The sequence below is a fragment of the Paenibacillus nicotianae genome (assembly GCF_042681745.1).
Taxonomy (GTDB): Bacteria; Bacillota; Bacilli; order Paenibacillales; family Paenibacillaceae; genus Saccharibacillus; species Saccharibacillus nicotianae.
On the sequence record NZ_JBHUGF010000001.1, the window covers coordinates 230,686 to 288,356 of the forward strand.

Genomic DNA, 57,671 nt, shown 5'->3' on the forward strand with positions numbered 1-57,671 from the left:
GACATTCCAGCGAATGAAGTGCATATCGGTTTTCCGGCTGCATTTCACAAGTATCGTTTCCCGGAAGAAGTCACTAAGGAAAATCCAGTAGCTTCGATTGCTCAAGTGCACCGTATCAAGTAAATCAAATGAGTCCTATAGACAAAAGAGGGATGAGTGTGAAACCAAAAATAGTTTTTGTCATTAACTACTTTTATCCCGACTATGCATCAACGGGACAATTATTAACCGAGTTATGTCTGTACTTACAACATGACTTTGATATTACAGTGATTGCTGAATGTCCTCCAGGGTATGGAGGCGAAGCTGCACCGAAAGGACGTTATATCACCGATCACCTTGAAAATATTAAAGTGATTCGGATTCGTCTTCCTGAGGTCGATAAGCAAAGTAAATTCAGCCGGATCAAGTATATTTCGACCTACTTCTTCTATGCGACTTACTTGCTATTGAAGCAAAAAAATACCGACTTTATCTACACGATCTCTACACCACCGGTATTAGGCGGGTTGATCGGTACGATTGGTAAATTATTCAAACGTTCCAAACATATCTACAATATTCAAGATTTCAACCCTGAGCAAGCAGAAGCTGTAGGATACACCAAGCGTCAATGGATCTTCAATGTAGCTCGATCAATCGATAATATCAACTGCTCAATGGCAGATCATATTATTACCGTTGGTAAAGATATGCAGGAGACATTGGTTAACCGCTTTGGTGGACGTAAACATATCGAAAATACAGTCATCAACAACTGGACGAATGAAGAAGAAATCGTTCCGTTGGACAAAAATCACCCGCGAGTTGCGAAGTTTATCGCCGATCATGGCTGGCAAGACAAATTCGTTGTGATGTATTCCGGTAATCTGGGTCTGTATTACGATCTGGAAAATCTAATGACGATTATACCGGGTCTGAAAGATTGCAAAAATCTGGTCTTTGCTTTTATCGGAGAAGGTGCGGTAAAGAAAAAGATGCAGGAGTATGCAGCACAACATGGACTCGAACAATCCGGTCAAGTGTGTTTTCTCCCTTTCCAACCGAAAGAGGATTTAAAATATTCGCTTAATGCTGCTGATGTTCATCTGGTCGTGAATCAGAAAGGCATCAAAGGGGTCTCCGTTCCAAGTAAAATCTACGGCGTTATGGCGGCTGGTAAAGCAGTACTTGGTGTTCTTGAATCAGGTAGCGAAGCACATCGCCTTATTGTCGAAGGAGCTTGTGGACTTGTAGCAGAACCTCAAAATTATGAGGATATTGCGATTCAACTTCGTCGTCTGTACGAGATGGATGCTGAAGAAATTCAAGCGATCGGTCAAAATGGACGGGACTATTTAGAAAAATATTTACGCCGCGATGTATCGCTGGAAAAATATCGTCAGCTATTGTTATCCATGGCGACACAGTCTCCGTCAACAACTATGGTTTCTGAATCAAGATAAATATAGTCGGAACGACCAACCATCCGTAACATACTAAAAAAGAAATGGGAGGGATTGGAGTGAAACTTATCCTTTTATCTGGAGGTTCAGGTAAGCGTTTGTGGCCTCTGTCTAACGATGCAAGATCAAAACAATTTTTGAGAGTACTGGAAAATGAACAAGGTGAACTGGTATCTATGGTTCAGCGTGTATGGAATCAATTGGATGCTTGTGGATTAAGCGAATCTAGCCTTATCGCAACTGGTCAATCTCAAGTCGAGATTATGCGGAGTCAAGTAGGTGCTGATGTACCCCTTATTATTGAGCCAGAACGAAGAGATACGTTTCCTGCTATCGCACTTGCAGCAACTTATCTATATTCTATGGAAGGTGTCAGCTTGGACGAAGTGATTACGATTTTGCCAGTTGATCCTTATGTAGACAATATGTTTTTTGACACTGTAAAAAGTATGGAAATGGCATTACAAGAATCCGATGCAGATATTGCACTAATCGGTGTAGAGCCAACTTATCCTTCTTCCAAATATGGTTATATTATTCCGTCAGGCGAAACCACAGAAACCGGTCTACGCAAAGTAAGCCGTTTCCAGGAAAAACCGACAGAAGAATATGCAGAACAACTAATCGCGGAGAACGCATTGTGGAACTGTGGTGTATTTGCTTTCAAACTAGGCTATCTGATCAGCTTACTTGAAGAAAAAGGATTGCCTATCCAATACGAGCAATTCCTTAAACAATATGATCGTTTACCAAAAATTAGTTTTGACTATGAAGTTGTTGAGCAAGCGAATAACATTATTGCTCTTCCATATACCGGCTACTGGAAAGACTTGGGTACATGGAATACATTGACCGAGGAAATGAGCAGCGTACAAATTGGACGCGGTATTATCAGCGAAGATTGTGAGAATACGCATCTAGTCAACGAAACGAACGTACCTGTTACGATTTTGGGTATGAAAGATGTTGTTGTTGCTGTCAGCCCGGACGGTATTCTGGTATCGGATAAAGCATCCAGTCCACGTTTGAAAGAATTAGTGAATTTTGATCAAGGTCCTATGTATGAAGAGCGTCAATGGGGCTGGGTCGTTGTACTGGATGATCAGAAGTATGAAGACGGACGTTGCGTGTTAACGAAGCGTATCGGTCTACAAGAAGGTAAGAACCTCAGCTACCAGTCACATACTGATCGTGAAGAAGTATGGACAGTCGTTAAAGGTGAAGGTGAATTTGTTCTAAACGGTAACATGATGCGGGTAAGAGCAGGGAACGTACTGCATATTCCAGTCAAAGCACTTCATAGTATCCGGGCAGTGAAGGATCTAGAAGTGATCGTTGTCCAAACGGGCTTTAATGCGCAGAACGATCAAATTGTGGAGCTATTCCATTCATGGGAAGAGATCGAACAAAACTGCATGAAGATTTAATCACTATTTGTTATTACATTTCAGATTATGGATATGGACATGCGACTCGAAGTATCGCTATTATCCGCAAGCTACTCGAGCGATATCAAGATACACCTATCCGCTTAATCGTGAATTGTGGCAAAGCTTTACCGTTTTTGATGGATTCGTTACAGCTAGAAAAAATGTCATCAATGTATCAAGATCACCATATCGAATATAGAAGCATATTCTCGGATACGGGTTATGTGTTACACAACGATTCGATTGCAGCAGATATACAAAGCCTGAGACAGCAATATAACCTCGATATGTCGTTGTTTGCAGAAAGAGTTATGCAAGAACAGCAATTTTTAGAAAAGGTGCAAGCACAACTGGTCATTAGTGATATTTCACCGATTCCATTTGTTGCCGCGCAACGTGCAGGTGTAGAGTCGTTAGGTATTTCCAACTTTACCTGGTACACCGCTTATCAAGACATGTTGGAAAAGTCAGATCTGAATCAATTACGCGAAGCATACGCGCAGATGGATCATTTTATCAGTCTAGCCGGTTGTGCCGAACCACAGTGGGGACGCAAATGCCGGATAGATACAGGATTCTTTTGCAGACAGCCTGATCTTCAGGAAGTCGAGCGTATTCGTACAGAATTAGATCCGACCGGACAACGCAAAATTATCTTTTTTGGCTTAGGTCGTAGTATACAGCTAGATCACTGGTCAACGATGGAACTGTGGGATAGTGAAGAGTGCGTATTTATCGTATCGTCCAATATGGATATTGACCATCCTAATGTCGTACAGATTCCTGATCAATATACCGAATCACAGAATTATGTAGCTGCCGCCAATCTGGTAATCACTAAGCCAGGATGGGGCACCGTCTGTGAAGCGATCGAGTTAGCAAAGCCACTCATTTTGCTTAATCGCAGTCACTTTTATGAAGATCGTCATACGATTGCAGCTGTTCCTGTCGATCATCCGTTGTACTTGATGTCATGGGAAGAAATTCAGCAACTTACATTTTCGGCTGAGGATGGGATCGATAAGCTTGAGCATGTGCCACCAAGCAAAGTGTCAAGCACTGATCATCATATATTCAGCTCAACTCTGATAGAGATTACCGATTATATTCAGAACCTTTTACATCATGTAAAAGTAGTCTGAACTTAGTGCATTACGATCCAGACGATAGCACCCCATAATAATAGTGAAATTGCAGTGCCCCATAGGCATCCTTTTGCAAATGATGGATTAGTTTGATATCTCATAATGGTCAGCCTCCAAATATAGAATGAGATTGAAAAATATTTGTCCAATCATAGATTGAATCCGTACTAGATTGAATCTGTCAATCTGACAAATGAATCAATTTCTTATAATTACTATATCGGTTGAACTACGGGATAGATGAATAGAGGTTTTGGAATAACATACTCAATCTGTTTTGAAATATAAAATTACAAATAAGGAACAGGAGTGGTAATGATGAATATTACTGTAATAGGTACAGGTTATGTAGGTTTGGTATCAGGTGTCTGCTTTTCAGAAATAGGAAACAACGTACGTTGTGTAGATAAAATTGCTTCTAAGATCGAAACATTGCAAAGCGGTGGCATCCCGATCTACGAACCAGGTCTTCAAGAAATGATGATGAAGAATGTAGAAGCAGGACGATTAACATTTACAACGGACTTGAGTGGGCCAGTATCCGAATCGGATCTCGTGATTATTGCAGTAGGTACTCCACCACTTCCTTCCGGTGAAGCCGATCTACAATATATCGAAGCAGCAGCTCGTGAGATTGCTCTTTCTATGAAAGGGTACACTGTTGTAGCTGTCAAAAGTACAGTCCCTGTTGGAACCAATGAGCGCGTAAATAGCATTATTGCTTCTTTAACAGATCAACCTTTTGATACAGCTTCGATTCCAGAATTTTTACGTGAAGGTTCTGCGGTCAAAGACGCATTCAATCCAGATCGTCTAGTACTTGGTGTACAGACACAACAAGCAGCAGACTTGTTACTTGAATTGCACCGTCCTTTGACTGAAAATCTAGTAGTGACAGATATCCGTAGTGCTGAAATGATTAAATACGCATCCAATGCTTTCCTTGCAACAAAGATTTCATTTATCAACGAAATTGCTAATATCTGTGACAAAGTAGGAGCAGATGTAGACGAAGTCGCTAAAGGTATGGGATTGGATCGTCGGATCGGGCCTTCATTCTTAAATGCAGGTATCGGTTACGGTGGTTCTTGCTTCCCGAAAGATACGCATGCTTTGATTCAAATTGCAGGTAATGTAGAGTATGACTTTAAATTACTGAAATCTGTAGTCGAAGTCAACCAAGCGCAACGCTGGGGAATTGTTGATAAGTTGTTAGAAGCATTAGGTACTTTGCAAGGTAAAAAAATCGCTGTCTGGGGTCTAGCATTCAAACCGGATACCGATGATATTCGTGAAGCACCATCTTTGGAGATTGTACCGAAATTAGTAGAATTCGGTGCCAAACCGCAAGTGTTTGATCCAGTAGCAGCAGAAAACTTCCGTCGTGAATACGATCATGAGTCAATTACTTTTGCAGAGAGTGCGCTAGAAGCGGCTCGTGGTTGCGATGCAGTCTGCTTGTTAACCGAGTGGGGCGAGTTCGTTAATATCGATCTTAAAGAAGTAGAAGCAGTCATGAACCAATCTGTACTTGTAGATGGACGTAATGTGTATAGTGCACAACGTGTCAAAGAAACAGGTTTCGATTACCATTCTATGGGTCGTCCAGCATTGCTTCGTGATAGCTTTATCGCAACTCAATCATAATCATAGATTGTAACCTATAGCAAAAACCGACGCTGAAGTACATCTTCAGCGTCGGTTTTTTTGCTGTTGTATTCAGATATGAGGATCAGAACATCTATTGATCATCATTAGCAAATCAAAGAGCTTCAGGTGTATATCGTAGTTGATGATCAGTATGCTCAATCAGCACTAATCAAGAAAAATAGAATGAAAATTTCACTGGGTATGGGAACGATCTCTTACTACACGCTCTAACAATTGACGAATCAATTGAAGATCTTCTTCTTCTAAAGGCACACCGTCCCAATGAAGCTGGGTATAATTTAAAAATTCGCGTGCATTCGTATTTTGTTGAGCAGGATCAAATTCTTCGGTCAAACCGAGTAAATAATCAGAAGTAGTGCTCAATTTTTTAGCGATAGATTGGATCGTTTCCAAAGTGGGTTGTCTGTATCCGGACTCGTAGCCTGCATACGTGCTTTTGGCTACTCCTACATGATCTGCAACTTCCTTCATCGACATATTTCGCCTTTTGCGAAGTAGTTTGAGGCGTTTGGCGAACAATACAAAAACCCCCTAAATAACCTAAAATGTGTGCGACTTGGATGCTGTTACAGTTAGGAAAAAAGCCGCAGACAATAATACATATTATATCATGTGAAGTTATTATTGCCTATATAAATACAATTCCTAACTAGCTTGTAGTAACAATCATACTCCTTAATTCGACGATATACGTTCTTATACGGCTATATACTAATTTAGTAGATAAATTATAAAGAGTGAAGTCTATTGAATATATATTTTAGTATATATACTGATTAGGTAAAATTGCATATGCTGTTTTATGTAAAATATAAGTATACAACATATAACTTAGCTACTTAGTTAATTATTTACTCAATAACCAAAAATTGTATATACATCATTATATACGTAAAATTAAGGTAGTACGGATCACTTTATATATCGGAATTTAGAAAAATATTATAAATATACTTTAGATATAAATGAATAATAGTTATATAGTCCTAATATACCATTACTTTGATATTCTTTACTATGGTATTTGGACAAATAATCAAAATTGTTACAAATAAATTCATTCCATTTGAAGATTATCTTGCAGGTAGAAGCGAAGTGGACATGATATACTTTAGCTTACTTATATACACTACATTTACCCGGAGAGGAAGATCATCATGGAATTGCTTCGTCAAAAAGTAATCAATGAAGGTATCGTGTTGGAAGGACAGGTTCTTAAAGTAGATTCTTTTCTAAATCATCAAATGGATCCGCTATTGATGAAAGAAATCGGTAGAGCATTTACACAATTATTTGCAGATACTGGCGTAACTACGATTTTGACGATTGAGTCTTCAGGGATCGCGCCTGGCATTATGACAGCCTTAGAATTTGGTGTGCCATTGATTTTTGCACGTAAACAAAAGTCTCTTACTCTTACCGAAGATATCTTTGTAGAAACGGTATATTCCTACACGAAAAAACAAAGCAATGATATCACTGTCTCCAAAAAATTTATAAAACCAGGTGATCGTGTACTGATTATCGATGACTTTTTAGCAAACGGAGAAGCCGCTTCTGGACTTGCTCGCATCGTAAAACAAGCAGGAGCAGAAGTTGTAGGAATCGGCATCGTTATTGAAAAGTCTTTCCAACCTGGTGCACAATTACTGATTGATGAAGGATATCGACTAGAATCATTAGTGCGAATCCGTTCACTAGATAACGGACAAGTTCAATTTGTAGAACTACCTTTATAGATTCACAGTCATGATCGGTTGAATGTCATCGATGTTTGTTAAGCTATTTGGTAGCTTTATCGTATGCTGGATCGCTCGATATCGGTCTAATTTATAGTTGTTTGTAAATTAGGCTTGAGCGATACAGATCGTAACTGAGCAGCATGTGCTTGAGACAGATAGCGTTCAATCAGATCATCTGCAATATAGCTTGATGCCTGAGGAGTCTGAAGAGCACGTAGCTGTGTCTGCATATGTGATAGAACCTCTGGTTGATCCAGTGCCAGTATAAGTCGCTCAGCAAGCGCAGAAGAAGAATCACAGACTTCAGCAGCTTGATGCGATTGCAAGTACAGAGCATTGGCTAATTCTTGTCCGGGTACAGGCTTGAGTAGAAACATAGGTAAGGCGCAATGGATACATTCTGCGACGGTAATTCCTCCAGGCTTGGTGATTACACAATCACTCATCATCATCCACTCATTCATTCGGTCAGTAAAACCTACAATCGTAAAAGCAGGATGTTCACTATAGCGAGTATGTAACTCTTTTAACAAAGATTCATTTTTACCACAGATCACTATCACTTGCGTATCGCTACGCTCTGCAAGTTGGTCACACACTTCACGAACATTTTTGAGCACGCCATAAGCGCCAGCAAGCAATAAAACAGTTTTGTGTTCAGGTCGTAGTTCAGCTTGAATACGAAGTTGCTTGCGCTTAGATACATCGGCTACTGGATGATGTTTATTAAATAGACTCTGATCAAAGTCAGCACGTAAAGGTATACCTGACACACTGATCCGTTCTGAGGGTACACCTTGAGCTAACATATCTTGCTTCATATCGATAGAAGGTACATAGTAATGATCGATATGAGGATGAAGCCAGCGCCCATGTAGATCATAATCAGTCAGTATATTGACAAGCGGCATTGTCAGTTGCCAGCGATTTTTCATCGTAGGCAATACCAATTGTGGAAAAGTATGAATAACCAGATCCGGTTGTTCCTGCTCTAATACAGCTTGCAAGCTTCGTATACCCAACGAATGAAGAGCTTTGCCAAATAACGAAGTAGCTTTCATTTTGCGGGTATTATAATACACCCATCCATATAGATGTGGAATAGTTGTAAAGCTTTGCATATAAATAAACTGAGTTATTTTATTGATCCAGGGATGAGATTCAGCCATTACATCAAGTAATGTTACATGTGGAACACCACGTTCTAATAGACTGGCTTGCAACGATTTGGCAGCTTGATAATGTCCATGACCATAACTTGCATATACGATTAGAATTGATGACGAATTGTGCGACATGCGAACATTCCTTTCTAAGCCAAATGTATTCTATTTCTATAAAAGTAGCTTTTATCGGTTGCTTGAACTTGAGCATAGCACGAGCTGTTATGCATAATCCAATATAGGCTGGATAACAGTAATAAATGGAGAAGCCAAAGTGCTACTCTCTTATTGTTTACCCTATAGCCTCCTTTTAGAGACAACCTTATAGATTGCAGTGATTCACCAACTAAATTACATATAATATACGCGATAGATGCAACAAAGATTCGCCAAAAAATTAACTTATTTCGTACCTTTTTTTAACAAACAAAAGTGCTATAATCCTAAAAAGTATGATATTATAAAATAATAAGGTGCTTAGATAAGGGTTGGCGTTGAACACGTTGCTAACAGCGACCAACACACTAGAGAGGCGCTCACATGCGCAGGGATATACCATATGCGGGTACATCAGCCTTGTACTAAGAAGATAAGAGCATTCAGCCGGATTGATTCAGCATTTATCTTAAAGGGTATGTAATATGTCAGATGCCCGAAGAAAGTGCTAAAAGATCACAGATGAGATACAACTTCATATCTAACTACAAACACACCAAAGGATCTTTTCGGCGTTCTCAAAAACAAGGCACGTTTTGGGAGGGAATTCCATGGCAACTAAAGGACACAACGAAGTCAAGGAAAGTCTACGGGAAATGACACGCATTTTTCGGCCTAAGGATCCAAAGAAATTTGTTAAGGAATATGTTCGCAAGTATCACATAACCGGGGGATACGAAGAAGAACTCACGCTTCTTGTCGAGGATGAACTTGTTAAGTTAGATTCGTCCGTCTCTTGATTACGTATGTAAGCACATGCGACGATTATTGAAAATGTAATGATTATAATTTTATGTAACAACTGAACAATGAATGTGATGATTATTTTCGTAATTTAATGAAAGCAAGACATACCGTCCTTTGGCGACTGACCGCCAGAGGACTTTTTTTGTGCTTTTTTAGCTAGAACAATCATAATCTTAAAAAATAAAAAGGAATATCTTCAAATCTATTGACAGTGTATATATACAATGTATACTGTGTATATAGATATATACAGTATATACACTGAATGGAGGGTATATTGATGAGCGAGAATTTCAAGTATGGTTGGATATTGGCTCGTAAAGATTTTGCGAACAATCGGATGATGTTTGTCTGGTCTACGATCTTTGTACTTTATATGAGCGGCATATTAGGTTTACTTTTTTATACAGGTACACTGGCTGGAAAGAATCACTTTTTACAATCCAGTACAACTGATTTTATTATGCTGATCTGTGCACCGTTGTTAGGAACTGATTTTTCTAGACGAGCATTTCATTTGCAAAAAGAAGATACATACACCAAAAATTTAGTCTATCTTCGTATTTTGCCTGTTTCTTCAACAGCGATTATATGGGGAAGAGTTCAGCAGATGGCACTTATCTTTTTATATAACTGGACATTATTTTTTTCTATTCTCTATATATCAAGAATTCGTTTTGAAGTAGATATTTCATTTATTTCTTATATTGCTTTTGCGCTAACGTGGGCTGGCTTTTGTATAACATTAATAAGTGTTTATTTGTATTTTGAGTTTAGCCTTTCAGGTAAGAATTATATTAAATTCACTTTTATCGTTATTTTTGTATTGATACTATTGTCGATTGGCAGTGTCTGGTTAGACTGGAATATCACCAATACCTTTTTATTGGTAGCTATGAAATATAAATTAGCTTCACCGCTGATGTGGGGTTCTATTGGGATCGGTATAGTGTGTATGATGTTATCTATTTATGGTATTCGGCGTACATTACGGCATAGAGATTTGGTATAAGATAATGTATTTGAGAGTGCAAGGGTTAGGAGGGGTAGAGGTATGAAGATACCTGTGCAGATCAATGAAGACAGTGCTGAACCATTATATCGGCAAGTGGAGAATCAATTACGTTCTCTTATTATTGGAGGAACATTACAAGAAGGTACATTATTACCCTCTATTCGCGAATTTGCAGCCGATCTGAAATGCAGTGTGATTACGATTCGACGAGTCTATCAAGACTTGGAGAATGAAGGATGGTTACGTACACGTCAAGGAACAGGAACCTTTGTGATGAAAGTGGAACAAGGACAACTTACCCAGATGAGCGAAGAGAATGTACGCAAAATTTTAAAGGAAGCGATTCAGAAAAGTACCGCTTTAGGATGGGATCAACAGCAATTACAACAATTGTTTGCAGAACTAATAGAACAACATTTTACAACATAATATCACTATTGAATGATAAGCCTATCATATAGCTAAGGAGGAAACAGCTATGCAGGAACAATCAGTCATTTCATTACATGAAGTCTACAAAACACGAGGTCAGCATACGATTGGACCGATTAATTTTGAATTACCTCAAGGATATATTACGGTTCTTGTTGGTGAAAATGGAGCAGGAAAAAGTACATTGCTGAATCTGATGATGCAGACTATTTATCCAGATCAAGGATGGATGACATGGTTTGGTCAATCCGAGAAAGATGAACTACCTCTTCATATCCGGCAACGAATTGCTTATGTCTCAGAACATTCATCTATAGAAGAAAATCGAATGACTGCTCTGGATGCCGCTAAGTTCCGCTCTCATTGGTATCCCAAATGGAATCAAAAGAAGTTTGAGCAATTGCTAATCGAATTTCAAGTCCCCTCTAATACCAAGTTAAATAAAGTCTCTAAAGGGCAACGGCAAAAATTTGAATTTGCCGCAGCGATCGCTACTACACCGGACTTGTTGCTGATGGATGAACCTTCTTCCGGGTTAGACCCCTTTGCCTGGAAAGATATGATCCGTACTTTACATCAACTTATGGATACTAGCGAGCTTAGTATTCTGATTACAACCCACCGGATGGAAGAGGTTGAGCGACTTGCCGATTATGTCATGCTCATGAATGACGGTATGATTTATGGTATCGAAGAAAAAGATACGTTATACCAAAAATGGAAAGAGATTTGGATCAATGCCGGCGCAGGCGATCCAGACGTTATTCATAGCTTGCACGAGTGTGACGGCATTATCGCATGGGAAGTACAATCCGATCTATCTGTACGTGTCATCACCACTGATGCTATACAATTAGAAACCGCCGCTGCTGAAAATGGAATCTCGATCCAGACCAGAGGACTCGAATGGGAAGACTTATTATATTATTGGAGAAGCGCTTGGCAATATAAGCGCGATCAAGATGCAATGAAAAAATGATTTTTGCTTTAGCAAAATATCTTACGATAAGCGCTTGGCAATATAAGCGCGATCAAGATGCAATGAGAAAATGATTTTTGCTTTAGCAAATCATCTTAAAGGAGCGATCAAGCGATGAAACCATTGGTATTGAATCAAATTATCAAACATTATGCAGGGACAACAGCCGTAGATCAACTTTCCTTAGAAGTAGAAGCAGGTGAAATTTACGGCTTACTAGGAGCAAATGGAGCAGGTAAAACGACAACCATGCGAATGGTACTGGGACTGATTTATCCAGACGAAGGTGAGATTTTGTATGATGGCAGACCATATCGGACAGACTTACAACACAAGATGGGCTATCTACCAGAAGAACGTGGATTGTATCCCAAAATTAAAATCAGTGATCAGCTCGTTTATCTAGGGCAACTACGTGGTATGACTCATAAAGATGCTGTACAAAGTCTTAAAAAGTGGTTGGAACGATTTGATGCGATGGAGTATCTTGATAAGCGGATCGAAGAACTATCCAAAGGAAATCAACAGAAAATGGGATTTATCGCTGCGGTGATTCATCATCCCAGTATTCTTATTCTGGATGAAGCATTTAGCGGGCTTGATCCGGTGAACGTGGAAATGCTCAAAGAAGTAATTCAAGAATTGCGAGATGAAGGAACAGCGATCTTATTTTCAACTCACCGGATGGAGCATGTAGAAGAATTATGCCGGAATATGACTATACTTCGTCGCTCTAAGCCTGTACTACAAGGGAATTTGAGAGAGATCAAGCATACGTATCCGCGTGAAAAAGTCGTATTGCGTACAGCTCATCCACTTGTAGGCTTACAAGAGATATCAGGAGTTACCCACGTAGAACCGCAAGATGAAAATGGTCGCTATCTGATTCATATTGATCAAGAGGAAGCCACACAACAGATTTTACAATTAGCGATGCAACAGGGGAGTGTAGAACAGTTCGAGATCAAAGAGCCAACATTAAATGAAATCTTTATTAAGGTGGTGGGAAATAATGAATAAGCTAGGGCATGTTATTAGCTTTACCTATCGTAATAAAGTCAAAAATAAATCCTTTCGTTGGACAACGTTATCACTTGCAGTGTTATTGGTGATTGGATTAAATATCCCGTATTTTATTCAATTGTTTTCAGGTAACAACGGGGAAGATAATATGAAGATTGCGATCGCAAGCAGCAATTATGATGAGATTGCTACTCAGATTCAGCAAGCAGCGCAAAAGCAACAACAAGCAACTTCTTCGTCGATAGCCAATCTAGCCACAAATTCAACGAATGACTCACAGGATACACAGCTACAATGGCAAGATCAATTTGCATCTGAAGATACGTTGCGCCAGCAAGTAGAAGATGGAAAGATTGGCGGCTATCTATTATTACAAAAACCAACACAAGGCGATCCTGCATTTCCTGATGTTACGTATGTTAGTGAAAAAAATGATGTAGTGATACAAAGTCTGTTACAGACCGCTACACAAACAGCCAAAGTACAATATATTGCCGCAGGCAAGCTAACAAATACACAGTTGGAACAGATCGGCACGCCGGTTACAGTCAATCATACTTCTCCAGATGATCTTAACGGCAAAGCAGAAGCCCAAAAAGAAAATCCATTAAAGGCTAATACCGAAAATTATATTCTAGTCTATTTATTGATGGTGCTCTTTTTCTTCTCGCTTACGATTACAGGCAATATGATTGCATCCGAGATTACAGCCGAAAAAAGCTCACGCGTTATGGAGATATTAATTTCTAGTCTGTCTCCGTTAACGCAAATGTTCGGGAAGATTATCGGTGTTTTCCTAGTCGGACTGACACAAATTGCTTCTTATGGTATTGTGATCGCTATTAATTTATCGCTACCTTATTATCAAGAAGTACTATCTAACTTCGATCTACATGTAAGCAATTTATCTTTGAACGTAGTCGGATTCGGATTGTTATATTATGTGCTAGGTTACTTCTTGTATGCGACCTTATTCGCAGCTATCGGATCAATCGTAAGTCGTACAGAAGATTTGGGACAAGCGATATCACCGATCACGATGTTAACATTAGCTGCTTTTTATATCGGAATATTTAGTATCTCCAATTCAGATTCGTTGTTAATGCGTATCTCTTCTTATATTCCATTTTTTGCTCCAACAACAGTAATTGTACGTATCGGTCTTGGATCAATGCCAATCTGGGAAATAGCGATCTCAATTGCGATTTTACTGGTATCTATTTTGTTCTTTGGCTGGTTATCTGCCAAAATTTATCGCACCGGTGTATTGATGTACGGCAAACGTCCAAGCTTGAAAGAACTACGTAAAGCGATGAAATCTTATAAAATCTAGTAAGTAAGAGGTGTACTATTATGAAAAAAAGCAATAACACAAAATGGATGAATTATAGTAAATTGGCGTTAGCTCTAGGGGCACTAACAGTGGTGATTACAGCTTGTAGTGGTAATAGTAATAATACAGCAGAGCCTGCGACAACAGTAGAGACGACTACGCCGACTACAACTACAGAACAACCAACTGCTTCTACAGCCAAACTGACCGCAGAAGACATTCCGACAGCATTATTAAAAGGTCAATATAAAGAAGTGTATGCTCAATTTAGTGATAATTTTAAAAAGCAAATCACAGAAAAAGACTTTATAAGTTCAGCCGAAGCATCGCTTCAATCTGTAAAAAAATTCAATAAAGCCGCAGATATGGAGATCAACGATGCCGATGTTCGTTCATGGGTCAGTGATTCAGGTGATCTAGGGCTGAATGTAACGATAGATAAGCAAGGAAGTATTCTAGGGCTACAAGCCAAAGCACTAGCACCAGCAACGACTACAGATAAAGTAACAACCAAAAATGAATATGCGTTTCCGTTTAAAGGCGATTGGTTTGTGTTCTGGGGTGGAAATAATGCGTTGATTAATTACCATTATGAATACGAAAGTCAGCGTTATGCGTATGATTTTATTCAGCGCAAAGATGGATTTTCTTACAAAGGTGATCCACTCAAAAATGAAAGCTATTATGCTTTTGGACAACCGCTATATGCACCTGCGGATGGTAAAGTCGTATCAGTATTAAGTAATATTCCAGATAACGAACCCGTAGGTAAAATGAATCCCAAAGTTCCAGCAGGTAATGAAGTGGTGATCGCTCACGCGAATGGGGAATACAGCGTAATCGGTCATATGAAAAAAGGATCGGCGTTGGTAAAAGTCGGAGATATGGTGAAAACAGGCGATCAGTTAGGATTGGTTGGGAACTCCGGTAATTCCAGCGAAGCCCATTTGCATTATCAGGTGTCGGATGGAGCGGATCTGTTCAAGTCCAAAGCAATTCAGATCAAGTGGCAAGATGGAAGTAAGCCTGTGCAGGGTGAGACAATTACAGCCAAATAAATCAACGATCATAAAAAGGATAGTCATGATGACTATCCTTTTTGTGTTCTGCAAAATAAAACGATAATGCAACTTGGAAAAGATGTAGATGTTGTTCTTTGAGTAAAATTCTGATGTTGATTAGTGCGGTTGTATGAGTTGAGTAATATGTTCTGCTACACGTTGTTGTGTTAGTGAAGTTTGTTCAGCAGTATGCATGGTAACCGCGTCATTAATCATATTGGCATAAATTTGTACATACAAAATACGTTCATCAGCATGCATGTCCTGCATAGCGATATTCAAATAATGCTTGAGTTCAACAATTAATTTAGAAGAAAGGAGAGGGATGATTTTATGATAGTTGCGACGACATTTCTTTTTGACTTGTTGGTGATATTCAAATGCTGCGAATACTAATTGCATCATATGTTCTTTGGTAAATGCATAGACTCCATGAGTATGTTGTTCAATCAGTTCTCCCGCTGATTTTTTGATAATCTCATCCAATAATTCATATTTGTCCTGAAAATGAGCATAGAATGTTGCCCTATTGATTTGAGCTCGTTCAGTTAAGTTTTGTATCGTTATTTTATCAAAATCTTTTTCTTCCATTAATTCAAAAAGTGCTTCAAAAATCGCTTCTCTTGTTCGAGTGTTACGTATATTTTTTACTTTCAGCCCCATAGATATAACTCCTTTTTTTTAAACCAACACATTGCTTGTATTGTTGGTTGTTCCGCTACGCTGTTCTAGATAAGATTGAACTACTAAAGCAACTACTGTTGTAATAGTATACTGCTACGAAGGTGGTTAGTCTATTCAGAACTATTAAAGAGCAACACCTTATTCAACTAACCATGTAATCGATGGCAAAGTCATTAACAATAAAAATGTGGAGGAATTAGATATGAAACTTACAGGGAATACGATTTTTATTACAGGTGGCGGTTCAGGAATTGGACGTGCATTAGCAGAAGCATTACATCATCTGGGTAACAAAGTCATTATTTCAGGTCGAAGAAAAGAGCGTCTGGCGGAAGTTCTGAGTGCTAACCCCGGCATGTCGGCAGTTGAATTGGATATACAGGATCTATCCAGTATTGAAGCAACAGCCAAGCAACTTATTCAGGACTTCCCCGATGTGAATGTGTTATTTAATAACGCGGGTATCATGCTTTTCGATGAGGCTATAGGTGTAATGAACGAAGAGATTCTGATTTCAACGGTATCTACAAACTTACTTGGACCGATCCGAATAACATCTTCATTGATCGAGCATTTGAAGTCTAAAGAAGACGCTGTGATCATCAATACGACTTCTGCGGTTGGATTTATTCCATATGCAGCGACTGCGGTATATTCGGCGACCAAAGCAGCACTTCATTCCTACACATTATCTCAACGGTATTTGTTGAAAGATACGACAGTAAAAGTATTAGAAATTATAACACCTGGCGTTCAAACAGAACTTATGACAGATCTTAGTAAAGATCCACACGCTATGCCACTTGAAGCCTTTATTAAAGAAACGATACGATTACTGGGTACAGATGCAGAAGAAGTAATAGTCGAGCAAGCAAAAATGATTCGGGATCAACAAGGTCCTAAAGAAGGTGCTTTCGTGACTCAACTTAACGATATGGCATCACAAACAGGAATAGATCAATAAGTATTTAATGTTATAGTACCTAATAATGAAGTAAAACGGTATGATCTAAATTAAGTAGAAATAGGCAAGTTCTATTATAGGATAAGACATGTGCAATACGAGCTTTTACTTTATAAATAGCAAATACTCTAATACAAAAAAAGAATAAATAAAGCGGAAAAAAGAACACCAGATGTATATGCTGGTGTTCTTTACATACCGATTTGGCAATAACGACATCAAGTTAAACAAGCCAGCGTAATATCATTTGAGCGACAGATTTATGACATTGTGTAGCTATAGAAAGGAGCAACTCTTTTCCAAACTAATTCTTAGTATTATATAAATTGATCTCTACAAATAGCTTTTATAAAAAGCGCTATCATAAATATCATAGTAGTTACAGGCAATCTTAATATTCTCTTGCATAATTCGACATATTCGTTTACGATTTCCCCATAAAGTAGTGCTTCAGACATATGATTTTTGGGTATGCGTCTTCAAAAAGTTTGCTTTGATTAGAGGGGAAGAAAGCGAATGGTCGGTTTTTTTAGAAAAAAGTTGGTGCTACGTATTATTGCTTTTGTCACATTAGTAATTACTATTATTGTTGTTGGAAGTATATTACTACAGATAGCTAATATGAGATCCGCAGCACAAGGAGCGATTTCCAGTTACAATATTCAGATCGCTCAAAGTTATGTAAACCAGTTAGACAAAGCATCGTATGCGACATTTGCTCAAGATCCCAAAGAAAATGATATGTTTTTGAAGATTCGTGATGAATTGAATGATTTTCGTGAACGTATTGGAGCGATGTATGTTTATTTTGTCAAAATAGATGATAAAGGTACACCGCTAATTATGATAGATGGAATGAAAGATCCTGATAAAGCATCAGCGATCAATGAAGTGACCGATATTCCTGTAGAAGCGATTCAAAAGTTACAGCAAGGACAAACAGCAAGTTCCCCTGTTATTAACAATCCCGAATATGGCAACTATATTTCATCGTATGCACCGATTCTTGATTGCAATGGTGTACTTATAGGTGTTCTTGGTATTGATACAGCCGTCTCGATCATCGGAAGTGTAGAATCCGATATTATCAAACAAAGTCTTCCATTCTATGCTTTGCTGGTCTTGATTACGATTGTAGGAATAGCGCTGGTGATGTGGTTTATTATTAGAGGATTACGTCCGCTGAAGCCGCTCAAAGTAAGTGTAGAAAAAATGGCACAAGGCGAGCTTGCCGCAGCCCATCAGATTTTAACGTCGTATCGTTTGCGGAGTGAAGATGAGATAGGAGCCACTTATCAGGCGATGATGCACATGTCAGGTCATCTGAATAAAATGGTAAGTGATATGGTAGAAGGTGTAGCTGTAACGACAGATATTTTATCAGAATCGACCAAGCAATTTAACCATAATACTCAAGCAATGTTAGCTATGAGTACAACAGTCGATCAATCGGTCGAACAGATTAGACATGGAGCACGTACCCAAAAACAAGGTGCAAGCGACAGTGCACATGCGATGGAAGAGATTGCTAAAGGCATCACAGATATATCGGAATCATCTATGGCGGTATCGGACGCGGCTACAAGTGCGCTCACGACCGCAGAATCAGGTAAACAAAGTATGTCCCTTATGAAAAAGCAGATGGAGCATATTTCAGATGTGTCGGGTAAAGTGGTGTTGAGAGTAGAAGTGTTAACCAATTATTCACAGGAGATTGGTACTGCATTACAAGCGGTACATGACTTTGCCAGTCAGACCAAGTTGTTAGCGTTAAATGCTTCTATAGAAGCGGCACATGCAGGTGAACATGGTAAAGGATTTGCTGTAGTTGCGGATGAAGTCAGAAAGCTTGCAGAAGCTTCAAGTACTTCTATGGAAAATATCTCGAACTTATTATTGCATATTCAACAAGAATCTCAGCAGATTGGTTCACAGGTTGGAGTCACTGCACAAGAAATTGGACAAGGGGTTAGATTGACCGCAGAAGCAGAGTTGGCATTTGCTCAGGTGTTAGATACGTTCCAGACAGTAACTGAACGTATCCAAGAAGTTTCTACAGCAGCCGAAGAAATATCGGCAGGTTCGGAAGAAGCAGCGGCTTCTGTTCACACGATTGCTCAGATTTCGGTAGAAGTATCTGAGCATTCGGATGAAATCTATCGCTTAATCCGTGAACAATCAGCCATGTTCGAAAGTGTAGGGCAGACATCGACTGTATTAGAACAACAGACTCATGAAATGAGCAAAGCGATCAAAACAGTGAAAGTCTAATGATGGATTGATAAAATGATGGTATGATTTAGAAGTACAAATATATAGTAACGATTACGTAAAAATTTGCTTTCATATCTAAGCAGCAAAAAAAGTAGTTGATGCAATGGTTCAAAAGATCGGGTCAGGTTCTCAACATATAAAATAAACACCCCAAAAAGTAGAGTGCATCGTCATATGCCTTCTACTTTTTTTAGATAGTTGGGATAGTAAAAGTTGTATCATTTGGATGAATACATAGAATACAATAATTGTAGAGTTACATACCAAGGAGAGATAAAGAAATGAAGTCTATACCGTCGATCAGAGAACGTTATGATCTGCTATTTACAGATGATGTGATTGCACCACAAGCAGTAGCGAGAATAGAACAGCAACTACAGTTGCAATTACCAGACGATTTTAAAGAGATCGCTTCATTTTATAATGGAGGCTTGCTTGGGGGCATTTCTATATTTAGTTATAACGATCATCATCCTAATTTGATCGAAGAAACGCTTCGCTTGCGAAAAGATATTCAGCTTCCCCATTCTTTTCTCTTTTTAGCAGAGCCTGCGGAAAGCATGATCGTACTGGATACAGCACAGACTCCAGCAGTGATCTGGTGCGATAGTATAGATGCACATCACCTGCATAACCGCTCATTTCAGATAGCCCCGGATACATGGAATACGTTTAGTGACTTTTTTGAATATCTACTGACACAAGAAGAGGAAGAACAAGAACAATAAACGGAAACGCTGAACAAAATCTAGAGGAGTTGTATAACAGAACAATTGAAGACGGAGCAGATTTGAAGTTACATCTATCTACAGATATACACTGCTTCTTCCATATCGACCTGCAAGTAGATGTATATCTTTCCATATTGATCTACAATAAATAACATCGGAAAAAGGATATGTAGCGTAGTGGAGGGAACCTATGGATATTGAGCAGGAGAAAAAGTATAGATATTTGATTCGTATATTTGGAACGATAGCACTGATAATTACCAGCTATAATGAATATGTAAGTTATGGAGCGATGAATCAGTACGGAACCTTATTGATATTGCTTCTGTATACATTGATTATTTGGGTTCCGACCATATGGCGTAGCCGAACGATCTATATCATACTTTCGATTATCATTATTAGTACCGCTTTATATCTGCATTATCGATATGGGTCTGTTAATTCAAGTCTGTTATGGCCGTTATTGTTTTTGAGTATATTTATTAATCGCGATTATCGGTATGTTACGATTGTCGTCAGTCTGGTAACGATTATTGTGATTGCGTTAGTATATGCTTTTTCTTTTGGTAGCTTGCTCGCGATTATTGGTATTTTCCTGGTTGTACGCAGTTCTCAGATACGTCAAAATGCACACGCTTTAACGAAATCACATTTGGATCAATTGGATCAAGCACATCAAGAGTTACAAGAAGCTCATCTAGAATTGCAAGAAGCAAGCGCACATTCAGTACGTTATGCGGCGTTGGAAGAACGAACTCGTCTGGCACGAGAAATACATGATGGATTAGGGCATCAATTGACATCGCTTATTATTCAGCTACAAGCTTTGGAGATTATGCAATCGACCGAACCAGAGCATATGCCAGAGCGTATCAAACAACTGATCTTGATTGCTCGTCAAGCACTGACAGAAGTACGTATAGCAGTGAAAGAATGGTCAAATGATGAGATGGGGTTAGGATTGGTCGCTTTGAAAGGATTGATCGCGCAGACAGGGCAACGCTCAGTGCTCAAGCTTACTTTTATCGAAGATTCTCCGATTACCGAATGGTCGCTTCAGACCAGTATTGTATTGTATCGAGTACTGCAAGAATCGTTAACCAATGTGCTCCGTCATGCACAAGCAGATACTGCTTCTGTGCATATTGAAGAGAAAGATCATAAGGTGTATTTGCGAATTTCAGATAATGGCATATATACCGGTACAGATACAGTCAACATAGGTTATGGATTAAAAAATATGATAGAACGCTGTGAGCAACAGGGCGGAACCTGTCAATTTGAACCTGTTGTACCTCATGGTTTCTCTATTCAAGCTGTGATACCTATCGGAAATCCAATTCAATCCTAAGGAGAAATAATCATGAGTGTTCCGTCTACGATTCGAATCGTGCTTGCAGATGATCAGCCAATTGTACGTCAAGGATTACAATATATTATTAATGCTCAGCCTGATATGGAGTGTGTCGGTGAAGCCAGTAATGGACATCAAGCATTAGAAGTCACACTAGAACAACAACCTGATATGGTATTGATGGATATTCAGATGCCTGAATGTTCTGGCTTAGAAGCAACTGAACACATTTTGCGTGTATTGCCTGATATGAAAATCGTATTGCTGACTACTTTTGATGTACAGGATTATATTAAGGAAGGAATTCGCGCAGGGGCTACCGGATTTCTACTCAAAGATGCAGATACTCAAGAATTACTGGCAGGGATTCGTGCGGTGTCTAAAGGAGAAGCCTTATACAAAACGCCACTTGCTAGTAAAGCACTGGCAGAAGCATTGCAAAAAGCAGAATCCTCACAGCGACCATCTTCAGCCAAGTATGAACTGATCGAACCGTTGACCGATCAAGAATTGATTGTGTTACAACAGATGGCGTATGGCAAACGTAATTCAGAAATTGCGCTAGCGTTACATATTTCACATGGAACTGTCAAAACGCATGCTCATCGTATTTTTCAAAAATTAGATGTCGAAGATCGGACACAAGCGGTAGTGCTCGCAATACGACAAGGTTTAGTACAATAAGTGAAGAAATTAGGTATATCGCTAGATAGATACCGGACTGCTGAAAGATCAACCTGCAAGTAGACGTATACCGCCGATAAGACCCTTAGAATAAAGATATCATCAGATTCTAGGAGGTCATTATATGTATTCAAATGTAGGTACAGCATTAATTGTGATTGCTATTATTGTGTGGGTTGTTTTTCGTCAATTGCGTCCCAAACCGGTCAAAAAAATATTTTTTGTTATTTTACCGTTGCTTGCTTTGTATGAGATGTATCAGACATTTCCGCAATCATCTGTCCCTGTATCGCAGTGGATTGAATGTATTCTAGTTGTCATAGCCGCTTTGATCGCGGGAACGATTCAGGCATGGCATAGCAAAGTGTATATGCAGAATCAGATTGTATATGTTCAAGGAACTAAGATTACACTGATCACATGGGCAAGCTTTATCATTGTTCGACTGGGATTAGGTTTTGCTTTTGGCGAGTTCGCTACAGGGTATCATCGTATTCAGTGGATATTGTGGGCGGGGATTGCTGTTATTTTTGCTACTCGCAGTCTGATCTTATATGCCAAATTTCCAGAGATTAAGCATGTATTCGCATCTTCCAAAGTAAACGGATGACCACTCATATCTATATCAAGAAGCACTCGTATAAGATCAGGAATCTTTCTTGTAGGAGTGCTTTTGCTAGTTAAGATCCCTTTATTTGTAACAAAGTATAAATATAAAGAAATAATGTATTGTACTTGAAAGCGGATTATGTAATATTTAAAAGGACACGTTTGGCTTTGGATGAACATTATACATTCAAAGGGAGTTATATCATGAAAAATTGGCACAAAAAAATGCTTTCGCTTGTTTTGGCGGCAGGGTTACTTGCGACAGCTTCACCTGCGATGGCGGCTACATCTTCACAGCCATTAATCGTGAAGGTGAACGATCAGAAGGTTCAATACAGTAAAGGGATTGCACCAACAGTCCAACAGAAAGTTACATTGGTTCCACTTCGTTCGACATTACAAGCGATGAAGATTCAATTATCCAATGTATCCAAAGACAGCATTACTGTTGTAGCTAATGGTAAAAGTGTAACCGTTAAAAGTAAACTAGCTAAAATCAATGGTACTGCTTATGTGCCTATTCGTACATTTGCTGAATTAACTGGTTATACGGTGATTTGGAATGCCAAAACACGTACGATTCAGTTGACTTCACCTCCTGTTGCACCTACTCTTCCTGTAGAAGAAACTAATACCCCTCCAGTAGATACAACGATTGCTCCTACAGAGAATACAGCACCACCGGTAGTGACTCCAGACCCTAGCAGTACGATAACACCAACACCTGCACCATCTACAGAAACTGCCGATACAGGTGGTCGTGGATTTATGTGGGAAGTACAAAATAACGGAAATACCGTGTACTTGGTCGGTTCTATACATATTGCCAATGAAAGTTTTTATCCGCTACGAAAAGAATATGAGCAAGCTTTCGCAGAAGCTAATTATCTTGGCGTAGAAGTAGACATTACACAAATTTCGGATGAAGCGATGCAAAAACGTGTTTTGGAAATCGGTGAGTACAAAGATGGAAGCAGATTGCAAGATCATCTGTCGACGTATACGTATGCCAAATTAGGCAAAGCGCTTCTAGCTAACGATTGGAAACGAGATGCGTTAGATCATTTCAAGCCGTGGGTAGCAGATATGATTGTTAGTTCTTTTACTCCAAGCGATCCAAAATACAAATCTGCAGATGGTATCGATCTACACTTTATTCAAAAAGCTGCAGAACGCAAAATTACAGTAATGGAATTAGAATCGCAAGATTCTCAGCTGAATATGCTTAATAACTTCTCTGATGAATTACAAGAACAAATGCTGTACTCTACACTGTATGATCTGGACAATCCCAATCAAGCTGATCTGAATGAAAGTACAGATGAAGCCGCAGAAATGTGGAAAACAGGCGATGAGAAAAAATTGCTAGAATTAACAAACAGTACGGCTGGTAATGAAGAATATAATAAAGCGATGCTGGTTGATCGCAACGTTGGAATGGCGCAAAAAATTGATGGCTATCTGAAAAGCGGTGGCAATCAGAAATACTTTATCGTTGTCGGTGCTGCGCATTATCTAGGAAACGATGGTATTATTCATTTGCTTGAGAAAAAAGGATATACCGTTACAAGAAAATAACAACTGTAAGCAGTATAAATAGCTATACGATCTTAGATTCAAATATATCCAAAACATAAACGTGCTCCAAAAGACCACCTCATTTCGTAGTGAATGGAGTGGTTTTTTGTTGCAAATGCAATAAAAATAAGATATATTAAACATAATAATTGTTGCATTTACAACAAAATGATCAAAAGGAGAATATAATGAAAGAGATTCTTCGAGAAATTGGAATGATTGCTAGAGCTTTAGATAGCATCAGCAATATTGAATTTAAAGAGTATGCGCTCACCAAAGGTCAATATTTGTATCTGGTACGTATCTGTGAGAACCCGGGTATCATTCAGGAAAAATTAGCAGAAATGATCAAAGTCGATCGTACCACTGCCGCTCGTGCTATCAAAAATCTAGAAGCTAATGGATTTGTACAAAAAAAAGAAGATCCATATAACAAAAAAATCAAAAAACTGTTTCCTACGTCTAAAGGAGAACAGATTTATCCTTTGATCAAAAACGAAAATGATTATTCTAATCTAATAGCATTGGAAGGATTATCAGAACAAGAAAGCGATCTACTGTTCGATCTTCTACAAAAAGTAAGAAAAAACGTAGAAAAAGATTGGACTTTTGTCAAAAAAGGCAATAAACGAAATTATAAATAATTGTGAAAGGAATAGATAAACGATATGAATATTACAATAAGAGCGTGTAAATTAGAAGATGTAGAAGTATTACAACAGATCAGCTATGAGACTTTTAATGAAACATTTCGAGACCAGAACTCTCCCGAAAATATAGATCATTATTTGGAGAAAGCATTCAATATTCCGCAGTTGGAAAAAGAATTAACCAATCCATCGTCACAGTTTTTTTTCGCTTATATCGATCATGATCTTGCAGGTTATCTCAAAATCAATACCGATCAAGCACAATCGGAAGCGATAAGCGAAGATAGTCTGGAGATTGAACGAATCTATATCAAGCAATCTTTTCAAAAGCATGGAGTAGGCAAACGATTATTTCACCATGCACTTCAGATCACGCAACAACAAGATAAGCAACAAATATGGCTTGGGGTATGGGAAAAGAACGAAAAAGCTATCGCCTTCTATCAAAAAATAGGGTTTGTACCCACAGGGCAACATTCTTTCTATATGGGTGATGAACAGCAGACTGATCTAATTATGACCAAAAGACCACTTACCGTATAAACGGAAGTGGTCTTTTGATATTAAACTTTTGATATTGAACTACAGTATTAATATGAAAATTTGGCAGTGTACGTATCCATTTCTTTGTGAAACTGTGTAAGTACTTTGTTGGCAATCGCTAATTGAGTATTTGCTTTTTTTAGTACGCTAGGATCTAATTTCTTTGTGGATAAATATTTTTGGAAAAGTAGCATGCCTTGTAGTTGATAGTTAGCACCTTTTACATATATTTTGTGCATACGAGCCAAGTCTTTGTTTGGCGTATAGACTTTTTGTACTCCTTTCACAAACTTTTTATAGTTTGGAAGAGCAATACCTGTAATTTCTACATAAGAAGGACGATGATCGGATGCTTTGAATTTTTTGTTCTCTTTAAAAATAGTCATACCGATCTGCTCATATTCTTGTAGAGGCTCTAGCTGTTCATCATAATCTACATAGTCATGATAGGCTTGCTTGTATTTAGCAGGCACATGGCTATCATCATAACCATAATTAGAAGAAGTTGCTGCATGAGTGGACTGAAGAGGTGCAACCAATAACGTACTTTGTACGATCAAAAAGGTGAGCGTTACTATCCACAATAATCTAGCTTTCACGTTACTATATAATCCCCTTTCACAAATGTATTTTAGAATTCTTATTATAGCATAGGTTGATTTTGTCATTTCCTGTTACTATTTGTATCGTCATTTTTTATTATTTTTTTAGACAGTTAGCAAGCACTATTTAGAATAAAAATGATCAAAGTATCAGAATTGCTCAGCATAATCCGAAATTTCTTGGTGGAATTCTAAGCGTAACGCATTAGCAACATTCATTTTTTCTAGTGTATATCTTCTAATTAAAGCACCCAATAATGTGAATGTATAATAATAGCAGTGCTTGGTATGTAGTAGAAAAGGTTAACATATAAAGAGCGAATCTTTAAAATAGACTAAAGCTTGGTAATTGTGCAATGTTGACGAGTAATCTACCGTATGATATATCGTGCTTTGCTATCTTGTTAGGGAAAAGGAAGTGTACACATGGTCAAAAGAGTAATTGTCACAGGTGGTAGTGGATTAGCTGGTAAGTGGGTAGTGCAAGAATTATTTGAGCAAGGATATGAAGTACTCAATCTAGATCGAGTTCCTTTAGAGCATCCTCATGTACGGACACTGATTACAGACCTTACCGATGCAGGGCAAGTATTTAATGCACTAGCCAGCCCTACGATTGATAAAAGTTACCATGAATCGATAGCACCGCAACCGATTGATGCGATAGTGCATCTGGCAGCGATTCCTCAAATTCACACCTATCCAGACAATGAAGTCTATCGTATTAATGTCATGAGTACGTACAATATATTAGATGCGGCAACCAAATACAATATTCCTAAAGTCATTCTGGCTTCCAGCGAAACGACATATGGCACTTGTTTTGCAGATGAACATCGTGATCCAGATTATTTCCCGTTAGATGAAGATTACAATATTAATCCGATGGATAGCTATGCGACATCCAAAGTCGTTAACGAAGTGACAGCCAAAGCTTTTCAGACCCGTACAGGCATAGACATATACTGCTTTCGGATCGCAAATGTGATTGATCCTTCCAAATATGCCGATTTCCCTGCGTACTTCGCCGATCCTATTCAGCGTAAACGGATTACTTGGAGCTATATTGATACGCGCGATTTAGCACTAGCATGTCGATTAGCAGTGGAAACGGATGGACTGGGCTTCCAAGTGATGAATATTGCAGCGAATGATGTTTCGTCTGACAAACCAACCAAAGAGTTATTAGCTGCCTATTATCCAAATGTACCTTTGAAAAAAGAACTGGATGAATATGAGACATTAGTAAGCAATGCTAAAGTGAAAAGACTACTTGGATTTGAGCAACAACATTATTGGAGATCTTATGTAGATACTGAATAAGTATCCTATAAATATACAAACAAAAGGGTATAGCTGATCGTGGCTACACCCTTTTTGTTCGTGATTTATAATCTAATACGGTGAATAGTACTGTGATAGCTGAAGCGATTTATTGGGAAAATTGAGCATTGTACAAGGCGATTTTGTCATTAAACTCACTGATTAATTGTTGACCTTGAGTGAATTTTATATTCGCTTTTTTGATAATCGTCGGGTCGGGGTTTTGTTTGGAGACGTATTTTTGAAAAAGGATCATACCTTCTAATTGAAATGTAGTTCCTTTGATCAATTGAGCATGTATGGTGGAGAGATCGGTATTATTAGGCTTGATTTGTTTGATTCCGCTTAGAAATTTTTTGTAATTGGGAATCGCAATAGTGGTCATCTCGCTGTATGCTTGCTTACGTGTAGATGCCAGTACTTTTTTATATTTATTGAGGATAGTTGCAGCTTTGGTCTCGTAAGGAACCCATTCTTTATATTGATTGTAATACTGTACATAATCGTTAAAAGCCTGCTCTAATTCAGGAGCAATTTCGTTATACGTATCCTCTTCTACATAACCAGGTTCAGGTGTAGAAGGGCTCTTATTAGATAGAGTTGTATTTGTTGCTGCATGTATCGTAGCGGGTAGGTTAAGCACAGGAATAAACGTAAATAACACCACCATAATGATCACCAACAACGATTGCTTTTTCATAAATACTAAAGTCTCCTTTGTACCTTTTTTTCTATAAAAATCCATTTATAAAGGTATCATACCAGAAATAAAGCACAAAGAGGTAACACTAAAATAACACAATCCCTATAACGGCTGAACCGGCTATCACCATTAAAGGGTGAAGCTTGTAGCGGATAATCGCCCAGAAGGCTGCTATTCCGATCAATAACGTAGCTATCGTTGTCCAGCTCATAATCACATCAGCATGATTAGACAGACCAAAATGGATCGCTGCGTAAGCAATCAATCCGGTAATAATCGGGCGTAATCCGTAGAAGGAAGATTGTACCCATCGATTGGAATGGATTCGGTAAAAAAAGGCTGCTAATACAATAACAACAATCAGCGAAGGCAGAACAATACCGCTTGTAGCGACAATAGCGCCTGTTAAGCCAGCAGTCTTATAACCGATTAAAGTTGCGCTGTTGGTAGCGATTGGCCCGGGGGACATTCCTGCAAGTGAGACTGTACTTTGAAATTGTTCATCGGTCAGCCATCTATACCGACTTGATTCATATTGGATCATCGGGATCACTGCATAACCGCCGCCAAATGAACTAAAGCCAATTTTCAAAAAGCTTATAAAAAGTTGCCACAATACCATAATCTCTCCTCCTTAGATATAATATTCAATCGTCGGTGGAATATGATCATGTGTGGCTTTTTCGGTACGTGCGGTTAATCCTAATTTCTTTTTGGCTTGAATAATTAAGATACCGATTCCGAGTCCAAATAAAATCATAAAGATCGGATTCAACCCTGTAATAAGCAGAGTAATCAAAGCGCCGGTAGCTACCACAATTGTAGACCGATCAAATAATGCATTTTTCCCCATCCGATAAGCGGCGACAGCAATCAGTCCGATGACAGCACCATGTATTCCTTGAAAAGCAGCTTGTACTTTAGGCTGATCTTGAAAAACAGAATAAAACGCACTGAGTGCAAATACAATAAAAAAGGTAGGTAATGTAATCCCCAGTACAGCAGCGATAGCACCGGGAATCTTACCCATACGATACCCGAGAAACGTAGAAGCATTCACTCCAACACCACCAGGAGCAGAACCTGCAATCGATAATAGATCGCTCATTTCCTGTGCATCTATCCAATTTCGCTTGTGTACCACTTCTCGTTCTAATATCGGAATCATCGCATAGCCACCGCCAAATGTAGCAGGGCCAATTTTGAAAAAGATCCAAAATAAATTCCATAGTAAATGTATTTTTAACTGAAACGTTTCAGTCCAATAAGTTTTCATGACGTTCACTCCACTCTTAGTTACCAGTATATCATCTTTTAATCATTTTGAAATAAACTTTGAAGGTTGATCTTGTAAATGTTTCTGATCGTACTTAAAACGTTTGCTTATAAATGAAAAAAAGGTTATAAAATAAGTGTATTTCTATTCTTTCTTTCTCAATGATAAAAAGTGGTCAAGGTGATGGTTACACGTTACAATGAAGGCAGATTTTAACCTTGAAGCGGATTGAGAGCGGTATACGGCTATATGCTAGAGAAAGGAAGAAGATATGAATACATTTCAATTTCCAATGAAAATGGTCAAACGGCAAGTCTATGATCGGATTGCGACACAGGATCATATTTCTAAAACAGAGTTATTGCAAGAAATGGATATTACCAGTAGCAGTCTAAATCGTATTTTAGATGAACTCGAACGAGAAGGATGGATTACTGAATCAGGTCAGGGGCAATCTACAGGTGGACGACGACCTACATTGTATCGTATCAATCCTACCCATCGTTATATTATAGGATTGGAGATTTCGCGGGTCTATTCGGTATTAGGATTATATGATCTTCATATGAATACGATTGTGTCGTATCGCTGGTTTATGGATGAACAGATGACTCCTGAGCGTCTGATCGATTATGTAGAAGAACGAATCGATTGGATGCTTAATGATTATCAGTTAACGTTAAGTCAGATTATCGGTATAGGGATAGGTGCAGTAGGGCCTCTTGATCGGGAAAAAGGCATAATCTTGAATCCTGTTTATTTTCCAGCGACCGGTTGGAAAGATGTAGCGATCTGTCAGATGATTAATGAACGTACTGGATTAACCGCAGTGCTTGAAAATGGAGCAAATACCGCATTGATAGGTGAACACTGGGCAGTTCGAGATGAGAATATGCAACATATGTTATTTGTAAATGTAGGCGCCGGGATACGTTCGGCGATGATGTCTGGTGGACAACTGGTACGTGGAGCTGTAGATCGTGAAGGCTCGATTGGACAGATGATTATTCAGACCGATGGCGACAAGTTACATGATCAAGGAAATTATGGCGCGCTGGAAGCTTTTGCTTCAGTACAAGCGTTAGAACAGCAAGTCAGACAGCGAATCAAGCTAGGGATGGATATCTGGGAAGCGGCGCAAGATTTAACACCGGAGCAGATTCATTTTGATACTTTAATTACAGGTCTAAATCAAGGCAATTTGTTTTTGCAAGAATTGTTTACGCGGTCTGCTAGTTATATGGGGATTGGACTTGCTAATTTGATTAATATTTTATTGCCAGAGAAAGTAATTCTGGGTGGTGCACTCATTAATGCTGATCCTTCTTACTATGAGCAAGCGATAGCTGTTGCTCGCAAAAAAGTAGGTTATGATAACAGTTACCAGCCCATCTTTTCCAAAGGCGTATTGCAAGAAAGAGCTGTAGCCGTAGGAGCTGCTGTGATGATTTTGCAACAGATGGAATTGTAATTTAATCTGTTCGATTGACGCTGAGTCTTGTTGATGCTAACATGGCGGTGTGACATTACAATATCTGTATAGTTGAGGAGAGAATAATGATGAGCAACCACAACAACTTTCCGATCGAACTAGGGCAATTCCGCGATGATCTAGGATTGCTAGAAGACGAAGCATTTCAAAAAGGGTTTCTCATTTTGGATGAACAAGGTAATGAACATGATATGATGATCGTCAAAACATTTACGTATGACCAGATTCCATATGCTCTTTTGTTACATAAAGAACCTTCGCCGTTAGATGGCACTATCTTACGAGTAGAATATGATGAAGAGGAAGATGAATTTTTTTTGAATCATATTACTGACGATGAAGAATGGCAACGCATGGGGCAAGTGTATGAAGTGATTATTCAGTTGAATAAAGATAACCCAACTGCATAATCAAGAATAGCGTAGAAGTATATAATGGTGGTATTTATAATGTGATATGTATACAGAAAGACCTTCCTTAAATAATAAGGAAGGTCTTTTTGACAATGTGATTATTGGAATTTAGTAATATACGTATTGAAATAATCATATACTTCATCAATCATCGCACTACCTTTTGTTAATTTATCAATCCCTGTGTTAAGCGTTTTTAGATTGATTTTGGTAGTAGATACTGATTTTTGAATCAGTGTCATTCCTTGCAGTTGCAAAGAGATCGCTTGAAGCGTTTGTTTGTGAATCGCTATCAATTCTTCATTTTCAGGCTTGATTTTTTTCATGCCTTTTACAAACTTGGTGTAGTTCGGAATAATTGTTTTGTTGAGCTTGGTATAGACATGTTTACGTGTACTAGCATTTAATACACCCAATTGATGAAGCTGATTGATAGCAGTATCTTCGTAGTTTTGAAGTGGAGTCAACTGATCAATATAAGCCATCGCTTGCTCGTATTCTTCTACCAGAGCAGGATCAACATCTTCTTCTGTATACGTATCTTCATCTACATTGGTATTATCATCTTCGGTCATCCATTCACTATCTGTCGAAGTGGCAGTCTCTTCTGCTGCAAAAACAGAAGCGGTAGGGATCAAAGAAGTGCCAATTAGTAGAAAAGCAAGTAATGCGGTAGAAAGAATCTTTTTGTTCATGAGTAATAATAGCCCCTTAGTGTGTATAGCGTACGATTTTTGGAATAGTCACATGCTAAGGTTTATTGTGCAGGAAGAAATTTGGAAATATATGCTTCCATTTCTTTATCAAATTGAAGTAACAAATCGCCGCCTACGTCTAATTTAGCATTGGACTTGTCCAGTATATCATCATTTAATTTGGTTTTGGATACATATTTTTGAAACAAAACAAAGCCTTCCATTTCAAGAGTAGCACCTTTGATATAGTTAGCATGCATTTTAGCTAGCTCAGGATGAATCGGTTTGATTTGTTTGATACCTGTTAAGAATTTTTTGTAGTTCGGAATAATCGTATTGGTAACAAGTAGGTATTCTTGCTTGCGATTGCTGTTGTTAACGTAATCATTTTTATAATACGCTGTCCACGCTTTTTTCTCATACTCCAGTAGTGGCGCCATCTGATCACTATACTCTAAAAATTGAGTCGCTTCCTCAACCAGAGCAGGGTCCAGATCGTCTACACTTTCGCTATCATCATACGTATCTTGATCTACTGCTTCAGCAGGATCATCTAATGAAGAAGCAGAAAAGGAAGAAGCCAGCGTTTCGAGATCCATCGTATACGTGCCATCCGGTAAAACATCCTCAGTAGCCGCAAAGGTAACGTTTGCAAACATCACATTGGAACCTGTCAAAACCGCGGTTAACATCAGTGTAAGCATAAGTTTTCTCTTCATCTGTAATAATCCCCTTTTTCTAGCGTTTGGCAGTATAAACGCGACCAGTCTAATAAAAAATGATTTTTGCAAAGCAAAATATCTCTTCTATAGCGTTTGGCAGTATAAACGCGACCAGAGCGTTTGGCTTTAGATAGCGTTATATAAAATGATTATGTTGAAAATTTACCACGTAAATTAAAAAAAACCAATACCAAAATAGTCAAATTTTAAAAATAATAATAAACGTTAACAAGGCATGATAGATTGCTGTCTTCTATTAAGGTTTAAGTAGTAAAGAGAACGTTATCCATGAACTGACAACATGAATGTCGATATACAAATATGAGTAAGGGGGAAACACATAATGAAGAAACAATATGATCTAATTGTAATCGGAACAGGTAGCGCAGGAGCGGGTGTAGCGACCGCTTGTAGTAAAGAGGACTGGAAGGTAGCGATTATCGATTCTAGAGCTTACGGCGGCACTTGCGCGCTTCGTGGATGTGATCCGAAGAAAGTATTGGTAGGCGCGGCTGAGATTATCGATTGCAATGAACGGATGCAAGGCAAAGGTATACAAGAACAGCCCACAATTAACTGGGCAGACCTGATAGCCTTTAAAGAAACGTTTGTAGAAGATATTCCACCTGCACATGAGAAAAAGTTGCAAGAAGCAGGAGTAGACACTTTTCATGGATTTGCTTCATTTGTAAGTGAAGATACGGTACAAGTTGGAGACGACCAGCTTACAGGCAAACATATTTTAATCGCAACAGGAGCGAAGCCTGCTCCATTATCTATTGAAGGCGAGCAGTATTTAGCCAATAGCGATGATTTTCTGAATCTAGAACAATTGCCGTCTACGATTGTATTTGTAGGTGGAGGGTATATCTCGATGGAATTTGCGCATATCGCTGTGAGAGCCGGGGCAGAAGTACATATTGTCCATCATGGAGATCAGCCGCTAAGTAAATTCGATCCTGATCTAGTCGATGAATTAGTTGAACGTTCACGTGAATTGGGGATTCAATTCCATCTGAATACCGAGATAGAATCGATTACACAATTAGCAGATCATCAGTATAAAGTAAAAGCGACCCAGAATTCGGATCAACAACAATCTATAGAAATCGAATGTGGATTGGTTGTTCATGGTGCAGGTCGTGTAGCAAATATTGATCAGCTTCAACTGGATCAAGCCAATATCGTTTCAGAGAAACAAGGCATTACAGTCAATGAATATTTGCAAAGTACCAGCAATCCGCGTGTCTATGCCGCAGGAGATGTGGCTGCAACCAAAGGATTACCGCTAACTCCAATTGCAAGTATGGAATCTCAAGCAGTACGCCAAAATTTGCTTCAACATAATGTGCAAATTCCAGATTATAAAGTGATGCCAAGTATTGTATTTACTATTCCCAAATTAGCATCGGTCGGTATGACTGCTGAAGAAGCACAAAAGTTAGGGGATCATATCAAAATTAATGATATGGATACTTCATCATGGTACACCTACAAACGAACAAACGAAAAGCATACCCGTATCAAAGTAATTATCGATACAAAAGCTAAAAAAGTGCTAGGCGCTCATATTTTAAGTGGAGAAGCAGATGATTTGATTAATCATTTTGCGACAGCGATTCAATTCGATCTTAATATCGATGAGTGGAAAAAAACAATCTATGGTTATCCAACCGCGATGTCGGATCTTTCCTATTTTTTAGAAGAGTAAATAAAAGCGATCTACCGGTAAAAGAGTGCAATCCTAATCAAAGGGATTGCGCTTTTTTTATATCCGAATGCGTAATTTTCCCTCTTGTCAGACAGCAGTAATTCAGATATCATCGAAATAAAGCGCTTACATTTTAAATGGAAAACAGGTACGTATTCCTTCATCATTCAAAGGAAAGGGGTATCACTATGTATGCAGAATTAACGGCTGATCGTTATGTGTTAGCTGGACCATCGCCTTGCTACCGTCCACAGGTACAACAGAAATGGGTTATTCTTTATACATTGTCCGGTCAGGGAATGATTCATGATCAAGATCACCGTCTCGAATGTTGTACAGGCAGTATCGATATTATTCCACCTGGTATGCAAAAAAGTGTGTGTCAACCTTCCCATCACCGACTAGAAGGCATTTGTTGCTCTTTTACCGCTCATCCGCAATGGTCTATTTTACTCAAAAGTATTCAAGATTTCTGTCCTAGCCTACATATCCACATCGATCATTCTATTTTAGCTTCACGTGTCCAACATGCGTTTGAGCGTCTATTGGAATATTGCACAGAGCCTGTAAGCAGATATGATAACGAGCTTTCTTTTCACACTCTTAGCGAAATTCTACTTTCCATTATAGTCTATTATGAGCCTCAAGAAGATCGTACAGACTCTAGAATTACAGAGATTATTCAGTATTTGCAGGAACACTACAAAGAAGACTTACGTATAGAGCATCTAGCACAGCGTGTCTGCCTTTCACCTTCCCGATTGCTACATTTGTACAAAGCAGAGACAGGAGAGACTATCGTCGATACAGTGACCCGTATGAGGCTAGAACAAGCTGAATATCTGTTGCGTTTTACCCCGCAGTATATTAATGAAATTGCTTATGAAGTAGGCTTCAATTCGCAGACGTACTTTTCACGCAAATTTGTCGAGCATTTTGGTGTCAATCCATCGACATTTCGTCAAGGGCATACTCTTCAGCCCATTATACTGACTTCTTAATCTCAAAAAAAGCCCCTGTGACTTCGAGCAGCAACGATAGTCGTTATCGTATCTGTTCTAGCACAGGGGCTTTGTGTATCCATATAACTTACACGTTATTATTTAGAACGAGTTTGTTTATTGTGGTGCATACGTCTCATCAACAATCCAAACAATAACAATGCTGATCCAGCTAACCAGAAAGGCATATTGCTAGATTCGCCTGTTTGTGGCAAACGATCCACATCAGGTGTATGGGTTGGAGTAGACGGATTCGATGGTACTGTTCCTTTAGGAATCGGATCATCATTTACCGGAATATCTGTATCCGGCGTTACAGGTACATTCCCTTGAGGGATTGGATCATCATTGATCGGCACCTCTGGGTCTGATGGTGAACCCGGCGTTGGATTATTGCTTACCGGAGTAGACGGTTCATTACCTGGTTGTGACGGTTGTGTCGGTGTATCTGGTGTAGGATCTCCAGAACCTTGCGGAATCGGATCATCATTTACTGGAACTGTTGCAAATGGGTCATCCGGTGTAGGCACTACACGTCCACCAGGCACATCATCATCGTCATTATTAGATGGTTGCTCAGGAGTTGGCGGCGTTGTACCACCATCTGGCGTTGTTGGTGTTGTAGGCGTTGTCGGAGGCGTCTCCGGTGTTCCGCCACCTCCACCGTTCGGTGGTGTTACCACTGGTGGCTCAGTTACTGGCGGAATCACTACTGGTTGTTTCTCATTAGTGATCGTCAATGACAACATATTGCCTTTTTTCAGAGTGCTTGAATCAATCGTTACATCATGTACGGTTGGATCAAGTACATATCCAGCAGGTGCTTTGATTTCTTGCAATGTATATTTGCCATAGAGTAGGTTCGTATACATTACTTGTCCTTGCGCATCTGTTGTTAATTCAATTGCTGGCTTACTTTGAGCAGCATCTTGTAATTTGAACGTAGCATCTTCTAGCGGTAAGCTCTTATCGTTTTTATCGACTTTTTGTACCGATAATTTGCCGACTACGCCTGAACCTGTACCTGAACCAGAAGAAGTACGTACTATAATTTCTTGCTCTGTAGCAACAGTACCTTTTGTAATACCATTACCTGAAAAGTCTACGCTGTTACTAACCGTTTCTTTATCCGCTGCTGTAATCATACTTGAATATTCAAGGATAAAAGCAGACCGGATTGGTTTGAGGAACGTTAATTCAAAACGAGGTGCTTCGCCTGCAAAAAACGCTAATTTATAGTCTGTACCTTTTACCAGTTCGTTTCCTTTAGACAATCCACCATTGCTAGCTACATTCGCTGCAAACAAGTGGAAAGAGCTGCTGGATAACACTTGGTTAGGTGTAGGAGTATCTACAATTTTAGCATTTTCTACATAAGATTGACCGCGATTAATATAAACAGTCCAGTTGATTTTGTCTCCATCTTGTGTACCTGTTTTGGAGACATATTCGCCACCTTTAGGAATCTCAACAACAGCCGCCCACGGATAATAATCATTACCGCTACGTAATACAGCTTCATTATGAATATTAGAATCAATCACCTGATTCTCAAGCGTTGTTTTGAATGTGATCCAGTAAGGTGTATTGATTGTGTTATTAAAAGCAATTTTGAGCTGATTGGTGTTCTGTGCTGTAGGAGCAGTGAATGTGTATGCTGAAGCATCGACTGTCGATCCTTTAGAAGTACCATTCCACCAGCCTAACAAATTCAGATTATTCACTTCGAGTGATCCTGGTACATAAGTCTGACCGGATTCAAGTGTATCTGTAATGACAGCATTAGGTAGTTCTTTTTTGTTATAGTTCGCTTTGATTGTCCAAGTGATCTCTTTCGTTGTTGCGTTATACACGCCGTCTTTAGAGCCATTGTTGACAGTCATATTATCTGGCCAGAAACGTGCTTCTGTTGTTTGAGAGCGAGGTGTTCCGTTTTCTGTCCAAGTTAATTTAGCGCCATTGTAGAACTCAGGTTTTGTTTTATCAATTTTCCAATCGTTATTGAACGTTGTACCATATTGGATCGTTAACTGTTCCGTTACGTCTTGAGCAAATTTGATATCAAAACCAGATTTGGCATTGCTTGTGGTTACTGTATAAGCAGATTTTGGAAGTTTAGTACCATCTGCTGTACGAATAACCAGTGTAGATGGTAAAAATTCTAAGCCACCGTTTGTAAAATAATCGTTGATCGCTACATCAGACATTGTATATCCATCACGATTAACGACTAATTTCCATGTTGCAATTTTACTAATATAATTTGCATCTGATAATGTTTTGACAAAAATCGTACTTTGCAAGTTTTGACCTGCTTGTACGCCTGTTCCATCTGAAGTTACTTTGTTAATTACTTTCTCATCCGTATAGACACGTCCAGTAGCTTGTGTCTGATAAGTGATCGTGTAACCAGAAGTAATATCAGAATTGAATTGAAGATCAAAACCATTTGTTCCTTTGTCGTTCGTTACAGGAGTTAACGTATAGTCTGTACCTTCGACCATCGTAGTACCTGTAGTCACATTAACAACTTTAAATGTATTCTGAAGGAACTGTTGTGTGCCATTAAAGCGATCTTTAAGCAATGCTTTGGCTTGAGCAATTGACTGTTCATTCATGTTGTAATTGATAGACCATGAGATCGTACGAGTCTTATCGTCATACCCAACTACATTTTTAGATAAAAATTCACCACGTTTTACACTAACTGTTGCACTAGCTTGAACTGATTCAACATTGCTCGTCAAAGTAGCTGTATTGGTAAAGCTCGTCTGTGTGCCTTTATCTACTGTTGTAGAGTAGGTCACACGATAAGCAGAACGAATATCTTGAGCAAATGTAATTTTGAAATCAGCTGGATTGGTTGTTAATTGATAACCAGACGTGATCTCTTGACCGACTTTTGTACTACCATCTACATTGACATCCAGATCGTATACATGAATAGAATTAGGATCAAGTGTAAGACCAGTAGGAATTGGATCGGTTAATACACCATTTTGTACATGTTTTAAGTTCGTATTCACATCAACAGTCCAGTTGACTTGTTGATTTTTTTGAACTTCACCTTTTTTACTGATAGCTGTACCTTTTTCAGGTTTGATAAATACAACGATCACTTTATCAGAACCATTGATCGGGAACGGAATCTGTACTTCTGTGCTCCCTGTTAGAATTTCTTTGCTAAATTCTGTATTGATCTGAAGCATACCGCCAATTTGAGAATGTTCTTCAACGAATTTGTTAAATGTCATTGTGACATGACCTTTACTTGTTACATTGAAGCTACCTACAGAATCACCATCAAAACTTAATGGCACATTGTTGATATCGTTATACAATTTAAAAGCAGCAGGGATATCAAATTCATACGTAGAACCTGCTTTGTATGATCCATCATCAGGCAAAGCCCATTGATAAATCAGACTTACAGGTGCGCCTGCTTCGATCTGATAATCAGGGTTCTTGACCATATCGATCACGTTATTGTTAGCATCTACAATAGTGACATTCGTTAAGATACTCTGTGAGTTAGCTACTGGAGCAGGCTCTGGGGTAGCGGGAGTTGTAGGGTCAGTGGGTGGAGTTGTGCTTGGATCTCCTGTCGATCCACTACTACCAGATCCACTTCCATCTGTCGGGGCGTATGTATCCGACTGTACAGTAGATTGATCATTGGTACTTGTAGTATCTGTTGAACCCGAATGAGTGACTTGCGAGGAATCAGTTGATTCCGTACTGGATGACGTATCGGCAGCATAAATTGTACTGGTCGCACCGACAAGAAGGTGTACCATAAGGATCAGTGACAGTACAAATGCACTTATTTGTTTTGCTTTTTTCATCTAATATCCCCTTGCAATCTGAATGATGAATAACCTGCGAGTCTGACGACACAATAGTTGACTTACTGTAAGTTTTAAAATTAAACTATTTGTGTGAGTTGCTCCTTTCATTTTCGTAAATACTTGCTTTGATAGTATACACGCTGTTTCTGAACAATTTCTCAACAACTTTTAGCAATTGGGCAGGAACGTTGGGACAAGTAATCAATACAAAGCAATGAATTGAAGCAAAGCCAAATACTAGAAATTAAAACTGACTCATTATTTATATCATACAAGCCGACAATAGCGCATGAATAAATCATATCTATTCTTAAAATAAGTCGCTAGTACTATAATGAGCCGATGATAGTTTATAAACCAGGAACAAAGTTTTGTAACACCTTGTCGAAAATGAAAAAAAAGTAGGGAATCCTAAAATAATATTTTTTAGGATTCTCTACTTTTTATTTTAATTTCAATTTTTATTTATTAGCTGCACTATCCATTTGTGCTTTATAAGCATCTAATTGACGTTGTAATTCAGCCATAACTTTATCGTATCCCGCTAATTTAAGTTTGTCACGATACTCTTGTACAGCTTGTGTAGGGTCGCCAGCTTTACCGTACGAAATCGCAGGGCCCATTTCACCTGTTACTTGAGAAATCGCTGTTAATTCAGATTCTATTGCTGTTTTGTCGAATACGAATTGTCCGTATGGATAAGGTTTTTTGATTTTGTCATATTCTTTGTACATCGTATCAATTTTATCCCATGTGGTATCACTAGGAATCTCGAATTTGTCCATACGTCCTGCCCAGAAGTCAGAGTAGAACGAATCATTAGTCTCATTGTAGTTCGCAGGAAGTACACGTTTGCCATCTTTAATATCGTATTGAACGCCTTCCAACCCGTAGTTAATCAACTGGTAAATTTCTTTGTTATTACGAATCAAATCATATGCCATCAATGCGCGTTCAGGGTTTTTGCTGTGTGCACCAAGAGACACACCACCATGCGTGATCGGCATTTCTAGTAAGTTGTTACTTGTGCGAGAGAAAGGATACATCATCAATTCAGAACCTGGTTGATCTTTGTCCATTTGGACACGAAGCCCTGAGAAAGTCTGTGTATGATGACTATCCATACCAGTCTGACCTGCTCGTAGTGCATTACGTGTATCATTTTTGTTGTTGAGTACATCTTCACGCCAGTAGCCTTTATCTGCCCAGTCTTTCATCAATTTAGCAAAGTCGAGGAATGTATCTTCAAATACAGGGCTAACTACTTTATAGCGATCATCATACGATTCTGTATTGAAAATAGGCATATATCCTGTAGAAATCGGTAACTCTAAATGAGGGGTATACGATTGTACCCAACCACCAAAGTTACTTGTACTTGCTTGTACATCATAAGGAATAACGTCTGGTTTGTTGTCTTTGATCCATTGCAGATATTTACCAATTGTATTCCAGTCTTTGATCGGTTCTGTAATACCTGCTTGCTTCGCCCAATCTCCACGATAGAAGAATCCATGATTGATCCATTGTGTGTAATCGTTTTCAGGAATCAGAACGATTTTGCCATTATATTTGCTTTGTGCCCAGTCTTCTTGCGGAATCTCTTTCCATGTCTGTGGAGCGTACTTAGGAAGAAGATCATCTAATGGTAAAAAGGCACCTCGTTGTGCATTAGACCATGTATCTAACCAGTCAGTTCCGATTGTAACTAGATCGACAGGCTCACCGGAAGCCAGTAACAAATTATATTTGGTCTGCCAATCTGCCCATTCGACCCATTTCCATTGCAGTTCTGCATTGATTTTTTCTTTCATGATCGCATTTACTTTTTCCATTACTTTTTCAAATTGACCATTTTTGGGCTTATCCCCTAATACCACAAAGCTAATCGTTACAAATTGAGAAGTATCACCGCCTGCACTACTGCTTTCTTTTTTACCGCCACACGCTGCGAGACTAATGACCATAACAGCAATCAATAATGAAATCGTTAATTTACGAAATCTGGACATCTGCTAACCTCCTTAGAATAAAAGCGCATCTTGCTTTTGCGATATCAAAGGTAGAATACGTTTAGCCTTTAACAGCACCGACAGTAATCCCTTTGATAAAATAACGTTGCACAAATGGGTAAAACAAAATCACAGGCCCTGTAGCTACAACAGCAGTAGCCATTTTCATCGTTTCTAGCGGAACATCGCTCATCGCTACATTAGAAGAAGCCGCAGAGTTACGAATAAAGTCGGCACTGGTGACTACGTTATACAAAAATAATTGCAGTGGACGATAATCCATATCTGGAGACAGAAATAACATCGCGTTATACCATTCATTCCAGTATCCAAGTGCGATAAATAGCCCAATCGTTGCTAACGCTGGTGTAGTCATCGGCAAGATTAGACGTAAAAAGATCGTAAAATCGCCAGCGCCATCAATCTTGGCTGATTCGGTAATCGCATGAGGGATCGAGCGAACAAAACTTTTCATCATAATGATTAGAAATGGTGTTAACAATCCAGGCAATAGTACAGCAAGATAGCTGTCTTTGAGGTCTAAGTATTGGGTGATTAGCAGATAGAAGGGAACCAATCCACCGGAGAATAGCGTTGTAAAATAGATAAAAAATGAAATCTTATTACGATATGTGAAATCCGGTCGCTGTAGCGCATAACCGGTCATGGCGACGATAAACAAACCGACCACCGTACCAACAATTGTGATTCCCATTGTGACCAGATAGGAACCAATAATTAGTTTGGGATTTTCAAAAACGATCTGGTAAGCAAAGGTGCTAAATTCATGCGGCCATATATTAAAACCGAACTTCTTCACAGCTTCTTCACTGGTAAATGATGTTCCCAAAATGAGCAAAAATGGAAGTAAACAAGAGATAGCAAATAAACCGATAAAAATATAGCCAAACCAGCTCATAATAATCTCTGTGTAGTCTGTACGAATACGTGCAGGTCTTGGTGTATTACCACCAATCAGATTACGTTCATTACGAATATCCATTTATGTTCACCTCCTAGAATAGTGAATTTTCAGGCGATACTTTTTTGACGATCCAGTTAGCTGTTAATACCACTACAAATCCAAATACCGATTGATATAGACTGACCGCGCTACCCATAGAGAAGTTAAAGTTAGTCATAAGTGAGCGGAACACGTACGTTTCGATAATATCTGTGCTTGCATACAGTGCTGTATTATTCGCACCGACGAGATTGAAGAATAGTCCGAAATTTCCTTTCAAAATACCACCTAATGAGAACAATAATAAGATGATAAATGTAGGTTTGAGCCATGGAATAACGATATAGATAATCCGTTGAAATGCGTTAGCTCCATCGATCTCTGAAGCTTCTACAATCTCACTATCAAGCCCCATAATAGCGGCAAAATAAATAATAGATCCGTATCCAGTGGTCTGCCATAAGTAGGTAATCACAATAATAAATGGCCATAAATGAGGTTCTGAATAAGCTTTGACAGGATCAAGATGAAGAGAACGCAAAATGCCATTTAATAGTCCATAGTCATAGCTCAAAATATTGTAAGCGAGCAGTCCAATCAGAACAGCCGAGATAAAATAAGGCAAAAACATAAGCGTTTGCGAGACTTTTTTGAACCATTTTTTACGAATTTCGTTCAACAAAATAGCTACGGTGATCTGGGCAATATTACCAAGTACAATAAACGCTATATTGTATGCCACTGTGTTAAAAGTAAGTCTCCATAAGTCGCCGGTAATAATCAGAAACTTAAAGTTTTCCCAGCCAACAAATGGACTGCTGAATATTCCATCAGTGTAATTATATTTGACAAAAGCCAGATATAATCCAGGCATCGGTAAGTAAGCAAAAATACAAAAGAATACAATAGCTGGCAAGCACATCAGCAGGAGCACACGGCTATTGCGGAAATGCTTACGTTTGGAATTTTTGACACGTACAGCAGGGATCGATTTGGCTGTATCCAAGTGATATTCCTCCTTTGTGCTTCAAACGGTTTCTTTTTTTGTAGCGCTTACATTTTGCTAAGTGTATTGTTGTTCTTTTATTGTAAGGGGTTCTTTCTATTTTCTATTGCACAATAATGCTATTAACCCTCACTATTCTGCTACGATTTGGATTTTAGAAAAGGGTAAATCATAAAATTGAAAAGGGTTACAAAAAGAGGTTGTATGATCAATTTCGACATGATATGATAGCAGGCTTAATATTGTAAATGATAGATAGTTTGGAACCCTGTGTATTTGGGGTAAAGAATAACGAAAGCATCTTATTCAAGATGCATACAGAATCGTTAATCTATTGTTCTCAAAGAGAGGGGCATCATTCCAATGACATCATTTAAGTATACGACACTTACTGTACTAGGCAGTCTATTGATTGCAGGAGCAGTAACCGGATGTTCCAACCCGGACGCAACACCTGCTGCACAAGGCCAGACTGAAAATAAAGGGCCAAATACAGGTCAGACCGATAGCAGCACGACCGATCAAAAAAATGCGAGCGAGCAATCCGATCTAGCGGATCTAAGACAATATTCGTCTGATCCGAATAAATCAGATATGAATGCTGACTTTAATGTCGTAGGTACATTTGTAAGTCAAAATGAAGATAATTTGACGATCAAAGTGAGTGGTAATGAAGTTGTAATTCCGAAGAAAAGTTCATTTGAAAAAGGCGATTCGTTGCCAGACAATATGGATGGAAAAGAAATCAGTGTAAAAATCGATAATCAAAGCCAATCTGCTGTTAGTGCAGAATTAGCTACAGCAGCTAACGATGCAGACAACACAACTAAAGATCCAATCGGAACGTATGTAAGTGAAGATACCAAAACCGTTATGATCAAAAAAGGTGAAAAAGAAGTATCTTATAAAAAAGCGGCCGATTTCCAAGAAAATGTAGAAGCGGGTGCGGCTGATATGACTGGCAAAACGGTTCAATTGGAACTGGATGCTGATGGCAATGTCAAACGTGTTAGCTTGCAATATCAAGATACAAGTTCAGGTTAATACCAATTAATCTATCATTTGTCTGAGTATGATTGTAGTTATGTAGTAATTGTAGTCATGTTATATGAAGACTAATTAAAAAGCACCTCTTATCGGTTGAAATCTTGCCCAGATTATATGGGAAAGGTTTCGGATAAGAGGTGCTTTTTGTTGTATATATGGATAGTGATGATCTAACAGTTAGCACATATGCTTAACCTGTTAGATCTACGCCTAACTTATGTGTCAGTATCAATCTTATTTGTAGACTTTAACGCGTTCTTCAACCGGTTGGAACGTTTTTTCACCAGCAGGAGCCGCAGGTTTACCGAAAGGCATTTGTGCAACTAATTGCCATTGTGCTGGAATATTCCAAGTTGATTTTACTTCTTCATCAATAACTGGATTGTAATGTTGTAGTGTAGCGCCTAGACCTTCTGCTTCAAGAGCTGTCCAGATCACCAATTGCAACATACCGTTAGCATGATGTCCCCAAAGTGGGAAGTTGTCTTTATATGCTTCAAATTGGTTTTGAAGATTAGTGATGATGTCTGTATCTTCAAAGAACAATACGGTACCATATCCATTTTTGAACATGCTCATTTTGTCAGCAGTTCCCTGGAACGCTTCTTCGTTGTTCACAATACCACGCAATGTTTCTGTTGTGATATCCCATAATTTATCATGTTGCTCGCCTAGCAATACAACTACGCGTGCGCTTTGAGAGTTAAAAGAAGATGGAGTGTATTTTACCGCTTCTTCAACGATTTCTTGGATTCTGCTATCTGCGATTGGAGATTCTTTGCTGATTACATAGATAGAACGTCTGTTTTCAAGTGCTTGGAAAAAGTCTAAAGCCATAATATGGTTCCTCCTCGAAATATCTAAATGTTTGTTACTTACTTTTATAATGATACTACACATTTGTTATAAATCAAGAGGTAATCTAAAAAAATCTTAACATTAAGATAAATAAGGATAACTTTTCGAGAAAAGTTATACACATGTGGATAGAATTTATTTATTCTACCGGTGTAGCTGAGTGTTCGCTATAATAGCATTTGTTTTGTGTACAACGCATAAAAAAGTAGCTACTTGATCAGATCAAAGTAGCTACTTTTTAATCTTTTACAACATCGATCATGAAAACTATATAATTACAGCGCTTTGACCAATAGTTCAGCAAATTGTTCTAAAAATGCTTGGTCTTGTTCATCAAAACGTTCTTTGAGCGGGCTATCAATATCAAGTACACCAATCAAAGTATCACCTTTGACTAACGGAACAACGATCTCGCTGTTGGAAGCGGCATCACAAGCGATATGTCCGGGAAATTCGTGTACATCTGCAATACGTAATGTACGACGCTCGGAAGCAGATGTACCACATACACCTTTACCTAAAGGGATACGGATACAAGCAGGCAATCCTTGAAAAGGACCTAATACTAATTCTTTACCATCATACAGATAGAATCCTGCCCAGTTGGTATCATTCAAGCATTGTTTTAACAATGCAGACGCATTTGCTAGATTCGCTACACGATCTGGCTCATCAGCAATCAGACTTTGCAATTGACTCAACGCTGTCTGATATTGTTCTTCACGCGTACCGCTATATGCTATATTTTCAAACATAAGTTTCACCTTTTTTCCGATAGATTACAACCATCAAGCCTATAGAACAGTATACAACTGGTGTATTTATTTGCAAATAGTAAAGTCAAAATTGTGCTTTGCATCAATGATTAGGTAAATGATAAATAAATAACCCAAAAATTGTTTCCGCTTCTAGGGCGACGGGTAATTACAGCGTGAATCTATTAACCGGAAGGAGAGGAATTTATGCACGCTGAAGTACAGAATTTGTTTATTCGCATTCATCTACTTCACCATTCCAATGAAGAAAAATTAACAGTCAATGATATGCAACCGTTTCTGGAAGATCGGGGTTATCGTGTAGGCGAACGTGAGATTAAGCAAGAACTAGAGTATCTGGTGCAGGAAAATATGCTGACCTCCAGTAGCGATGAATATATAATTACAGGTACAGGAATTCAAGAGTTAAAAGCGATTCGTAAGCGTTTATCGTTATTATGCGGAGAAGTGGTTCCCGGTTCTTCCAAGCAAACGAATAGTCGCAAATCATACAAAGAACCATCGGTTGTCGGTTAACGATTATTCTTGATTCCAATCTATCACTCAATATCGCTTTCATTGAAAAGAGCGCTGATCTTCGCTATCGAAGCGGCTACCAGCGTTCTTTTCAGTATGTAGAGAAAAAGAAATTGACTTCTTTTAATTGTTAACCTAAATTATATAAAGTGGTTAACAATTGATGGAGGTAAGACAATGACAACAAAAGAAATGGTATATGCGGCTTTATTTGCTGCACTCATTAGCGTATTAGCATTAATTCCACCGATTCCTTTAGGATTTATTCCGGTGCCGATTACTGTACAGACTCTTGGAGTCATGATTGCAGGAGCATTTCTGGGTAAAAAGATCGGCGGTATCAGCTTGATCCTGTTTCTTGTACTGGTAGCTATCGGATTGCCTGTACTACCCGGTGGACGCGCAGGCTTATCTGTATTGGTAGGGCCTACAGGCGGTTATCTATTAAGCTGGCCGATTGCTGCTTTTTGTATCGGATACGCTACCGAAAAAGTATGGTCTACTATCAAAGTATGGAAAATGATTGTGATCAACATCGTTTTTGGTGTATTGCTGATCAATCTGATCGGTGCTCCATTTATGGCATTGGTAACGAATACTTCGGTATGGGCAGGGCTGGTAGGAGGTATAACTTTTTTACCAGGAGATTGTATCAAAGCTGTAATTGCCGCTATTGTTGTATGGCAGCTAAAAGCAATTAGTCCGGTAGAAGCGAAGGTTAATCGCTAAAGGAAGTGAATTTATGCTTAGATTGGATCATGTTCATTTTTATTATAAAAAAGGACAACCTATTATAGATGATATCAGTGTGACTATCTCTCAAGGTGAATTTGTAGCTATCGTGGGTGCTAATGGCTGTGGCAAGTCGACGCTTGCCAAGTTAATCGATGGCTTGGTTTTGCCCAAGCAAGGCGCTGTACATTGGAATGAATGGGATACGTCCAAGCCCAATGAACTGTCAGCGATCAGGCAACAGATTGGCTATATTTTTCAAAATCCAGAAGATCAATTTATCACTACAACTGTAAGGGATGAAGTACTATTCGGTTTGGAAAATATAGCTGTACCGCGCGCGGACATGGAACATCGTGTACAAGAAGCATTACAAGCGGTACAGATGGAATCTTATCTTGATGCACAACCTCATCAATTATCAGGTGGGCAAAAGCAACGAGTAGCGATAGCCGCCATATTAGCGATGCGTCCACAGATGATTATTTTCGATGAAGCGACATCGATGCTTGATCCGCAGGGCAGAAAGCAGATACTTGCAATTATGCATCAGCTACATCAACAAGGAATCACTATTATTCATATTACACACCATATGGATGAAGTACTGACAGCACAGCGAGTAGTGCTGATCGATCAAGGTCGACTGATATTCGATGGAGCACCGATCTCTTTTTTTGATGAAATACCTGTCGCTGATTATCAATTACAGCTTCCATTTGCTGTACATGTTCACCGTCAATTGCAATTGACAACTCCTGTGGCAACAGATTGGAAAGAGGCGATTCGTAGACAATGGTCTATCAACTCCAACATGTAAGTGTACGTTATCAAGAACATGATGCGCTACAAGATATCAATTGTACGATTGAAGCTGGCAAATGGATTTCAGTGATTGGACAGACAGGCGCAGGCAAGTCCACACTGATGCAAGTATTGAAAGGGTTAATTCCTGTTATTCAAGGAGAATATCAGATAGATCATCAACCAGTATCCAAAGATGCCAAAGGGCGATTACAAGTTCGACCTGAGATTGGATATGTTTTTCAATATCCAGAACATCAATTATTTGAGACTACTGTAGCGAGAGAATTAGCATTTGCACCGAAACAGCAACGCTGGTCGAGTTCACAAATTCAGCAAAAAATCGCAGAGATTTTGCCCCAAGTCGGCCTGTCTGAAGATGTGCTAGAGTTAGCTCCTTTTCAATTGAGTGGCGGACAAAAAAGACGTGTAGCTCTCGCTTCGATCTTGATGATGAATCCGCAAGTATTGATTGTCGATGAACCTACCGCAGGTCTTGATCCTGTAGGTCGAGCAACATTGTTACAGTATTTACAAAAATGGCAACAGCAAGATAATCGCACCCTTATTCTGGTATCTCATCATCTGGACGATGTAGCTCAATATTCAGATGAAATTATATTAATGGATCAAGGTGTATTGATAGGTCAGTATGATCCGGTTACTTTGCTGATTGAGCAGTCGCATCTATTAGAACAAAGTGGACTGATATTGCCAGAATCGATTCAGTTACTTCAGTTGATCGAACAATGTTACGGACAGAAGATTGAGGTGGATAGTTGTCGGGAAGAAGATATTTTTGCCCGTATCTTACCGCTGTGGCATCGAAAGGAACCGAATGATGAATAATCAGGTGCTTATCGGTCAATATATAGAAACGCATTCGGTCTTTCATCGCTTAGATCCACGAACCAAATTAATAAGTTTGGTGATAGTGATGCTTAGCTTTATTAGTTTGGATACAGCATTTAGCTATCTGATTGCCAGTGTATTTGTTATCGGAGCGGTTTTTTTAACGCGTATTCCGGTTGTTGTATTTTGGCGTGGATTTAAGCCGCTAGGGATCATTTTATTGTTCACGCTTGTATATAATATATTATTTACACAGGGGCATATTGTCTGGTCATGGGGATGGCTTGAGATCACAACAGAAGGTCTACAGAACGGGGTACGTTTTGTATGGCGCATAGTATTATTGATTGTACTGGCAGCCATATTAACGCTGACGACTCCCCCTTTGACATTAGCATATGGGTTACAAAAGTTAATGTCACCGCTGTCTAAGCTAAATGTACCTGTTGAGCAATTTTCGCTTATGATCGTGATTGCTATTCGATTTATCCCAACAATCTTGGAAGAATTGGAACGTATTTTATTAGCGCAAAAAGCAAGGGGATATGATATAACAACACTGCGATTCTCGCAACGAATACTAGCGTATATTCCTATTCTGGTTCCGCTGTTATTTACTATTGTGCAACGTGCCGAACATTTAAGTGATGCGATCGATGCGCGTGCTTATGGAAATGGCAAAGGAAGAACATCGTATCGACACCTTCAATTGCAGTCTATAGATTATATAGTGATCGTTATCGCCATCGTATTTGCTGTGAGTCTGTTATTATTACATATAATGAATAGATAGACGCATATTACAAAAGGATGGTTACTATGAACTGGAAAACAAGAATCACAGAGTTATTGCAAATCGAATATCCGATTATCGAAGGAGGACTTGCGTATCTGGGATACTCTGATCTAGCCGCCGCAGTCTGTAATGCAGGTGGACTCGGACAAATCACAGCTATGAGTCTGCCAGATGCTGAAGCTTTACGCGAAGATATTCGTCGTCTGCGTACATTAACGGATAAGCCATTTGGTGTGAATTTTGCGATAGGGCAATATGGATTTGGTTATGAAGATCGAGTACAGGTCGCTATCGATGAACAAGTACCTGTTGTATCTATTACAGGAGGCAATCCGGCACCTGTACTTGATATGTTACGACCAACAGACATCAAAAAATTAGTGCTAGTCTCTTCACCGAGACAAGCTCAAAAAGCCGAGCAATTAGGCGCTGATGCTGTGATTGTGGTTGGACAAGAAGGAGGCGGACATCTAGGTATTGATGATGTCGGTACAATGGTTTTGGTTCCGCAAGTTGTGGATGCTGTGCAGATTCCGGTAGTGGCTTCAGGAGGAATCGGAGACGGACGAGGCTGGATGGCTGCTCATGCGCTAGGTGCAGAAGGAATTGAAATGGGCACACGCTTTATCGCTACCACTGAATGTATCCATGCGTCACCTTCCTACAAAAAAGCACTGGTAGACAGCGCCGCATCCGATACCGTTATTATCAAACGTTCAATCAAAGCACCAGCCAGAGTATTACGCACCGACTATACCAATCAAATACTACAAGTTGAACAAGTCACACCAACCTATGAGGCGCTAAAATCCTATATCAGCGGAGAAGCTAACAAACGCTGGATTTACGACGACCAACCTGAACAAGGATTCGCCTGGGCAGGACAAGTCATCGGTCTAATCAAAGACATCCCAACCGTCTCTGAACTCATCCAACGAATGATCCAAGAAGCCCAAGACATCCGCCAAAAGTGGTCTATTTAACACCTAAACTATTCACTATAATGAACAATAGTTTTATTTCTACAAGTCTATTGCCACATCTAAATATGATTCACAAACATATACACTTTTGAAATTTATTTTTATAGTCGTTTTGATATTCACTTCCCTGTCCCCACCGCCCCAAAGGTCTATATTTTTCTTGAAATGCCACCATCCACAATATGAAGCGGAGGGGAATAATCGTTCTGAAAGAGCGAAGCGCTCGCCTTTGTAAGCTAATCCCTACCGCAAAGCGGTTATTCAAGGGATCAGCTTACACCAGCGACGACAAGAACGATTATTCCCCATAGCGCCACCCCACCCTCCCCCATTTCCAAAAACAAAACCCAAAAAAGGATCATTTCGCATTCTCTCCTAAAACAAGATGGAGAAAATAGGGAATGATCCTTTTTGCAATTCGTACGCTAACGTACAAGCTACTTATTTACGCATAGCAGGAGACAAACGTTCTGCTTCCATACCTAATTTTTTGAGCAAATAAATCATTTGTTCTTTTTCCTGAAAATTCAGACCGCTTAACGCATAATTTAGACGTTCTTCGTATTTTGGATAAATATCATCCATAACAGCACGTCCTACATCAGTCAATTCAGCATAGATCACGCGACGATCGGTAGGGCAAGGATGACGGCGTAACAATCCGCTATGTTCTAACTTGTCGATCACATAAGTCACATTACCACTTTGTAGTAATAATTTGGCACCAATTTGTTGAATCGGTTGGGCGCTTTTAAAATAAAGAACTTCCATTACAGCAAAAGCAGTAGAGTTGAAGCCTTCAATTTTACTTCCAGCTACAGCATGTTCACTCAAACTTTTAAAAGCTTTGGCAAAAACGCGGTAAAGGTGCATCGATTGTTCAGTATCATTCATGGACATATTAATCATAATAAAGTCACCCTTTCTAGGCATAATAGTGTGGAATATATTCATCAAATGAATTAATGGATTGGATATAAATCTATTTTACGGGTAATTTTTTTGAAAAAACATGCGATTTGTCACAATGGTAGACTTTTTAAATATTAAATTTAAATATTAAATTCCAATCAAACGAACAATGACGGTATAAATTGTGGATAACGATTTTTGAAACATCATTTTTACATAAAAAGTGATTTTTTGATGAAATATTAGCTGTGTGTTAACTGTGTATAAGTGGATAAATACTGTTGATAACTATGTGTATAAATAAAGAATAAGGTTAATGACGGACAATATATGCAAGATATGAATATAATATATAGCAAAATCACTGTAAATCAGCAGTTTTCCACAATTTATCCCCTACTTCATCTGTATAATTATATTTTTGGATGTATAGTGTGGAATTATTTTACTGAAATCTATCCTCAATCTGTTCACAACCTGTTGATAACTTGTGTGTAAAACCTTAATATCTGGTACTAATTTGTGTATAAGCTGTTTATAATTCAAAAAATGAATTTACACAAAAAGAGATCAATTATCTACTGATTTTGACTCTTATTGATTACAGTATAAAGATCAGTTATAACGCAGACATCAACTCAGGTGAGATGTAATTTATTCTAGTGAATAAAACAAAAGAGGAATGATAATAAATGGGAAATCATACAGCGATGCCAAGAAAACAACCGTTCGACTCTTCTTTAACAGAAATTTTGTCTAGCTTTTGGGATCATAATGGTCGGGTCATGATGACAGTGCATCGAGGAAATTGGAAGCAAGCACCTGAGAATTCATTGGCAGCGATTCAATATTCTATCGTGGCTGGAGCCGATATGATAGAAATCGATGTTCAGCAGACGTTAGACGGAGTTTTGATTCTGATGCATGATGAGACTGTAGATCGAATGACCAATGGAACAGGGGATATTGGTCAGATGACTTTTCGGCAGTTACGAGAATTACGCTTACGTCAGTATCAAGGTGGAGCCAATCAACCTTTAACCAATTACAGTATTCCTACATTAGAAGAAATTTTAATTTTGACCAAAAATAAAGTAATGATTAATTTAGATAAATGCTGGGATTATCGAGAGCAGGTATATGAAGTATTGTTGCGTACCGGTACTGTATCGCAAGCGTTATTCAAAAGCACAGCCAGCCCGGAAGAAGTACATTCTTTTCTAAACAATAAAATAGAACCGCCCTTGTATATGCAGATTATCGACGATTCTAACTCTGAGATGGTCAACGAAATTGATTATATTTGTGCTATGGTACATCCACAAGCGTTCGAGATTTGTTTTGAACATGAAGAAGAGGAGCGCATATCTATAGAAGTATTAGAACGAATCAAGCAGAATGGTTGCCGGATTTGGACGAATACAATGTGGGATTCAATATGTGGCGGGCATTCTGATATTATTTCTAGAGTAGATGTATCTGAAGGATGGGGTTGGCATATTCGTCGCGGTGTTAATATGATTCAGACTGATGATCCTGAAGGATTGTATACGTACCTGAATGAATAGATCACCCTTGTAATATATCAAAAAGAAGCTTTCCCGTATTCAAGGAAAAGCTTCTTTTTGTGTATCAAGAAATGCAGTATATAATGATTACACCAAGCTAGCTTGAAGAGCTGCACTTTTGCCAGCGTTATAACCTGTTGTAAAAGCAGCAGTGATATTATATCCACCTGTATAGCCATGAATATCCAACACTTCACCGCAAAAATATAGTCCATTCATCAATTTCGATTCCATCGTTTTGGGATCAACTTCTTTAAGGTTTACACCGCCACCGGTCACAAAAGCTTCTTTGATCGATAGTGTACCATGCATAGCAATCGGGAATGCTTTGATTAATTTAGCCATCTCTAACCACAATTGACGAGGAATATTATAGAAAGTAATATCATCCGCTAATCCTGATTTGCTCAAAATCAATGGAATCATTCGTTCCGGTAAATAGCCTTTTAATACATTTTTGATCGCTTTTTTTGAATCCGTTTCTGCTAAAGCCAGTGTTTCTTGATATACTTCATCTACCGATTTGGAAGGGAATAGATCGAGTGTCACCATAATCGAAGTCACCGGAAATTTTTTGAGTGCTTTGACTACGTATTGACTACATCTCAAAGCAGTAGGCCCGGATATTCCGAAATGAGTAAAGATCATATCACCATCATGATAAATGAGCTTTTTGCCCTTTGGATTCCAGACGGTTAAGCCGATATCACGTAAAGATAATCCTTGTAGTTCTTTGCTCTGAATAAACGATTCTGGTGAAGTCATCGGAACTTCAGTAGGATAAAGGTCAGTAATCGTATGCCCTGCTTGTTCTGCCCAGGCATAACCATCGCCTTCAGAACCTGTCTGAGGTACAGACTTACCGCCTACTGCAATAATAACAGCTCGACTTTTAAATACGTCGCCAGAGCGAAGCCGTACACCAACAACTTGTCCTTGATCATATAGCACTTCATCAACAGGGCTATTTGTACGAATATCTACGCCTTGCGAGCGAACTTTGTTGACCAGAGCATCGACAACCGTTTTGGCTTTGTCAGACACCGGAAACATTCTGCCGTTATCTTCTTCTTTAAGCTGAATACCCATATTTTCAAAAAAGCTCATAATATCACGATTGCTAAAATTAGCGAGTGCACTGTATAAAAAACGTCCGTTACCCGGAATGTATTTGATCAATTCGTCGATTTCTTTTGCGTTAGTGACATTACAACGTCCACCACCAGAAATACCGAGTTTGCGTCCTAATTTGTTTCCTTTATCAACCAGTAATACTCGAGCACCGTCTTCACTTGCTGCGACGCTTGCCATTAAGCCGGCTGAACCGCCACCAATAACTATAATATCGTATATCACATATATCTTTCCTTTGTATTAAAAATAGGAATCGACTCTTTTCATCTGAAAGAATCGTTCTTTTTCAATATACCACTAATACATGTAGGAAAGGAGCACAATTCACAAATAGTATTCAAAAATAATGAATAGCACGTTATTGTTTATAATAGTAGATATCAAGGGTATTGAGTATAGGATTTCAAAATCTTGGAGTAAGGTACTATATATTGTAATATGGTATCTGATATACTTTAATCGAAATAGGACAGTTGTAGAGGAGGGACACGTCATTATCATTGTCGTCAAGGAAATTCTGCTGCAAATGTTGGCTGTAGGATCTGCTGTTTTTTTCTTTTTAGGCGTTATTGAACGCAGTGGGTACGATTCCTTGCATAATGGGCGATTGGCATGGCGTGGGTATTCTCCTGTGGTCGTGTTTTCTTTCGCTATTAGTATAATGATTTGTTGGTTTTTCTCGATATATAGTGTATCTCCTTACGCTCTTCATATGGGTGTCGTTTCATTGATCGTAGGAGTGATGTATATAGGACCTCTTCGGGGTACAGTATTGCTGGGTTTAGGGATTATTATGTATTTTTTGTTTAACGATCGGTGGAATTGGTCAGGATTATTAATTGATACTGGCTTATTATTATTTCCATTTATCTGTATCTTTTCTTTACGCTTTCGCACAGCTACTTTAAAGACAAAGCGATTATTTGTTGCGATATTGATTTTGTTAAGCGCTGTATTATCAATGATTGTTTCTACGTTAACTCAAAATACATTACCTATGAATACAGAGCTCTGGATCATTGTTGTTATGATTGTTGTAGCAGCGTTAGGAGCAGGGGATTATTGCGTACAAGCGATTGAACGTATTATAGAGAAGAAGCAATTGAACAGACAAATGTTACGTTTATCGAATAAATTTATTACGGAAGCCGAAAAATTGCGTCAGATTATAAATGTAGCGCCTTTGATTATTACATCTTTAGACGAAAATGGACGAATCACTGCTATTAATGCAAGTGCTCTTCAATTGATGAAACGCTCTTTTCCTGATATTACAGCAGAGTCTGCGATCGGTTTACAGTTAACTGAATTAAATAAGGAAGGGATTACGCCAGGGTTGCACGAAATCATTACGCTAACAAAAGCAGCTCAAGCAGGGCAAGAAACAATTAACCAATTACTTCGTCTGGGGTACGGTTCATTTTATGTGAATATAGTGCCTCTGTTTACACCATCAGAAGAACTATCCGGTGTAGTTATATTGAGTCAGGATATCACAGAGATCGAACAGTTACGAAATGAACTAAATCATGTGGAACAATTGAGTCTAGTCGGCAAAATGGCTGCGAGTATTACGCATGAAATTCGCAATCCTATGGCGGTTGTGCGAGGTTTTTTACAGTTGATGCAAGAAAAAAGCCCGCCTTCATTAGATCATTACTATGTGATTGTGATGGATGAACTGGATCGAGCGAATAGTATTATTAACGACTTTTTGTCGCTGGCGCAAAATCGTGTAGTTGAAAAGCAACGGACTTCGTTACATTCTATTATAGAAGAGTTACTTCCGTTATTATGGGCAGATGCTAATCTACGCGGACAAAGTATTGTATTTGTACAAGGTCAAGATATCCCTGAATTGAATTTAAATTCCAAAGAAATCAAACAACTGATTCTGAATTTAGCACGTAATGGGATGGAAGCGATGGAGGATAAAGGCGAGCTACGGATCGAGACTCACTGTAATGGCAATGAAGTCACCATGCGTATTCAAGACACCGGGCCGGGCATTTCTCCAGATAAGCTAGAAAAGTTATTTGAACCTTTTTATACGACCAAATCAAAAGGAACTGGCTTGGGATTATCACTATGTTTGAGTATTGTAGAGCGCCATAATGGACGGATTCAAGTAGAATCACAACAAGGTGTCAATACCACCTTTATTGTTTCTTTTGATTCTTCTTCTGATCAGGTCGATTAAAGTCCTTATAAATCTTTCTATCCAGTATTGTCTTAACAAGTATTCTATTCTGTCTCTTGCTTTCAGCACACATGACTGTATAATATAACTTAACGCTTATTAAAAGTAAGGAGTGAATAACAATGTCAATGTCTTTTGATCAATATATGAGAGATATGGTTCAACCGATGCGGGATGAACTTACTACACTAGGTATTACAGAACTTCGTACTCCAGAAGAAGTGGAAGCACATCTTCCTGACCAAAAAGGAACAACACTGGTTGTTGTGAACTCGGTATGTGGATGCGCAGCAGGTCAATGTCGTCCAGGCGTTGCTCAAGCTCTTCAAAATGAATTAAAACCGGATCATTTGTATACGGTATTTGCAGGACAAGATAAAGAAGCAACAGCCAAAGCACGCGAGTATTTCGCACCGTTCCCACCGTCTTCGCCTTCGATTGCTTTGATGAAAGATGGAGAATTAGTTCACTTTATTGAGCGTCACCAGATTGAAAACAACTCGGCAGAAGATATTGCTTATGCATTAAATGATGCATTCGAAAAATATTGCCTGTAAGCTAACCGCATGGTTTATATAAACATCATCAAATGTCCTGCTTTTTTCGGCGAAGCTGAAAATTGGAGGACGTTTGTTTTTTTTCGCTGATATGAATAGAATGGAATGGGTAAACATGTAATACAGAATAAACAAAGGAGTGGAAATGAAGATGAGTATACAACAGCAAATTATTGATGATTTACGCGTTCAACCTACGATTGAACCGGATGCAGAGATTCGCAAGCGTGTTGATTTTCTGAAGTCCTATATTCAAAAATCAGGTACACAAGGTCTACTGATTGCGATTAGTGGTGGAATCGATAGCGCTGTTGCCGCTGGTCTATGCAAACAAGCAACCGATGAGCTTAGTGAATCGACAGGTAAAAAATACATGACACTTGGTGTATATCAACCTTATGGACAACAATCCGATATCGCTGATAGCTATGCAGTTGGTGAGGCATTTAAGCTTGAGCATACGGTAGAAACCGACGTGCAAAGCGGTGTAGATGCTATTACTGATCTGGTCAATAAAGTCTTGCCTGGTATCGATATTCAAGATCCAATCACTCCACAAGCTAAAGGGAATATCAAAGCCAGAACACGTATGGTGACTCAATATGCACTGGCAAATGAATTAAATTTGTTAGTAGTAGGAACAGATCATGCTTCTGAAGCAATCACAGGCTTTTTCACTAAATATGGCGATG

General features: G+C 38.8%; 55 protein-coding genes (2 of these 55 only partly in view). 38 read left to right on the forward strand and 17 right to left on the reverse strand.

Annotation, left to right across the window (positions count from 1 at the left end; translation table 11 throughout):
- From ACFSGI_RS01040 to ACFSGI_RS01060, 5 genes are all read left to right on the forward strand, one after another.
- Window positions 1-123 carry the final stretch of a WcaF family extracellular polysaccharide biosynthesis acetyltransferase gene (locus tag ACFSGI_RS01040; RefSeq protein WP_204826531.1) on the forward strand. 483 nt of this gene lie to the left of the window's left edge, so only the last 123 of its 606 coding nucleotides appear in the window; its start codon lies off the left edge, out of view; the stop codon is at window positions 121-123.
- A 35-nt stretch (window positions 124-158) separates the two neighbouring features.
- A complete protein-coding gene (locus tag ACFSGI_RS01045; RefSeq protein WP_204826532.1) occupies window positions 159-1,445 on the forward strand; it encodes a glycosyltransferase family 4 protein in 1,287 nt (428 codons plus the stop codon).
- A 59-nt stretch (window positions 1,446-1,504) separates the two neighbouring features.
- Window positions 1,505-2,872, forward strand: a complete 1,368-nt coding sequence (locus ACFSGI_RS01050; RefSeq protein WP_204826533.1) for a sugar phosphate nucleotidyltransferase — start codon at window positions 1,505-1,507, stop codon at window positions 2,870-2,872.
- Entirely contained in the window at window positions 2,836-4,017 is a 1,182-nt protein-coding gene (locus ACFSGI_RS01055) for a glycosyltransferase family protein (protein WP_204826534.1), read from the forward strand. Before ACFSGI_RS01050 ends, ACFSGI_RS01055 begins: the two co-directional genes overlap by 37 nt.
- A gap of 321 nt (window positions 4,018-4,338) precedes the next feature.
- A complete protein-coding gene (locus tag ACFSGI_RS01060; RefSeq protein ID WP_204826535.1) occupies window positions 4,339-5,667 on the forward strand; it encodes a UDP-glucose dehydrogenase family protein in 1,329 nt (442 codons plus the stop codon).
- 195 nt (window positions 5,668-5,862) lie between these two features.
- On the opposite strand, the gene ACFSGI_RS01065 is transcribed toward ACFSGI_RS01060, so the two are convergent.
- Window positions 5,863-6,210: a helix-turn-helix domain-containing protein gene (locus ACFSGI_RS01065; protein ID WP_204826536.1), complete on the reverse strand. Its 348-nt coding sequence runs from the start codon at window positions 6,208-6,210 to the stop codon at window positions 5,863-5,865.
- Between the two features lie 638 nt (window positions 6,211-6,848).
- On the opposite strand from ACFSGI_RS01065, the gene ACFSGI_RS01070 reads away from it, so the two are divergent.
- Entirely contained in the window at window positions 6,849-7,430 is a 582-nt protein-coding gene (locus ACFSGI_RS01070) for a xanthine phosphoribosyltransferase (RefSeq protein WP_204826537.1), read from the forward strand.
- 86 nt (window positions 7,431-7,516) lie between these two features.
- Here the strand turns inward: ACFSGI_RS01070 and ACFSGI_RS01075 are convergent, their stop codons facing one another.
- Window positions 7,517-8,731 carry an MGDG synthase family glycosyltransferase gene (locus ACFSGI_RS01075; RefSeq protein ID WP_204826538.1) on the reverse strand — a complete coding sequence of 405 codons (1,215 nt, stop codon included), beginning with the start codon at window positions 8,729-8,731 and terminating at the stop codon, window positions 7,517-7,519.
- A gap of 632 nt (window positions 8,732-9,363) precedes the next feature.
- Here ACFSGI_RS01075 and ACFSGI_RS01080 point away from each other — a divergent pair.
- The 7 genes from ACFSGI_RS01080 to ACFSGI_RS01110 all read left to right on the forward strand — a co-directional run bounded on the left by ACFSGI_RS01080 (window position 9,364) and on the right by ACFSGI_RS01110 (window position 15,399).
- Window positions 9,364-9,552: a hypothetical protein gene (locus ACFSGI_RS01080; protein ID WP_069329489.1), complete on the forward strand. Its 189-nt coding sequence runs from the start codon at window positions 9,364-9,366 to the stop codon at window positions 9,550-9,552.
- Between the two features lie 287 nt (window positions 9,553-9,839).
- Complete coding sequence (locus ACFSGI_RS01085) at window positions 9,840-10,571, forward strand: hypothetical protein (protein ID WP_204826539.1); 732 nt, start codon at window positions 9,840-9,842, stop codon at window positions 10,569-10,571.
- 42 nt (window positions 10,572-10,613) lie between these two features.
- Window positions 10,614-11,003: a GntR family transcriptional regulator gene (locus tag ACFSGI_RS01090; RefSeq protein ID WP_204826540.1), complete on the forward strand. Its 390-nt coding sequence runs from the start codon at window positions 10,614-10,616 to the stop codon at window positions 11,001-11,003.
- Between the two features lie 49 nt (window positions 11,004-11,052).
- Entirely contained in the window at window positions 11,053-11,985 is a 933-nt protein-coding gene (locus ACFSGI_RS01095) for an ATP-binding cassette domain-containing protein (RefSeq protein WP_204826541.1), read from the forward strand.
- Between the two features lie 114 nt (window positions 11,986-12,099).
- Complete coding sequence (locus ACFSGI_RS01100) at window positions 12,100-13,005, forward strand: ABC transporter ATP-binding protein (protein WP_204826542.1); 906 nt, start codon at window positions 12,100-12,102, stop codon at window positions 13,003-13,005.
- Window positions 12,998-14,341, forward strand: a complete 1,344-nt coding sequence (locus ACFSGI_RS01105) for an ABC transporter permease (protein ID WP_204826543.1) — start codon at window positions 12,998-13,000, stop codon at window positions 14,339-14,341. Before ACFSGI_RS01100 ends, ACFSGI_RS01105 begins: the two co-directional genes overlap by 8 nt.
- A 20-nt stretch (window positions 14,342-14,361) precedes the next feature.
- Window positions 14,362-15,399 (forward strand): peptidoglycan DD-metalloendopeptidase family protein, encoded by a 1,038-nt coding sequence (locus tag ACFSGI_RS01110; RefSeq protein ID WP_379282203.1) that lies wholly within the window; start codon window positions 14,362-14,364, stop codon window positions 15,397-15,399.
- A 120-nt stretch (window positions 15,400-15,519) separates the two neighbouring features.
- Here the strand turns inward: ACFSGI_RS01110 and ACFSGI_RS01115 are convergent, their stop codons facing one another.
- Window positions 15,520-16,065 carry a TetR/AcrR family transcriptional regulator gene (locus tag ACFSGI_RS01115; RefSeq protein WP_204826544.1) on the reverse strand — a complete coding sequence of 182 codons (546 nt, stop codon included), beginning with the start codon at window positions 16,063-16,065 and terminating at the stop codon, window positions 15,520-15,522.
- A gap of 223 nt (window positions 16,066-16,288) precedes the next feature.
- Between ACFSGI_RS01115 and ACFSGI_RS01120 the strand changes: the two genes are divergently transcribed.
- From ACFSGI_RS01120 to paiA, 9 genes are all read left to right on the forward strand, one after another.
- Complete coding sequence (locus ACFSGI_RS01120) at window positions 16,289-17,050, forward strand: SDR family oxidoreductase (RefSeq protein WP_204826545.1); 762 nt, start codon at window positions 16,289-16,291, stop codon at window positions 17,048-17,050.
- A gap of 516 nt (window positions 17,051-17,566) precedes the next feature.
- Window positions 17,567-19,321 (forward strand): methyl-accepting chemotaxis protein, encoded by a 1,755-nt coding sequence (locus ACFSGI_RS01125; RefSeq protein ID WP_204826546.1) that lies wholly within the window; start codon window positions 17,567-17,569, stop codon window positions 19,319-19,321.
- A gap of 284 nt (window positions 19,322-19,605) precedes the next feature.
- Window positions 19,606-20,052 (forward strand): SMI1/KNR4 family protein, encoded by a 447-nt coding sequence (locus ACFSGI_RS01130; RefSeq protein WP_204826547.1) that lies wholly within the window; start codon window positions 19,606-19,608, stop codon window positions 20,050-20,052.
- 193 nt (window positions 20,053-20,245) lie between these two features.
- Window positions 20,246-21,409, forward strand: coding sequence for a sensor histidine kinase (locus tag ACFSGI_RS01135; protein ID WP_204826548.1), 1,164 nt, complete (start codon window positions 20,246-20,248; stop codon window positions 21,407-21,409).
- Between the two features lie 12 nt (window positions 21,410-21,421).
- Window positions 21,422-22,096, forward strand: coding sequence for a response regulator transcription factor (locus ACFSGI_RS01140; RefSeq protein WP_204826549.1), 675 nt, complete (start codon window positions 21,422-21,424; stop codon window positions 22,094-22,096).
- Between the two features lie 124 nt (window positions 22,097-22,220).
- Window positions 22,221-22,706 (forward strand): DUF1453 family protein, encoded by a 486-nt coding sequence (locus ACFSGI_RS01145; protein WP_204826550.1) that lies wholly within the window; start codon window positions 22,221-22,223, stop codon window positions 22,704-22,706.
- Window positions 22,707-22,909: 203 nt separating this feature from the next.
- Window positions 22,910-24,283, forward strand: a complete 1,374-nt coding sequence (locus tag ACFSGI_RS01150; RefSeq protein ID WP_204826551.1) for a TraB/GumN family protein — start codon at window positions 22,910-22,912, stop codon at window positions 24,281-24,283.
- A 188-nt stretch (window positions 24,284-24,471) separates the two neighbouring features.
- The gene (locus ACFSGI_RS01155) at window positions 24,472-24,927 is read left to right on the forward strand and encodes a MarR family winged helix-turn-helix transcriptional regulator (RefSeq protein WP_204826552.1); all 456 of its coding nucleotides are present in this window, start codon (window positions 24,472-24,474) and stop codon (window positions 24,925-24,927) included.
- Window positions 24,928-24,951: 24 nt separating this feature from the next.
- Window positions 24,952-25,476: a spermidine/spermine N(1)-acetyltransferase gene (gene paiA, locus ACFSGI_RS01160; protein ID WP_204826553.1), complete on the forward strand. Its 525-nt coding sequence runs from the start codon at window positions 24,952-24,954 to the stop codon at window positions 25,474-25,476.
- 47 nt (window positions 25,477-25,523) lie between these two features.
- On the opposite strand, the gene ACFSGI_RS01165 is transcribed toward paiA, so the two are convergent.
- Window positions 25,524-26,075: a hypothetical protein gene (locus ACFSGI_RS01165; protein WP_204826554.1), complete on the reverse strand. Its 552-nt coding sequence runs from the start codon at window positions 26,073-26,075 to the stop codon at window positions 25,524-25,526.
- Between the two features lie 429 nt (window positions 26,076-26,504).
- Here ACFSGI_RS01165 and ACFSGI_RS01170 point away from each other — a divergent pair, with 429 nt between their 5' ends.
- Entirely contained in the window at window positions 26,505-27,401 is an 897-nt protein-coding gene (locus ACFSGI_RS01170; RefSeq protein ID WP_204826555.1) for an NAD-dependent epimerase/dehydratase family protein, read from the forward strand.
- A 109-nt stretch (window positions 27,402-27,510) separates the two neighbouring features.
- On the opposite strand, the gene ACFSGI_RS01175 is transcribed toward ACFSGI_RS01170, so the two are convergent.
- The 3 genes from ACFSGI_RS01175 to ACFSGI_RS01185 all read right to left on the reverse strand — a co-directional run bounded on the left by ACFSGI_RS01175 (window position 27,511) and on the right by ACFSGI_RS01185 (window position 29,380).
- Window positions 27,511-28,101 (reverse strand): hypothetical protein, encoded by a 591-nt coding sequence (locus ACFSGI_RS01175; protein WP_204826556.1) that lies wholly within the window; start codon window positions 28,099-28,101, stop codon window positions 27,511-27,513.
- Between the two features lie 88 nt (window positions 28,102-28,189).
- Window positions 28,190-28,726 carry a chromate transporter gene (locus ACFSGI_RS01180; RefSeq protein WP_204826557.1) on the reverse strand — a complete coding sequence of 179 codons (537 nt, stop codon included), beginning with the start codon at window positions 28,724-28,726 and terminating at the stop codon, window positions 28,190-28,192.
- Window positions 28,727-28,738: 12 nt separating this feature from the next.
- A complete protein-coding gene (locus tag ACFSGI_RS01185; RefSeq protein ID WP_204826558.1) occupies window positions 28,739-29,380 on the reverse strand; it encodes a chromate transporter in 642 nt (213 codons plus the stop codon).
- A 271-nt stretch (window positions 29,381-29,651) separates the two neighbouring features.
- On the opposite strand from ACFSGI_RS01185, the gene ACFSGI_RS01190 reads away from it, so the two are divergent.
- Window positions 29,652-30,851 carry an ROK family protein gene (locus ACFSGI_RS01190; RefSeq protein WP_204826559.1) on the forward strand — a complete coding sequence of 400 codons (1,200 nt, stop codon included), beginning with the start codon at window positions 29,652-29,654 and terminating at the stop codon, window positions 30,849-30,851.
- Between the two features lie 89 nt (window positions 30,852-30,940).
- Window positions 30,941-31,282: a DUF1292 domain-containing protein gene (locus tag ACFSGI_RS01195; RefSeq protein ID WP_204826560.1), complete on the forward strand. Its 342-nt coding sequence runs from the start codon at window positions 30,941-30,943 to the stop codon at window positions 31,280-31,282.
- A 101-nt stretch (window positions 31,283-31,383) separates the two neighbouring features.
- Here ACFSGI_RS01195 and ACFSGI_RS01200 read toward each other — a convergent pair whose 3' ends face one another.
- On the reverse strand, window positions 31,384-31,980 hold the full coding sequence (locus tag ACFSGI_RS01200; protein ID WP_204826561.1) for a hypothetical protein: 597 nt from the start codon (window positions 31,978-31,980) through the stop codon (window positions 31,384-31,386).
- 62 nt (window positions 31,981-32,042) lie between these two features.
- Window positions 32,043-32,699 (reverse strand): hypothetical protein, encoded by a 657-nt coding sequence (locus tag ACFSGI_RS01205; protein WP_204826562.1) that lies wholly within the window; start codon window positions 32,697-32,699, stop codon window positions 32,043-32,045.
- Window positions 32,700-33,045: 346 nt separating this feature from the next.
- Between ACFSGI_RS01205 and ACFSGI_RS01210 the strand changes: the two genes are divergently transcribed.
- Window positions 33,046-34,413 (forward strand): dihydrolipoyl dehydrogenase family protein, encoded by a 1,368-nt coding sequence (locus ACFSGI_RS01210; protein WP_204826563.1) that lies wholly within the window; start codon window positions 33,046-33,048, stop codon window positions 34,411-34,413.
- A 188-nt stretch (window positions 34,414-34,601) separates the two neighbouring features.
- Window positions 34,602-35,414 carry a helix-turn-helix domain-containing protein gene (locus ACFSGI_RS01215; protein WP_204826564.1) on the forward strand — a complete coding sequence of 271 codons (813 nt, stop codon included), beginning with the start codon at window positions 34,602-34,604 and terminating at the stop codon, window positions 35,412-35,414.
- A gap of 98 nt (window positions 35,415-35,512) precedes the next feature.
- Here the strand turns inward: ACFSGI_RS01215 and ACFSGI_RS01220 are convergent, their stop codons facing one another.
- The 4 genes from ACFSGI_RS01220 to ACFSGI_RS01235 form a co-directional block, all read right to left on the reverse strand.
- The gene (locus ACFSGI_RS01220; protein ID WP_204826565.1) at window positions 35,513-39,259 is read right to left on the reverse strand and encodes a collagen binding domain-containing protein; all 3,747 of its coding nucleotides are present in this window, start codon (window positions 39,257-39,259) and stop codon (window positions 35,513-35,515) included.
- Between the two features lie 464 nt (window positions 39,260-39,723).
- Window positions 39,724-41,274, reverse strand: coding sequence for a DUF3502 domain-containing protein (locus tag ACFSGI_RS01225; protein ID WP_204826566.1), 1,551 nt, complete (start codon window positions 41,272-41,274; stop codon window positions 39,724-39,726).
- Window positions 41,275-41,335: 61 nt separating this feature from the next.
- The gene (locus ACFSGI_RS01230) at window positions 41,336-42,193 is read right to left on the reverse strand and encodes a carbohydrate ABC transporter permease (RefSeq protein WP_379282256.1); all 858 of its coding nucleotides are present in this window, start codon (window positions 42,191-42,193) and stop codon (window positions 41,336-41,338) included.
- Between the two features lie 97 nt (window positions 42,194-42,290).
- Complete coding sequence (locus ACFSGI_RS01235) at window positions 42,291-43,160, reverse strand: ABC transporter permease (protein ID WP_379282258.1); 870 nt, start codon at window positions 43,158-43,160, stop codon at window positions 42,291-42,293.
- Between the two features lie 447 nt (window positions 43,161-43,607).
- On the opposite strand from ACFSGI_RS01235, the gene ACFSGI_RS01240 reads away from it, so the two are divergent.
- Window positions 43,608-44,288: a hypothetical protein gene (locus ACFSGI_RS01240; protein ID WP_204826569.1), complete on the forward strand. Its 681-nt coding sequence runs from the start codon at window positions 43,608-43,610 to the stop codon at window positions 44,286-44,288.
- Window positions 44,289-44,525: 237 nt separating this feature from the next.
- On the opposite strand, the gene ACFSGI_RS01245 is transcribed toward ACFSGI_RS01240, so the two are convergent.
- Together ACFSGI_RS01245 and ACFSGI_RS01250 are read right to left on the reverse strand one after the other, a co-directional pair.
- Complete coding sequence (locus ACFSGI_RS01245) at window positions 44,526-45,128, reverse strand: nitroreductase family protein (protein ID WP_204826570.1); 603 nt, start codon at window positions 45,126-45,128, stop codon at window positions 44,526-44,528.
- Window positions 45,129-45,424: 296 nt separating this feature from the next.
- Window positions 45,425-45,904, reverse strand: a complete 480-nt coding sequence (locus tag ACFSGI_RS01250; protein WP_204826571.1) for a GAF domain-containing protein — start codon at window positions 45,902-45,904, stop codon at window positions 45,425-45,427.
- Window positions 45,905-46,111: 207 nt separating this feature from the next.
- On the opposite strand from ACFSGI_RS01250, the gene ACFSGI_RS01255 reads away from it, so the two are divergent.
- The 6 genes from ACFSGI_RS01255 (at window position 46,112) to ACFSGI_RS01280 (ending at window position 50,608) form a co-directional block, all read left to right on the forward strand.
- Window positions 46,112-46,441: a hypothetical protein gene (locus tag ACFSGI_RS01255; RefSeq protein ID WP_204826572.1), complete on the forward strand. Its 330-nt coding sequence runs from the start codon at window positions 46,112-46,114 to the stop codon at window positions 46,439-46,441.
- 177 nt (window positions 46,442-46,618) lie between these two features.
- A complete protein-coding gene (locus ACFSGI_RS01260) occupies window positions 46,619-47,170 on the forward strand; it encodes a biotin transporter BioY (RefSeq protein ID WP_204826573.1) in 552 nt (183 codons plus the stop codon).
- A gap of 13 nt (window positions 47,171-47,183) precedes the next feature.
- The gene (locus tag ACFSGI_RS01265; RefSeq protein ID WP_204826574.1) at window positions 47,184-47,993 is read left to right on the forward strand and encodes an energy-coupling factor transporter ATPase; all 810 of its coding nucleotides are present in this window, start codon (window positions 47,184-47,186) and stop codon (window positions 47,991-47,993) included.
- Window positions 47,969-48,826 (forward strand): ATP-binding cassette domain-containing protein, encoded by an 858-nt coding sequence (locus ACFSGI_RS01270; RefSeq protein ID WP_204826575.1) that lies wholly within the window; start codon window positions 47,969-47,971, stop codon window positions 48,824-48,826. Before ACFSGI_RS01265 ends, ACFSGI_RS01270 begins: the two co-directional genes overlap by 25 nt.
- Window positions 48,819-49,622, forward strand: coding sequence for an energy-coupling factor transporter transmembrane component T family protein (locus ACFSGI_RS01275; protein ID WP_204826576.1), 804 nt, complete (start codon window positions 48,819-48,821; stop codon window positions 49,620-49,622). Before ACFSGI_RS01270 ends, ACFSGI_RS01275 begins: the two co-directional genes overlap by 8 nt.
- A gap of 26 nt (window positions 49,623-49,648) precedes the next feature.
- The gene (locus tag ACFSGI_RS01280; protein ID WP_204826577.1) at window positions 49,649-50,608 is read left to right on the forward strand and encodes an NAD(P)H-dependent flavin oxidoreductase; all 960 of its coding nucleotides are present in this window, start codon (window positions 49,649-49,651) and stop codon (window positions 50,606-50,608) included.
- Window positions 50,609-51,049: 441 nt separating this feature from the next.
- Here the strand turns inward: ACFSGI_RS01280 and ACFSGI_RS01285 are convergent, their stop codons facing one another.
- Window positions 51,050-51,517 carry a MarR family winged helix-turn-helix transcriptional regulator gene (locus ACFSGI_RS01285; RefSeq protein WP_204826578.1) on the reverse strand — a complete coding sequence of 156 codons (468 nt, stop codon included), beginning with the start codon at window positions 51,515-51,517 and terminating at the stop codon, window positions 51,050-51,052.
- A 695-nt stretch (window positions 51,518-52,212) separates the two neighbouring features.
- Between ACFSGI_RS01285 and ACFSGI_RS01290 the strand changes: the two genes are divergently transcribed.
- Complete coding sequence (locus ACFSGI_RS01290; protein WP_204826579.1) at window positions 52,213-53,088, forward strand: glycerophosphodiester phosphodiesterase family protein; 876 nt, start codon at window positions 52,213-52,215, stop codon at window positions 53,086-53,088.
- A gap of 87 nt (window positions 53,089-53,175) precedes the next feature.
- Here ACFSGI_RS01290 and ACFSGI_RS01295 read toward each other — a convergent pair whose 3' ends face one another.
- On the reverse strand, window positions 53,176-54,444 hold the full coding sequence (locus ACFSGI_RS01295; protein WP_204826580.1) for a BaiN/RdsA family NAD(P)/FAD-dependent oxidoreductase: 1,269 nt from the start codon (window positions 54,442-54,444) through the stop codon (window positions 53,176-53,178).
- Window positions 54,445-54,748: 304 nt separating this feature from the next.
- On the opposite strand from ACFSGI_RS01295, the gene ACFSGI_RS01300 reads away from it, so the two are divergent.
- The 3 genes from ACFSGI_RS01300 to nadE form a co-directional block, all read left to right on the forward strand.
- Window positions 54,749-56,422 (forward strand): two-component system sensor histidine kinase NtrB, encoded by a 1,674-nt coding sequence (locus tag ACFSGI_RS01300; RefSeq protein WP_204826581.1) that lies wholly within the window; start codon window positions 54,749-54,751, stop codon window positions 56,420-56,422.
- Between the two features lie 122 nt (window positions 56,423-56,544).
- Window positions 56,545-56,979, forward strand: a complete 435-nt coding sequence (locus ACFSGI_RS01305; RefSeq protein ID WP_069329441.1) for a BrxA/BrxB family bacilliredoxin — start codon at window positions 56,545-56,547, stop codon at window positions 56,977-56,979.
- 151 nt (window positions 56,980-57,130) lie between these two features.
- A protein-coding gene (gene nadE / locus ACFSGI_RS01310) for an ammonia-dependent NAD(+) synthetase (protein WP_204826582.1) crosses the window boundary here: on the forward strand, window positions 57,131-57,671 show its 5' portion. Its footprint extends 269 nt past the window's final position; 541 of the gene's 810 nt are visible here — the first part of the coding sequence; the start codon lies at window positions 57,131-57,133; the stop codon falls past the right edge of the window.

What these genes read in the sequence shown, in the direction of transcription:
- ACFSGI_RS01055 (WP_204826534.1), top strand. Translation starts at nt 2,836, where the DNA reads ATGGGAAGAGATCGAACAAAACTGCATGAAGATTTAATCACTATTTGT.
- ACFSGI_RS01060 (WP_204826535.1), top strand. Translation starts at nt 4,339, where the DNA reads ATGAATATTACTGTAATAGGTACAGGTTATGTAGGTTTGGTATCAGGT.
- ACFSGI_RS01070 (WP_204826537.1), top strand. Translation starts at nt 6,849, where the DNA reads ATGGAATTGCTTCGTCAAAAAGTAATCAATGAAGGTATCGTGTTGGAA.
- ACFSGI_RS01075 (WP_204826538.1), bottom strand. Translation starts at nt 8,731, where the DNA reads ATGTCGCACAATTCGTCATCAATTCTAATCGTATATGCAAGTTATGGT.
- ACFSGI_RS01080 (WP_069329489.1), top strand. Translation starts at nt 9,364, where the DNA reads ATGGCAACTAAAGGACACAACGAAGTCAAGGAAAGTCTACGGGAAATG.
- ACFSGI_RS01085 (WP_204826539.1), top strand. Translation starts at nt 9,840, where the DNA reads ATGAGCGAGAATTTCAAGTATGGTTGGATATTGGCTCGTAAAGATTTT.
- ACFSGI_RS01090 (WP_204826540.1), top strand. Translation starts at nt 10,614, where the DNA reads ATGAAGATACCTGTGCAGATCAATGAAGACAGTGCTGAACCATTATAT.
- ACFSGI_RS01095 (WP_204826541.1), top strand. Translation starts at nt 11,053, where the DNA reads ATGCAGGAACAATCAGTCATTTCATTACATGAAGTCTACAAAACACGA.
- ACFSGI_RS01100 (WP_204826542.1), top strand. Translation starts at nt 12,100, where the DNA reads ATGAAACCATTGGTATTGAATCAAATTATCAAACATTATGCAGGGACA.
- ACFSGI_RS01105 (WP_204826543.1), top strand. Translation starts at nt 12,998, where the DNA reads ATGAATAAGCTAGGGCATGTTATTAGCTTTACCTATCGTAATAAAGTC.
- ACFSGI_RS01110 (WP_379282203.1), top strand. Translation starts at nt 14,362, where the DNA reads ATGAAAAAAAGCAATAACACAAAATGGATGAATTATAGTAAATTGGCG.
- ACFSGI_RS01115 (WP_204826544.1), bottom strand. Translation starts at nt 16,065, where the DNA reads ATGGGGCTGAAAGTAAAAAATATACGTAACACTCGAACAAGAGAAGCG.
- ACFSGI_RS01120 (WP_204826545.1), top strand. Translation starts at nt 16,289, where the DNA reads ATGAAACTTACAGGGAATACGATTTTTATTACAGGTGGCGGTTCAGGA.
- ACFSGI_RS01125 (WP_204826546.1), top strand. Translation starts at nt 17,567, where the DNA reads ATGGTCGGTTTTTTTAGAAAAAAGTTGGTGCTACGTATTATTGCTTTT.
- ACFSGI_RS01130 (WP_204826547.1), top strand. Translation starts at nt 19,606, where the DNA reads ATGAAGTCTATACCGTCGATCAGAGAACGTTATGATCTGCTATTTACA.
- ACFSGI_RS01135 (WP_204826548.1), top strand. Translation starts at nt 20,246, where the DNA reads ATGGATATTGAGCAGGAGAAAAAGTATAGATATTTGATTCGTATATTT.
- ACFSGI_RS01140 (WP_204826549.1), top strand. Translation starts at nt 21,422, where the DNA reads ATGAGTGTTCCGTCTACGATTCGAATCGTGCTTGCAGATGATCAGCCA.
- ACFSGI_RS01145 (WP_204826550.1), top strand. Translation starts at nt 22,221, where the DNA reads ATGTATTCAAATGTAGGTACAGCATTAATTGTGATTGCTATTATTGTG.
- ACFSGI_RS01150 (WP_204826551.1), top strand. Translation starts at nt 22,910, where the DNA reads ATGAAAAATTGGCACAAAAAAATGCTTTCGCTTGTTTTGGCGGCAGGG.
- ACFSGI_RS01155 (WP_204826552.1), top strand. Translation starts at nt 24,472, where the DNA reads ATGAAAGAGATTCTTCGAGAAATTGGAATGATTGCTAGAGCTTTAGAT.
- paiA (WP_204826553.1), top strand. Translation starts at nt 24,952, where the DNA reads ATGAATATTACAATAAGAGCGTGTAAATTAGAAGATGTAGAAGTATTA.
- ACFSGI_RS01170 (WP_204826555.1), top strand. Translation starts at nt 26,505, where the DNA reads ATGGTCAAAAGAGTAATTGTCACAGGTGGTAGTGGATTAGCTGGTAAG.
- ACFSGI_RS01175 (WP_204826556.1), bottom strand. Translation starts at nt 28,101, where the DNA reads ATGAAAAAGCAATCGTTGTTGGTGATCATTATGGTGGTGTTATTTACG.
- ACFSGI_RS01180 (WP_204826557.1), bottom strand. Translation starts at nt 28,726, where the DNA reads ATGGTATTGTGGCAACTTTTTATAAGCTTTTTGAAAATTGGCTTTAGT.
- ACFSGI_RS01185 (WP_204826558.1), bottom strand. Translation starts at nt 29,380, where the DNA reads ATGAAAACTTATTGGACTGAAACGTTTCAGTTAAAAATACATTTACTA.
- ACFSGI_RS01190 (WP_204826559.1), top strand. Translation starts at nt 29,652, where the DNA reads ATGAATACATTTCAATTTCCAATGAAAATGGTCAAACGGCAAGTCTAT.
- ACFSGI_RS01195 (WP_204826560.1), top strand. Translation starts at nt 30,941, where the DNA reads ATGAGCAACCACAACAACTTTCCGATCGAACTAGGGCAATTCCGCGAT.
- ACFSGI_RS01200 (WP_204826561.1), bottom strand. Translation starts at nt 31,980, where the DNA reads ATGAACAAAAAGATTCTTTCTACCGCATTACTTGCTTTTCTACTAATT.
- ACFSGI_RS01205 (WP_204826562.1), bottom strand. Translation starts at nt 32,699, where the DNA reads ATGAAGAGAAAACTTATGCTTACACTGATGTTAACCGCGGTTTTGACA.
- ACFSGI_RS01210 (WP_204826563.1), top strand. Translation starts at nt 33,046, where the DNA reads ATGAAGAAACAATATGATCTAATTGTAATCGGAACAGGTAGCGCAGGA.
- ACFSGI_RS01215 (WP_204826564.1), top strand. Translation starts at nt 34,602, where the DNA reads ATGTATGCAGAATTAACGGCTGATCGTTATGTGTTAGCTGGACCATCG.
- ACFSGI_RS01220 (WP_204826565.1), bottom strand. Translation starts at nt 39,259, where the DNA reads ATGAAAAAAGCAAAACAAATAAGTGCATTTGTACTGTCACTGATCCTT.
- ACFSGI_RS01225 (WP_204826566.1), bottom strand. Translation starts at nt 41,274, where the DNA reads ATGTCCAGATTTCGTAAATTAACGATTTCATTATTGATTGCTGTTATG.
- ACFSGI_RS01230 (WP_379282256.1), bottom strand. Translation starts at nt 42,193, where the DNA reads ATGAGCTGGTTTGGCTATATTTTTATCGGTTTATTTGCTATCTCTTGT.
- ACFSGI_RS01235 (WP_379282258.1), bottom strand. Translation starts at nt 43,160, where the DNA reads ATGTGCTTGCCAGCTATTGTATTCTTTTGTATTTTTGCTTACTTACCG.
- ACFSGI_RS01240 (WP_204826569.1), top strand. Translation starts at nt 43,608, where the DNA reads ATGACATCATTTAAGTATACGACACTTACTGTACTAGGCAGTCTATTG.
- ACFSGI_RS01245 (WP_204826570.1), bottom strand. Translation starts at nt 45,128, where the DNA reads ATGGCTTTAGACTTTTTCCAAGCACTTGAAAACAGACGTTCTATCTAT.
- ACFSGI_RS01250 (WP_204826571.1), bottom strand. Translation starts at nt 45,904, where the DNA reads ATGTTTGAAAATATAGCATATAGCGGTACGCGTGAAGAACAATATCAG.
- ACFSGI_RS01255 (WP_204826572.1), top strand. Translation starts at nt 46,112, where the DNA reads ATGCACGCTGAAGTACAGAATTTGTTTATTCGCATTCATCTACTTCAC.
- ACFSGI_RS01260 (WP_204826573.1), top strand. Translation starts at nt 46,619, where the DNA reads ATGACAACAAAAGAAATGGTATATGCGGCTTTATTTGCTGCACTCATT.
- ACFSGI_RS01265 (WP_204826574.1), top strand. Translation starts at nt 47,184, where the DNA reads ATGCTTAGATTGGATCATGTTCATTTTTATTATAAAAAAGGACAACCT.
- ACFSGI_RS01270 (WP_204826575.1), top strand. Translation starts at nt 47,969, where the DNA reads ATGGTCTATCAACTCCAACATGTAAGTGTACGTTATCAAGAACATGAT.
- ACFSGI_RS01275 (WP_204826576.1), top strand. Translation starts at nt 48,819, where the DNA reads ATGAATAATCAGGTGCTTATCGGTCAATATATAGAAACGCATTCGGTC.
- ACFSGI_RS01280 (WP_204826577.1), top strand. Translation starts at nt 49,649, where the DNA reads ATGAACTGGAAAACAAGAATCACAGAGTTATTGCAAATCGAATATCCG.
- ACFSGI_RS01285 (WP_204826578.1), bottom strand. Translation starts at nt 51,517, where the DNA reads ATGATTAATATGTCCATGAATGATACTGAACAATCGATGCACCTTTAC.
- ACFSGI_RS01290 (WP_204826579.1), top strand. Translation starts at nt 52,213, where the DNA reads ATGGGAAATCATACAGCGATGCCAAGAAAACAACCGTTCGACTCTTCT.
- ACFSGI_RS01300 (WP_204826581.1), top strand. Translation starts at nt 54,749, where the DNA reads ATGTTGGCTGTAGGATCTGCTGTTTTTTTCTTTTTAGGCGTTATTGAA.
- ACFSGI_RS01305 (WP_069329441.1), top strand. Translation starts at nt 56,545, where the DNA reads ATGTCAATGTCTTTTGATCAATATATGAGAGATATGGTTCAACCGATG.